Origin of the sequence: Brachybacterium sp. p3-SID957 (genome assembly GCF_025144775.1) — a bacterium.
GTDB lineage: Bacteria > Actinomycetota > Actinomycetes > Actinomycetales > Dermabacteraceae > Brachybacterium > Brachybacterium epidermidis.
This window is the reverse complement of sequence record NZ_JALXKT010000005.1, coordinates 1-55,150: the sequence shown is the minus strand read 5'-3', so window position 1 is coordinate 55,150 and position 55,150 is coordinate 1. Positions and strand designations below refer to the sequence as shown.

The 55,150-nt window shown below is 71.2% G+C and carries 57 protein-coding genes and 1 pseudogene (1 of these 58 cut by a window edge); 28 read left to right on the top strand and 30 right to left on the bottom strand.

Going from position 1 to position 55,150, the window contains the following annotated elements:
• The 4 genes from M3B01_RS01980 to M3B01_RS01965 form a co-directional block, all read left to right on the top strand.
• Positions 1-31, top strand: partial view of a Rieske (2Fe-2S) protein gene (locus M3B01_RS01980; RefSeq protein ID WP_193865465.1) — the final stretch only. The gene continues 395 nt to the left of window position 1, outside the view; 31 of the gene's 426 nt are visible here — the last part of the coding sequence; its start codon lies beyond the left edge, outside the window; the stop codon is at positions 29-31.
• 27 nt (positions 32-58) lie between these two features.
• On the top strand, positions 59-871 hold the full coding sequence (gene trmB, locus M3B01_RS01975) for a tRNA (guanosine(46)-N7)-methyltransferase TrmB (RefSeq protein WP_259789173.1): 813 nt from the start codon (positions 59-61) through the stop codon (positions 869-871).
• Positions 868-1,917: an LCP family protein gene (locus tag M3B01_RS01970; RefSeq protein ID WP_193865467.1), complete on the top strand. Its 1,050-nt coding sequence runs from the start codon at positions 868-870 to the stop codon at positions 1,915-1,917. Before trmB ends, M3B01_RS01970 begins: the two co-directional genes overlap by 4 nt.
• Positions 1,918-1,991: 74 nt before the next feature.
• A complete protein-coding gene (locus tag M3B01_RS01965; RefSeq protein ID WP_259789172.1) occupies positions 1,992-2,357 on the top strand; it encodes a DUF4235 domain-containing protein in 366 nt (121 codons plus the stop codon).
• Positions 2,358-2,428: 71 nt separating this feature from the next.
• On the opposite strand, the gene phoU is transcribed toward M3B01_RS01965, so the two are convergent.
• Positions 2,429-3,103, bottom strand: a complete 675-nt coding sequence (gene phoU, locus M3B01_RS01960) for a phosphate signaling complex protein PhoU (RefSeq protein WP_259789171.1) — start codon at positions 3,101-3,103, stop codon at positions 2,429-2,431.
• A 177-nt stretch (positions 3,104-3,280) separates the two neighbouring features.
• On the opposite strand from phoU, the gene M3B01_RS01955 reads away from it, so the two are divergent.
• Both M3B01_RS01955 and M3B01_RS01950 read left to right on the top strand, forming a co-directional pair.
• The gene (locus M3B01_RS01955; protein WP_193865470.1) at positions 3,281-4,480 is read left to right on the top strand and encodes a cell wall metabolism sensor histidine kinase WalK; all 1,200 of its coding nucleotides are present in this window, start codon (positions 3,281-3,283) and stop codon (positions 4,478-4,480) included.
• A 13-nt stretch (positions 4,481-4,493) separates the two neighbouring features.
• On the top strand, positions 4,494-5,186 hold the full coding sequence (locus M3B01_RS01950) for a response regulator transcription factor (RefSeq protein WP_259789170.1): 693 nt from the start codon (positions 4,494-4,496) through the stop codon (positions 5,184-5,186).
• A 94-nt stretch (positions 5,187-5,280) separates the two neighbouring features.
• On the opposite strand, the gene M3B01_RS01945 is transcribed toward M3B01_RS01950, so the two are convergent.
• Entirely contained in the window at positions 5,281-5,832 is a 552-nt protein-coding gene (locus M3B01_RS01945) for a hypothetical protein (protein WP_259789169.1), read from the bottom strand.
• Positions 5,833-6,002: 170 nt separating this feature from the next.
• On the opposite strand from M3B01_RS01945, the gene M3B01_RS01940 reads away from it, so the two are divergent.
• Both M3B01_RS01940 and M3B01_RS01935 read left to right on the top strand, forming a co-directional pair.
• On the top strand, positions 6,003-6,485 hold the full coding sequence (locus tag M3B01_RS01940; RefSeq protein WP_193865473.1) for a CarD family transcriptional regulator: 483 nt from the start codon (positions 6,003-6,005) through the stop codon (positions 6,483-6,485).
• Between the two features lie 68 nt (positions 6,486-6,553).
• On the top strand, positions 6,554-7,225 hold the full coding sequence (locus M3B01_RS01935) for a 2-C-methyl-D-erythritol 4-phosphate cytidylyltransferase (protein WP_259789168.1): 672 nt from the start codon (positions 6,554-6,556) through the stop codon (positions 7,223-7,225).
• 62 nt (positions 7,226-7,287) lie between these two features.
• Here the strand turns inward: M3B01_RS01935 and M3B01_RS01930 are convergent, their stop codons facing one another.
• Both M3B01_RS01930 and M3B01_RS01925 read right to left on the bottom strand, forming a co-directional pair.
• The gene (locus tag M3B01_RS01930; RefSeq protein WP_193865475.1) at positions 7,288-7,593 is read right to left on the bottom strand and encodes a hypothetical protein; all 306 of its coding nucleotides are present in this window, start codon (positions 7,591-7,593) and stop codon (positions 7,288-7,290) included.
• A gap of 10 nt (positions 7,594-7,603) precedes the next feature.
• Positions 7,604-8,356, bottom strand: a complete 753-nt coding sequence (locus M3B01_RS01925) for a 2-C-methyl-D-erythritol 4-phosphate cytidylyltransferase (RefSeq protein WP_193865476.1) — start codon at positions 8,354-8,356, stop codon at positions 7,604-7,606.
• 102 nt (positions 8,357-8,458) lie between these two features.
• Here M3B01_RS01925 and M3B01_RS01920 point away from each other — a divergent pair, with 102 nt between their 5' ends.
• The 3 genes from M3B01_RS01920 to ilvA are packed head-to-tail and all read left to right on the top strand — an operon-like array spanning position 8,459 to position 10,570.
• Complete coding sequence (locus M3B01_RS01920; RefSeq protein ID WP_259789167.1) at positions 8,459-8,791, top strand: PTS sugar transporter subunit IIB; 333 nt, start codon at positions 8,459-8,461, stop codon at positions 8,789-8,791.
• Positions 8,788-9,279, top strand: coding sequence for a 2-C-methyl-D-erythritol 2,4-cyclodiphosphate synthase (ispF, locus tag M3B01_RS01915; RefSeq protein WP_193865478.1), 492 nt, complete (start codon positions 8,788-8,790; stop codon positions 9,277-9,279). The genes M3B01_RS01920 and ispF overlap by 4 nt, the downstream gene beginning before the upstream one ends.
• A gap of 16 nt (positions 9,280-9,295) precedes the next feature.
• Positions 9,296-10,570 (top strand): threonine ammonia-lyase IlvA, encoded by a 1,275-nt coding sequence (gene ilvA, locus M3B01_RS01910; protein ID WP_259789166.1) that lies wholly within the window; start codon positions 9,296-9,298, stop codon positions 10,568-10,570.
• A gap of 25 nt (positions 10,571-10,595) precedes the next feature.
• On the opposite strand, the gene galE is transcribed toward ilvA, so the two are convergent.
• Entirely contained in the window at positions 10,596-11,561 is a 966-nt protein-coding gene (gene galE / locus M3B01_RS01905; protein ID WP_193865480.1) for a UDP-glucose 4-epimerase GalE, read from the bottom strand.
• A gap of 18 nt (positions 11,562-11,579) precedes the next feature.
• Positions 11,580-13,040, bottom strand: a complete 1,461-nt coding sequence (locus tag M3B01_RS01900) for a GuaB1 family IMP dehydrogenase-related protein (RefSeq protein WP_193865481.1) — start codon at positions 13,038-13,040, stop codon at positions 11,580-11,582.
• 110 nt (positions 13,041-13,150) lie between these two features.
• Between M3B01_RS01900 and M3B01_RS01895 the strand changes: the two genes are divergently transcribed.
• Positions 13,151-15,316: an LCP family protein gene (locus M3B01_RS01895; protein WP_259789165.1), complete on the top strand. Its 2,166-nt coding sequence runs from the start codon at positions 13,151-13,153 to the stop codon at positions 15,314-15,316.
• Positions 15,317-15,329: 13 nt separating this feature from the next.
• Here the strand turns inward: M3B01_RS01895 and M3B01_RS01890 are convergent, their stop codons facing one another.
• A complete protein-coding gene (locus M3B01_RS01890) occupies positions 15,330-16,772 on the bottom strand; it encodes a mycothione reductase (protein ID WP_259789164.1) in 1,443 nt (480 codons plus the stop codon).
• A 55-nt stretch (positions 16,773-16,827) separates the two neighbouring features.
• On the opposite strand from M3B01_RS01890, the gene M3B01_RS01885 reads away from it, so the two are divergent.
• The 4 genes and pseudogenes from M3B01_RS01885 to M3B01_RS01870 all read left to right on the top strand — a co-directional run bounded on the left by M3B01_RS01885 (position 16,828) and on the right by M3B01_RS01870 (position 19,104).
• Positions 16,828-17,016, top strand: coding sequence for a hypothetical protein (locus tag M3B01_RS01885; RefSeq protein WP_259789163.1), 189 nt, complete (start codon positions 16,828-16,830; stop codon positions 17,014-17,016).
• Positions 16,989-17,381, top strand: a pseudogene (locus tag M3B01_RS01880) (ATP-binding cassette domain-containing protein); the annotation flags it as partial. The gene M3B01_RS01885 and the pseudogene M3B01_RS01880, both read left to right, overlap by 28 nt.
• Positions 17,382-17,429: 48 nt before the next feature.
• The gene (locus tag M3B01_RS01875) at positions 17,430-18,194 is read left to right on the top strand and encodes an MBL fold metallo-hydrolase (RefSeq protein WP_259789162.1); all 765 of its coding nucleotides are present in this window, start codon (positions 17,430-17,432) and stop codon (positions 18,192-18,194) included.
• A 19-nt stretch (positions 18,195-18,213) separates the two neighbouring features.
• Positions 18,214-19,104: a putative RNA methyltransferase gene (locus M3B01_RS01870; RefSeq protein WP_259789161.1), complete on the top strand. Its 891-nt coding sequence runs from the start codon at positions 18,214-18,216 to the stop codon at positions 19,102-19,104.
• Here the strand turns inward: M3B01_RS01870 and M3B01_RS01865 are convergent.
• Complete coding sequence (locus tag M3B01_RS01865; RefSeq protein ID WP_259789160.1) at positions 19,061-19,369, bottom strand: hypothetical protein; 309 nt, start codon at positions 19,367-19,369, stop codon at positions 19,061-19,063. The two genes, M3B01_RS01870 and M3B01_RS01865, sit on opposite strands and share 44 nt — an antisense overlap.
• 193 nt (positions 19,370-19,562) lie before the next feature.
• Between M3B01_RS01865 and M3B01_RS01860 the strand changes: the two genes are divergently transcribed.
• Positions 19,563-20,621, top strand: a complete 1,059-nt coding sequence (locus M3B01_RS01860) for a 2,3-butanediol dehydrogenase (protein WP_259789159.1) — start codon at positions 19,563-19,565, stop codon at positions 20,619-20,621.
• Between the two features lie 55 nt (positions 20,622-20,676).
• Here M3B01_RS01860 and hutH read toward each other — a convergent pair whose 3' ends face one another.
• From hutH to M3B01_RS01840, 4 genes are all read right to left on the bottom strand, one after another.
• Positions 20,677-22,263 (bottom strand): histidine ammonia-lyase, encoded by a 1,587-nt coding sequence (gene hutH, locus M3B01_RS01855; protein ID WP_259789158.1) that lies wholly within the window; start codon positions 22,261-22,263, stop codon positions 20,677-20,679.
• Positions 22,264-22,331: 68 nt separating this feature from the next.
• The gene (gene hutI / locus M3B01_RS01850; protein WP_259789157.1) at positions 22,332-23,609 is read right to left on the bottom strand and encodes an imidazolonepropionase; all 1,278 of its coding nucleotides are present in this window, start codon (positions 23,607-23,609) and stop codon (positions 22,332-22,334) included.
• A gap of 83 nt (positions 23,610-23,692) precedes the next feature.
• Positions 23,693-23,860 (bottom strand): hypothetical protein, encoded by a 168-nt coding sequence (locus M3B01_RS01845; RefSeq protein WP_259789156.1) that lies wholly within the window; start codon positions 23,858-23,860, stop codon positions 23,693-23,695.
• Between the two features lie 64 nt (positions 23,861-23,924).
• The gene (locus M3B01_RS01840) at positions 23,925-25,607 is read right to left on the bottom strand and encodes a urocanate hydratase (RefSeq protein WP_259789155.1); all 1,683 of its coding nucleotides are present in this window, start codon (positions 25,605-25,607) and stop codon (positions 23,925-23,927) included.
• Between the two features lie 208 nt (positions 25,608-25,815).
• Here M3B01_RS01840 and hutG point away from each other — a divergent pair, with 208 nt between their 5' ends.
• Positions 25,816-26,832, top strand: a complete 1,017-nt coding sequence (gene hutG / locus M3B01_RS01835) for a formimidoylglutamase (RefSeq protein WP_259789154.1) — start codon at positions 25,816-25,818, stop codon at positions 26,830-26,832.
• A 9-nt stretch (positions 26,833-26,841) separates the two neighbouring features.
• Here hutG and M3B01_RS01830 read toward each other — a convergent pair whose 3' ends face one another.
• The 6 genes from M3B01_RS01830 to sucC form a co-directional block, all read right to left on the bottom strand.
• The gene (locus tag M3B01_RS01830; RefSeq protein WP_259789153.1) at positions 26,842-27,669 is read right to left on the bottom strand and encodes a hypothetical protein; all 828 of its coding nucleotides are present in this window, start codon (positions 27,667-27,669) and stop codon (positions 26,842-26,844) included.
• Between the two features lie 87 nt (positions 27,670-27,756).
• Complete coding sequence (locus M3B01_RS01825) at positions 27,757-28,710, bottom strand: C40 family peptidase (protein ID WP_259789152.1); 954 nt, start codon at positions 28,708-28,710, stop codon at positions 27,757-27,759.
• 189 nt (positions 28,711-28,899) lie between these two features.
• Positions 28,900-29,619, bottom strand: coding sequence for a metal-dependent transcriptional regulator (locus M3B01_RS01820; RefSeq protein ID WP_259789151.1), 720 nt, complete (start codon positions 29,617-29,619; stop codon positions 28,900-28,902).
• A gap of 111 nt (positions 29,620-29,730) precedes the next feature.
• The gene (locus M3B01_RS01815; protein WP_259789150.1) at positions 29,731-30,612 is read right to left on the bottom strand and encodes a CPBP family intramembrane glutamic endopeptidase; all 882 of its coding nucleotides are present in this window, start codon (positions 30,610-30,612) and stop codon (positions 29,731-29,733) included.
• Between the two features lie 160 nt (positions 30,613-30,772).
• Positions 30,773-31,660, bottom strand: coding sequence for a succinate--CoA ligase subunit alpha (gene sucD, locus M3B01_RS01810; protein ID WP_193865496.1), 888 nt, complete (start codon positions 31,658-31,660; stop codon positions 30,773-30,775).
• A gap of 11 nt (positions 31,661-31,671) precedes the next feature.
• Positions 31,672-32,841, bottom strand: coding sequence for an ADP-forming succinate--CoA ligase subunit beta (gene sucC, locus M3B01_RS01805; RefSeq protein WP_193865497.1), 1,170 nt, complete (start codon positions 32,839-32,841; stop codon positions 31,672-31,674).
• 209 nt (positions 32,842-33,050) lie between these two features.
• On the opposite strand from sucC, the gene M3B01_RS01800 reads away from it, so the two are divergent.
• The 5 genes from M3B01_RS01800 to M3B01_RS01780 all read left to right on the top strand — a co-directional run bounded on the left by M3B01_RS01800 (position 33,051) and on the right by M3B01_RS01780 (position 39,167).
• Positions 33,051-33,326, top strand: coding sequence for a hypothetical protein (locus M3B01_RS01800; protein ID WP_193865498.1), 276 nt, complete (start codon positions 33,051-33,053; stop codon positions 33,324-33,326).
• Positions 33,327-33,378: 52 nt separating this feature from the next.
• Positions 33,379-34,026, top strand: a complete 648-nt coding sequence (locus tag M3B01_RS01795; protein WP_193865499.1) for a hypothetical protein — start codon at positions 33,379-33,381, stop codon at positions 34,024-34,026.
• 189 nt (positions 34,027-34,215) lie between these two features.
• Complete coding sequence (locus M3B01_RS01790; RefSeq protein ID WP_259789149.1) at positions 34,216-37,275, top strand: multicopper oxidase domain-containing protein; 3,060 nt, start codon at positions 34,216-34,218, stop codon at positions 37,273-37,275.
• Between the two features lie 37 nt (positions 37,276-37,312).
• Positions 37,313-37,462 (top strand): hypothetical protein, encoded by a 150-nt coding sequence (locus M3B01_RS01785; protein WP_228019066.1) that lies wholly within the window; start codon positions 37,313-37,315, stop codon positions 37,460-37,462.
• An 85-nt stretch (positions 37,463-37,547) separates the two neighbouring features.
• On the top strand, positions 37,548-39,167 hold the full coding sequence (locus M3B01_RS01780; protein WP_259789148.1) for an HNH endonuclease: 1,620 nt from the start codon (positions 37,548-37,550) through the stop codon (positions 39,165-39,167).
• A gap of 77 nt (positions 39,168-39,244) precedes the next feature.
• On the opposite strand, the gene M3B01_RS01775 is transcribed toward M3B01_RS01780, so the two are convergent.
• Both M3B01_RS01775 and M3B01_RS01770 read right to left on the bottom strand, forming a co-directional pair.
• Positions 39,245-42,040, bottom strand: a complete 2,796-nt coding sequence (locus tag M3B01_RS01775) for a UvrD-helicase domain-containing protein (protein ID WP_259789147.1) — start codon at positions 42,038-42,040, stop codon at positions 39,245-39,247.
• A gap of 118 nt (positions 42,041-42,158) precedes the next feature.
• Positions 42,159-42,494: a hypothetical protein gene (locus M3B01_RS01770; RefSeq protein ID WP_259789146.1), complete on the bottom strand. Its 336-nt coding sequence runs from the start codon at positions 42,492-42,494 to the stop codon at positions 42,159-42,161.
• A 61-nt stretch (positions 42,495-42,555) separates the two neighbouring features.
• Between M3B01_RS01770 and M3B01_RS01765 the strand changes: the two genes are divergently transcribed.
• Positions 42,556-43,713: a lysylphosphatidylglycerol synthase domain-containing protein gene (locus tag M3B01_RS01765; RefSeq protein ID WP_259789145.1), complete on the top strand. Its 1,158-nt coding sequence runs from the start codon at positions 42,556-42,558 to the stop codon at positions 43,711-43,713.
• Here the strand turns inward: M3B01_RS01765 and M3B01_RS01760 are convergent.
• The 3 genes from M3B01_RS01760 to M3B01_RS01750 are packed head-to-tail and all read right to left on the bottom strand — an operon-like array spanning position 43,682 to position 45,398.
• Entirely contained in the window at positions 43,682-44,179 is a 498-nt protein-coding gene (locus M3B01_RS01760) for a hypothetical protein (protein WP_259789144.1), read from the bottom strand. The two genes, M3B01_RS01765 and M3B01_RS01760, sit on opposite strands and share 32 nt — an antisense overlap.
• A complete protein-coding gene (locus M3B01_RS01755) occupies positions 44,176-45,186 on the bottom strand; it encodes an alpha/beta hydrolase (protein WP_259789143.1) in 1,011 nt (336 codons plus the stop codon). The genes M3B01_RS01760 and M3B01_RS01755 overlap by 4 nt, the downstream gene beginning before the upstream one ends.
• On the bottom strand, positions 45,183-45,398 hold the full coding sequence (locus M3B01_RS01750) for a BldC family transcriptional regulator (RefSeq protein WP_193865507.1): 216 nt from the start codon (positions 45,396-45,398) through the stop codon (positions 45,183-45,185). Before M3B01_RS01750 ends, M3B01_RS01755 begins: the two co-directional genes overlap by 4 nt.
• Positions 45,399-45,808: 410 nt before the next feature.
• On the opposite strand from M3B01_RS01750, the gene M3B01_RS01745 reads away from it, so the two are divergent.
• Entirely contained in the window at positions 45,809-46,018 is a 210-nt protein-coding gene (locus M3B01_RS01745) for a DUF3073 domain-containing protein (RefSeq protein ID WP_193865508.1), read from the top strand.
• Positions 46,019-46,169: 151 nt separating this feature from the next.
• On the opposite strand, the gene purM is transcribed toward M3B01_RS01745, so the two are convergent.
• The 7 genes from purM to M3B01_RS01710 form a co-directional block, all read right to left on the bottom strand.
• A complete protein-coding gene (gene purM, locus M3B01_RS01740; RefSeq protein WP_259789142.1) occupies positions 46,170-47,318 on the bottom strand; it encodes a phosphoribosylformylglycinamidine cyclo-ligase in 1,149 nt (382 codons plus the stop codon).
• On the bottom strand, positions 47,315-48,805 hold the full coding sequence (gene purF / locus M3B01_RS01735; protein ID WP_259789141.1) for an amidophosphoribosyltransferase: 1,491 nt from the start codon (positions 48,803-48,805) through the stop codon (positions 47,315-47,317). The genes purM and purF overlap by 4 nt, the downstream gene beginning before the upstream one ends.
• Positions 48,806-48,848: 43 nt before the next feature.
• The gene (locus tag M3B01_RS01730) at positions 48,849-49,160 is read right to left on the bottom strand and encodes a hypothetical protein (RefSeq protein ID WP_259789140.1); all 312 of its coding nucleotides are present in this window, start codon (positions 49,158-49,160) and stop codon (positions 48,849-48,851) included.
• Positions 49,157-49,954, bottom strand: coding sequence for a copper homeostasis protein CutC (locus M3B01_RS01725; protein ID WP_259789139.1), 798 nt, complete (start codon positions 49,952-49,954; stop codon positions 49,157-49,159). Before M3B01_RS01725 ends, M3B01_RS01730 begins: the two co-directional genes overlap by 4 nt.
• Entirely contained in the window at positions 49,951-50,373 is a 423-nt protein-coding gene (locus M3B01_RS01720; RefSeq protein ID WP_193865512.1) for a sterol carrier family protein, read from the bottom strand. The genes M3B01_RS01725 and M3B01_RS01720 overlap by 4 nt, the downstream gene beginning before the upstream one ends.
• Position 50,374: 1 nt before the next feature.
• Complete coding sequence (locus M3B01_RS01715; RefSeq protein ID WP_259789138.1) at positions 50,375-51,685, bottom strand: adenylosuccinate synthase; 1,311 nt, start codon at positions 51,683-51,685, stop codon at positions 50,375-50,377.
• Positions 51,686-51,794: 109 nt separating this feature from the next.
• Positions 51,795-52,223: a DUF3151 domain-containing protein gene (locus tag M3B01_RS01710; protein ID WP_193865514.1), complete on the bottom strand. Its 429-nt coding sequence runs from the start codon at positions 52,221-52,223 to the stop codon at positions 51,795-51,797.
• A gap of 55 nt (positions 52,224-52,278) precedes the next feature.
• Here M3B01_RS01710 and M3B01_RS01705 point away from each other — a divergent pair, with 55 nt between their 5' ends.
• The 3 genes from M3B01_RS01705 (at position 52,279) to M3B01_RS01695 (ending at position 55,121) form a co-directional block, all read left to right on the top strand.
• A complete protein-coding gene (locus tag M3B01_RS01705; protein ID WP_259789137.1) occupies positions 52,279-53,802 on the top strand; it encodes a phosphotransferase in 1,524 nt (507 codons plus the stop codon).
• 77 nt (positions 53,803-53,879) lie between these two features.
• Entirely contained in the window at positions 53,880-54,305 is a 426-nt protein-coding gene (gene dtd, locus M3B01_RS01700) for a D-aminoacyl-tRNA deacylase (protein WP_259789136.1), read from the top strand.
• Between the two features lie 69 nt (positions 54,306-54,374).
• Entirely contained in the window at positions 54,375-55,121 is a 747-nt protein-coding gene (locus M3B01_RS01695; protein WP_259789135.1) for a phosphoglyceromutase, read from the top strand.
• The last annotated feature ends 29 nt before the right edge of the window (positions 55,122-55,150 follow it).

The window sequence follows — 55,150 nt, the reverse complement described above, 5'->3', positions numbered from 1 at the left end:
CGAGGACGGCCACGTGCGGCGCACCGCCTGAACCGCGCGCCCCACGGACACCGATCCCATGAGCCCCCGTTCCGGCCCGCACCGCCGACAGCGCGAAGTGGTCTCCTTCGTGCGCCGCGGCGCCCGCCTCACGCGCAGCCGCCAGGACGCCTGGGACCGCCTGTCCGACGCCTACGTCCTGGACCTCCCCCGCGGCGATCGCGACACGGTCCCGGCCGACGGCGCACGACTGGACCTCGCTGAGGCGTTCGGGCGCAGCGCCGAGCTGGTGGTCGAGGTGGGCAGCGGCCAGGGCGAGAACATCGCAGCGGCAGCCGCCGCCGCTCCGCAGCGCGACCACCTGGCGGTGGAGGTCTACGTACCGGGCCTGGCCCAGACCCTGGATCGGATCGAGCGGGCGGGGTCACCGCGCAACGTGCGCCTGCTGCCGCTGGACGCCCAGCGCAGCCTCCCCCAGCTGCTTCCCGAGCACTCCGTCTCCGAGCTGTGGGTGTTCTTCCCCGATCCCTGGCACAAGTCCAAGCACCACAAGCGACGCCTGATCAGCCCCCCGTTCCTCGACGCCATGGCTCCGCTGCTGACGGAAGGCGCCACGGTGCGCCTGGCCACGGACTGGGCGCACTACGCCGCCCATATGCACCACGTGATGGGAGCGGATCCCCGCTTCGCCTCCCTGCACCCCGATGGCCCCCGCCCCGAGGGCACCACCAGTGATGAGGTGCCCGGGGACCTGCCCGAGACCGGCTGGGCTCCCCGCTTCGAGGGCAGGGTGCTCACCAGCTTCGAGTCCAAGGCACAGGCGGCGGGGCGTCTAGTATGGGATCTCGCCTACACCCGGCTTCCCCGTCATCAGGAGGACGAGCACGGATGAACCCCTCCGACGAGGTCCGCCTCCCCTCCGACTGGGAGGACGGCGACCAGCCCGAGCCCGGCAGGCGCTCCTCGCGCCGCATGGCGCTGATCGGACTGGGAGTGATCACCGCCCTGGTACTGGCTGCCGGCGTGGTGGTGGGCGGCTACCTGCTCTCCGTCCGCAACCAGTACGAGAAGCGCAGCACCGTGTCCATCACCCGCGGCGCGTCCGACGGCGAGCGCCCCGAGCAGGCCGAGGGCACGGGCCGCAACTTCCTGCTGCTGGGCTCCGACAAGAGGTCCGAGGAGGAGGCCGCTGCCTCCGGCGTGACCGGCCAGCGCTCCGACGTGATGATGCTGGTGCACATCAGCGATGACAACCAGGAGGTCTACGTGACCTCCTTCCCCCGCGATCTCTACGTGGACATCCCCGGTCACGGCAAGGACCGCATCAACGCGGCGCTCGCCTTCGGAGGGGTGCCGCTGGCGGTCTCCACGGTGGAGAACTACACAGGCGTGCCGATCGAGCACGTCGCCCTGATCGACTTCGACGGCATCGAGGGTCTGGTGGACTCCCTGGGTGGGATCGAGGTGCAGGTCCCGCAGAGCTTCGAGGCTGACGGCCACCAGTTCACCGAGGGCACTCAGCACATGAACGGCGAGCAGGCCCTCACCTTCGTGCGCCAGCGCAAGCAGTTCGCCGACGGCGACTTCCAGCGCAACCGCAACCAGCAGGCGGTGCTGATGGGGATCGCCGACAAGCTGATCAGCGCGGACACCCTGAGCGATCCGCTGAAGCTGAAGGACACCGTGGGCACCATCTCCCCGTATCTCACCACCGACGAGGGGCTGACCGCCTCGGCGATGGTCGAGCTGGGGCTGTCGATGCGCTCGATCCGCAGCGATGACCTGTACTTCCTGTCCGTCCCCCACGGCGGCCCCTACACCACCAGCGGCGGCGCCAGCGTGGTGGCCACCGAGGAGGGGGAGATGGACAAGCTCCGACAGGCCCTGCGCGAGGACGACATGGGCACCTACTACGCTGAGAACGCCGGGAAGTACTGACCGGTCCCGCCGCCGGCGGCACCCCCGCCCCGCCGATCCCCCGTCCGCACCCGCCTCACCCACTGGAGGACACCGTGGCCAACCCGCTCGTGAAGCTCGCCGTGACCGGCTCCGGAATCGCCGCCGCCATGATCGGCCGCCGCTTGGCCTCAGCAGGCTGGGGTGCGGTCTTCGGTGAGGATCCGCCCAGCGAGCAGTACACCAAGGACTCCGCGAAGGAGACCAAGAAGCGCCGCAAGCAGGCCAAGAAGGACGGCCTGTCCAAGGCGGAGATCGCAGAGATCCGCGATCCGGCCGAGGACGTCCCGTGGTGGAAGGCGATCCTGTGGACGATCGTCTCCGGTGTCCTGCTGCAGGGGCTGCGCGCGGCCGCGCAGAACGGCACCAAGAAGGGCGCCGACCGCCTCACCCGGCGCCGTCCCCGCCCCAACCGCGGCTGAGGCAGCCGAGCCACGACGAATGCATGAAGCAGGGCCCCGGATCACCGGGGCCCTGCTTCATGCGTTCGCGCTCAGAACTCCGTGACGTCCGTGGCCTGGCCGAGGGTGTCCACGGCATCCCCGGTGACCAGGAAGCCCACGCGGCGCACCAGCGAGACGGCATGGTCGCCGAGGCGCTCGTAGAAGCGGATCAGCAGGGTGAGGTCGACGATCTGGGTGTTCGTGTAGCCCTCGCCCTTCCCGATCTCCCGTGCGATCTCCTGCTGCAGCTCGTCGAGCTCGTCGTCGTTCTTCTCCACCTGCGCGGCCAGCGCCAGGTCGCGATCGGAGATCACCTGGGCCGCGTCGCGCAGCGCGGCCAGCGCGAGGTCGGACATGCGGCGGATCTGCTCGCGGTGCTGCTCGGGCACGGCCAGCTCCGGGTGGCTGCGCCGCGCCACCAGGGCCACGTGGGCGCACAGGTCGCCCATCCGCTCCAGGGAGGAGCTCATGCGCAGGGATGCCACCAGCAGTCGCAGATCGGTGGCCACCGGGGACTGCCGCGCCAGCAGCTCGACGGACTTCGCATCGAGATCGAGCTGGCGCTCGTCGATGTGGGGGTCCGCGGCCACCACCCTCTCCGCCAGGGCGAGGTCGCCGTCCAGCAGGGCGTCGGTGGCGTCCGACAGGGCGCTCTCGACCATCGATGCCATGTCGACCAGGTCGTCGACGAGATGCCGAAGGTCGCTCTGATAGGCCTCGCGCATGGTCCGCACTCTTCTTTCGTCGCAGGGGTCGTCAGCTCTCGAGTGTGGCGACAGCGGGTTAACAGCTGTTGCGCCTCGGTGAACGGAGGGAAGAACCGAGGTGAACTCCTCGGCACCGTGCCGCCCTTCACCGGTCTGGTGTCCGATCCTACCCGGGGCACGTCCTAGTCTTGTCTGGTGCCCTCGACGATCATCCTGCTCCTGGCCGGTTCCATCGGCCTGGTGATCGGCTGTGCGGCGGCACTGGCACTGGCGCGTTCGGAGCGGCGCGGTCGCGGCCCGGTCGGCGCCCCGGAGCCGGTGGTGCCCGAGCCGGCCGCGGAGGTGCTCGCGATCCTCTCCTCCGCCTACGTGGTGCTGGACTCCAGCGGGGACGTGCTGCGTGCCTCCCCCCTGGCCTACTCGTACGGGATCGTGCGCGCCACGGGTGGGGACTACCCGCGGCTGGCGAACTCCGAGCTGATGGAGCTGGCGGCCGATGTGGGCCGCAACGGCGGCTACCGCGACGAACGGCTCACCCTGCGTCGTTCCAGCCAGGGCGACTCCGACGCCGTGATCGACGTGCGGATCGGGGCGCTGGGTGAGAACGGAGTGCTGCTGCTGGCGGACGATCTGACCCGCGCGGTGCGGGTGGAGGAGACCCGCCGCGACTTCGTGGCCAACGTGTCCCATGAGCTGAAGACCCCGGTCGGCGCGATCACCCTGCTGGCGGAGACCATGGAGGACGCCGCCGAGGATCCGGACGCGGTGCGCCGCTTCGCCGAGCGCATGCAGACCGAGTCCCGCCGCCTCTCCCACCTGGTGCAGGAGATCATCGAGCTGTCCCGCGTGCAGGGCACCTCCGCCCTCCCCGATGCGGAGCCGGTGGAGATCGACGAGATCATCGAGGAGGCCGTGGCGCTGAACCACAACTTCGCGCTGGGCTCCCGGATCACCGTGGCCGTCGGCGGCACCACCGGGCTGCGGGTGTTCGGCTCCGCCTCGATGCTCACCACCGCCGTGTCCAACCTGATCTCCAACGCGATCACCTACTCCGACGCGGACACCCGGATCGGGGTGTCCGTGCGTCGGGACGGCGGGATGGTGGAGCTGTCGGTGAAGGACCAGGGGATCGGGATCTCCAAGGAGAACCTGGAGCGGGTGTTCGAGAGGTTCTTCCGGGTGGATCGCGCACGGTCACGGGACACCGGGGGGTCCGGGCTGGGGCTCGCGATCGTCAAGCACATCGCCACCGATCACGGGGGTGAGGTCACCGCCTGGTCGATGGCGGGCCAGGGGTCCACGTTCACCCTGCGCATCCCCGAGATGGGGAGCACCGGCGCCGTCACCGTCGGCGGTGCCGCATCGCGTACCGTGGACGTGGACGAGGGTCCGTGAGTAGGAGGTTGAGATGACCAGAATCCTGATCGTCGAGGACGAGGAGTCCTTCTCGGACCCGTTGTCGTACTCGCTGCGCAAGGAGGGCTACGAGGTCGCCGTGGCCGACAACGGCACGGACGGGCTGCGCATCTTCTCCGCCCACGGTGCCGACCTGGTGCTGCTTGACCTGATGCTGCCGGGGATGAGCGGCACCGACGTGTGCCGGGAGATCCGCCGCACCTCGAGCGTCCCGGTCATCATGCTGACCGCCAAGGACGACGAGTTCGACAAGGTGCTGGGGCTAGAGCTGGGTGCCGATGACTACGTGACCAAGCCGTACTCCTCACGCGAGCTGCTGGCCCGGATCAAGGCGGTGCTGCGTCGGGGCCAGGACTCGGCCGATGCCCAGGACGACACCACCCTCCATGCCGGGCACATCATGATGGACGTCGAGCGCCACGTGGTCCAGGTGCGCGGCCAGGAGGTGGCGCTGCCACTGAAGGAGTTCGAGCTGCTGGAGATGCTGCTGCGCAACGTGGACCGGGTGCTCACCCGCGGACAGCTGATCGATCGGGTGTGGGGCGCCAACTACGTGGGCGACACCAAGACGCTCGACGTGCACGTCAAGCGCCTGCGCGCCAAGATCGAGGACGACCCCAAGAACCCGGTGCACCTGGTGACGGTGCGCGGGCTGGGGTACAAGTTCGAATCCGCCGCCCACTGACGGGGCAGGGCTCAGGGAGCGGACGGGTGCGGCACCGCGCCGCTCATACGACGGGCAACGGCGAGGGGGCGTCGACCGACGCACCGGGCGCGCATCAGGCGCCGGTGGTGCCCTCGTCCTGGCTGGAACCCCCGCCGTCGCTAGCACCCTCGCCGGAGCCGCCCTGGACGGCGTCCTCGTAGTACTCGAGCGTGGTGTCCGTCACCGGCAACGTGATCTCGGTGGACTGCCCGTTGGCGGTGATCGACAGATCCATGGCGGCCCCGGCGGGGACATCGATCTGACCGATCTGGATCTGCTGGGCGTCCTCACCCACACCGAGGTTCACGGTGGACTCGGCGGGCACGGCGACCCGACCGGCGAACACCACGGTGCCCTCGGAGAGCCCTTCGAGCTCGACCGTGACCTCCTCAGTGGTGTAGTTGGCGACAGCGCCGATCAGCACCGCGGAGCCGTCGTCCTGCACGACCACGATGGCGTTGCGCACGCCGACCATCAGCTGGCCGGCTTCCTCGAGGTTCGCGTTGGTGCCGTCCGCCGCCTGGTAGAAGTTGTGGGTCTGCACAGGGTTGATGTAGCTGCAGCCGGAGGCGGCGAAGGCCAGACCCACCGCGGCAGCGGTGAGTGCGAGACGGGGACGACGCACGTGGAGCTCCTGTTCGGTTCCTCGGGGAGGGCCCTGCCAGGGTACCGCACCTGACACCCGTCAGGACGCGCGTCCGGCGGCATCGTGCAACCCCGCAGCAGACGGGAGGGCGGCGCAGTGTAGCACGACCTCACCCTGATAGACTGTACTGCGGAAAGGGGACCAGCCACATGAACTTTGTCGTCGGCGAGACCGTCGTCTACCCGCACCACGGAGCGGCGCTCATCGAAGAGGTGAAGACCCGCACTATCAAGGGCGAGGACCGCACCTACCTGAAGCTGAAGGTCGCCCAGGGCGATCTGACCATCGAGGTCCCTGCGGACAACGTCGACCTGGTCGGCGTGCGCGACGTGGTGGACAAGGAGGGCCTCGCCGAGGTCTTCGAGGTGCTCCGCCAGCCCTACACGGAGGAGCCCACCAACTGGTCCCGCCGTTACAAGGCGAACGTCGAGAAGCTCGCCTCCGGTGACGTGAAGAAGGTCGCCGAGGTTGTCCGCGACCTGTGGCGTCGCGATCAGGACCGCGGGCTCTCCGCCGGTGAGAAGCGCATGCTCGCCAAGGCCCGCCAGATCCTGGTCTCCGAGCTCGCCCTTGCCGAGAAGACTGACGAGGACAACGCGGAGTCGATCCTGGACGAGGTCCTCGCGTCCTGAACGCGCCTGGGACGGACATCAGCCCGATCCCCTTCGCGGGGACTGCCGGCGCGTTCCCGCGCCCGCTCGTGCTCGCCCTGGCCCCGGCTGCCTCGGAAGGGCGCCCCGGTGATGTCCCGGCGCTGGCCGAGCTCGGGGGGACCTGCCTGGTCGGGCGGCTCCTCGCCACTCTCTCCGAGGTCGGGCTGCCCGCCCCGCTGGTGGTGACCACGGAGGCCGCTGTGCCTCGGATGCGCCGCGCGCTTGGCCGCGAGGCGGAGGTGCGCGCGAGCCAGGGCGGCCGGGCACAGGCGATCATCGCGGCCCTGGCGGAGCTCGACGGCACCTCCGTGCTGATCCTCGACGCCGAACGCGCCCTCACCCCCGCATCGGTCATCTCCGAGGTGCTCGCGGCTGCCGGCGACGACGTCGATGCGGTGGTGCCGGTGATCCCCATGACCGATTCGGTCAAGCTCGTCACCCACGACGGTCTGCGCAACGTGGACCGCTCCACGCTGGCCGGGCTGCAGAGTCCACGGCTGCTGCGTCGCACCGTGCTCGAGAACGCCGTGCGATCAGCCGTCGACGATGACCAGGACGAGATCCTCGCCGTCCTCGCCCGCGGGGCTCGCGTGCGCACCGTGCCCGGCTCCCACGCCGGCTTCGCGGTGGTGGACCGCTTGGGGCTGTGGCAGGCACAGATCGCCCTGGGCCTGGCGCGGGACACCTCCCACCGCCACGGACTGTCCCGTCGCGGCTGACGCGCGCATCGACAGCCAGGTCGCTCGGCAGGAGCTGTCCTTCGCAGCCGCGCTGGATCTGCTCAGCTGCGGCTGCGCCACACGGCGCGGAACTCCTGGAGCATCCTCACTGGCTTGGACAGGGTGCGCACGGGGAGGCTGGCGGCGAGCTCGCCCGGGTCGCTGCGCAGGCGGCGCGCCAGCCGACCGGGCTTGCTGGAGATCCGCTGGCGCAGATCCGGCAGGTAGTCCTCGCTGACGTCGAGACGGGTGACGGCACCGCAGCCGGCGCACTGGATCTCGGAGACGAAACGACCGGCGTAGACGACCTGGTGCTCCGACTCCTGCTCGCAGGCGGTGCAGCGCAGGTAGCTCTCCTGGACAGCCATCCTCTCCTCCTCACCCCGTCCTCAAACCTAGCGCGGCCACGACGTCCTGGGCCAGGAGCAGGTCCTGGGCGTAGGTGATCTTGAAGTTGGTCTCCTCGCCGCGCACCCAGCTCACGGGGATGTCCGTGTACTCCTCGGCGCACGAGGCGGTGTCGGTCCCCACGAAGCCGTCGCGCGCGGCCGCCTCGTAGGCGTCCAGGATGGTGGCGGCCCGGAATCCCTGGGGCGTCTGCACCCGCACCAGGCGGGAGGGGTCGAAGGCCCCCGTCGCCAGGTGGGCGGTGCCGCCCACGGGGGCGACATCGGCGGCCGGTATGCCGGGCACCGCTCCCCCGTGCTCCCGGGCTGCGTGGAGCACGGCCGCAGCGAGACCGTGCGAGACCAGGGGCCGGGCGGCGTCGTGGATCAGCACCGTGTCCACCGCACCGGAGTCGATGCGGTCGGCCAGGTGCCGCAGCGCCATCAGCTCCGACTCCTGCCGGGTGTCACCGCCAATGATGATCTCGAGGTGGTGGGCGGTCTCGCGCTCGGCGACGAAGCGGGCGTGCTCGCGATCCTCGGGTCGCACCACGAACACCAGCGTCCCCACGCCCTCCACGGAGGCCAGAGTGTTGATCCCCCAGCTGGCGATGCTGCGCCCGGACAGCGGCAGGAACGCCTTGTTGATCCCGGCACCCACCCGGGTGCCGGACCCCCCGGCCAGGACGATGCCAGCGGCCTTCCCGCGCAGGCGCGGTGAGCGGAGTCGGCGCGGATGGGTCACCCCCGCATCGTAGTCGCCGCACCCGAAGCATGTCAGAATCGTGGTTCCGCCTCGCCCGTCCCCGATGCCCGCTCTTCCCACTCTTCCCTTCAGGAGTCCGCCATGCTCACCATCGCCATCGTGTGCGGCGCGGGGATCGCCACCTCCGCCCTGCTCGCGAAACGCGTTCGCGAGCACGTGGCCCCGCGCGGTGCGCACCTCCGAGTCGTCCAGGCCACCGTGATGGACCTGCTCTCGCCCGACTTCACCGCTGATCTGGTGGTCTCCACCGTGGACCTGCCCGACGCGCTCGGCATTCCTCGCGTGTCCGGGATGCCGCTGCTGCTGGGTACCCGCCCGGAGCAGACGTACCAGGACATCGACACGCTGCTGGACCGGATCGATACCGCAGCGACGGACGGGACCGATCCGGGCCGTCCCGGAGATCCGGCATGACCGCCCTTCCCCGCGTCGGCACCGGGGTGGACGTGCATGCCGTCGCGCCGGAGGGCAGTGACCGCGAGCTGTGGATCGCGGGCCTGCGCTGGGAGGGCGAGCGCGGCCTGGAGGGCCACTCCGATGCCGACGTCGCCTGCCATGCGGCCTGCGACGCGCTCTTCGCGGCCGCGGGCATCGGTGATCTGGGAACGCACTTCGGCACCGGCCGTCCCGAGTGGGCCGGCGCCTCCGGTGCCGCGCTGCTGGCCGAGGCCGCGCGCCTGGTGCGCGAGGCAGGGTTCGAGATCGGGAACATCTCGGTGCAGGTGGTGGGCAACCGGCCAAGGCTCTCACGCCGCCGCGAGGAGGCCTGTGCGCGCATGAGCGAGGCCGCCGGTGCGCCCGTCTCGGTGGCTGGCACCACCACCGACGGCCTGGGCCTGACGGGTCGGGGCGAGGGCATCGCGGCGATCGCCACGGCGCTCGTGATTCCGCAGGACAGCTGACGTTGCAGGAGACCTGATGACGACCGTCGATCCCGTACTGCCCCTGAGCGCCGACGAGGTGGAGGAGGCAGCTGAGCGGCTGGAGTCGGTGCTGCGACGCACGCCCGTGCACTTGAGCCAGCGACTCAGCGACATCGCCGGGGTGCCGGTATGGCTCAAGCGCGAGGACCTGCAGTCCGTGCGCTCCTACAAGCTGCGCGGTGCCCACCTGTTCCTCGACTCGCTCACCCCCCAGGAGCGGGAGGCGGGTGTGGTCGCCGCGAGCGCCGGCAATCACGCCCAGGGCGTGGCGCAGGCCTGCGCGGTCCAGGAGATCCACGGGCGCATCTACGTGCCCGGCACCACACCGCGCCAGAAGCGCGACCGCATCGTCGCGCTGGGCGGGGAGTGGGTGGAGCTCGTGCTGGTGGGCGACACCTTCGACGACGCCGCGGAAGCAGCGGCCGATGACGCCGAGCGCACCGGCGCCACCCTGGTGCCGCCCTTCGATCATCCGGTGGTGATGGCCGGGCAGGGGACGGTCGCCCGTGAGGCGATCGAGCAGCTCCGCAGCGAGCACGGCCGGGAGGCCTCCACCGTGGTGCTGCCGGTGGGCGGCGGTGGGCTGCTGGCCGGCTGCGGGGCCTGGCTGCGCGAGCGCACCCCCTCGGTGCGGATCGTGGGCGTGGAGCCCGCCGGTGCCGTCTCGATGGCCGCTGCTGTGCGCGCGGGACGCCCGGTGACGCTGCACGAGATGGACCGCTTCGTGGACGGAGCCGCGGTGCGCCGCGTGGGCGCGGGCCCCCTGGCGATGGTGCAGGCGATCGATCCGGAGCTGCTGGCCGTGGAGGAGGGCGCGGTGTGCACCGAGATGCTCGCCCTGTACCAGGTGGACGGCATCATCACCGAGCCCGCGGGGGCGCTGGCGGCCACCGCCGTGGCCACGGGCGCGGTCCGTGCCGACGCCGATGTGCTGGTGGTGGTCTCCGGCGGCAACAACGACGTGTCACGCTACAACGAGATCCTGGAGCGCTCGATGGTCCACGAGGGCCTCAAGCACTACTTCCTGGTGACCTTCCGGCAGGAGCCCGGGGCGCTGCGACGCTTCCTGGACCAGGTGCTGGGCCCGGACGACGACATCGTCCTGTTCGACTACATCAAGCGCAACAATCGCGAGGAGGGCCCTGCACTCGTGGGCCTGGAGATCGGGCGGGCGGAGGATCTCGAGCCGCTGATGGCCAGGATGGCGGCCTCCAACATGGAGATCGAGCGGGTGGATCCCACCGATCCGATCTACCGCTATCTGACCTGATCGCGGGGCTGTGGGGACTGCGGGGTCAGCGCCCCTGACGGGCCTCCACGGCGGAGCGCACGATGTCGTCGAGGTCCTTGCTGGAGGACCAGCCCAGCGTCTGCTCGATCCGCTCGGTGGAGCAGATCAGGCGGGCAGGGTCGCCCGGGCGGCGCTCGCCCATCGTCGGGGTGAGCTCGGTGCCGAGGGCGCGGCCCACGGCTTCGATCACCTCGAGCACGCTGGAGCCGGTCCCGGTGCCCACGTTGAACACGCGGTGCGGGCGATCCTCGCCGCGCAGGTAGTCCAGGGCGGCGATGTGGGCGTCAGCCAGATCCAGCACGTGCACGTAGTCGCGGATGCAGGTGCCGTCCGGGGTGTCGTAGTCGTCGCCGAACACGATCGGGTCCCGCCCGGCCTCGACCGCGTCCAGGATGATGGGCACCAGGTTCATCACCAGCGTGTCGGCCAGGTCCGGCCAGCCGGCGCCGGCCACGTTGAAGTAGCGCAGCGCCACGGTGCGCATGCCGTGGGCCCGCTCGGCGTCCGCGAGCATCCATTCCCCCACGTACTTGGTGGCGCCGTACGGGTTGATGGGCTGGGGCTGCAGGTCCTCGGTCACCAGGTCCACGTCCGGCATCCCGTACACGGCGGCCGAGGAGGAGAACACCACGTCGCGCACCTCAGCGCTGGCGCAGGCGGCCAGCACGTTCGCGAGCCCCCCGATGTTGTCGTGCCAGTACATCTCCGGCTTCTGCACCGACTCGCCCACCTGCTTGTGCGCGGCGAAGTGGATGACCGAGTCGGCACCGCAGGCCCGCAGCTGGAAGGCCAGCTTGTCCACCGCGTCAGGACTGGTGACGTCCAGCTCCACCAGTTCGGCGCCCTCGGTGCGCTCGCGGAACCCGGTGGACAGGTCGTCCACCACGATCACGTGCTCCCCCCTCTTCAGAAGCAGTCGCACAACGTGCGATCCGATGTACCCGGCACCACCGATCACGAGAGTCGTCATGGCCACGAGCCTAGTCGCTCAGCTCCACGACGTGGCCACCGGACGGCCCTCCGCGTACCCGGCTGCGCTCTGCAGCCCGATCACGGCACGCTCGCGGAACTCCGCCAGGCTCAGCGCCCCCGCGTAGGTGCAGGAGGAGCGCACACCGGCGGTGATGGTGTCCAACAGGTCCTCGACCCCGCCGGCGCCGTCCTCGAGATACATGCGGGAGGTCGAGATGCCCTCTTCGAACAGGGACTTGCGGGCACGCGCGAAGGCGTCCTCCTTCGCGGTGCGGTTCGAGACGGCACGCTTGGAGGCCATCCCGAAGTTCTCCTTGTACCGGCGCCCACGCTCGTCGGCACGCATCTGCCCGGGCGACTCGTAGGTGCCGGCGAACCAGGAGCCGATCATCACGTTGGAGGCACCGGCGGCGAGCGCGAGCGCGACGTCGCGGGGATGGCGCACACCGCCGTCGGCCCAGATCCGAGCGCCCAGTTCCCGGGCCTGGGCGGCGCACTCGAGGACGGCGGAGAACTGAGGGCGGCCCACACCGGTCATCATGCGGGTGGTGCACATGGCACCGGGGCCCACGCCGACCTTGACGATGTCGGCCCCGGCCTCGATCAGCTCCCGGGTCCCCTCCGCGGTGACCACGTTGCCGGCCACCAGCCTCACGGGGGTGTCGGCCCGGTCGCCGAGCACGGAGCGGGCGGCGCGCAGGGCCTCGATCATGCGGTCCTGGTGACCGTGGGCGGTGTCCAGGACGATCACGTCCACGTCGGCGTCCAGCAGATCCTGCACGCGGGTGGGGACGTCGGCGTTGATCCCGACGGCGACCGCGGTGCGCAGGCGGTCCTGCGCGTCGGTGGCGGGGGTGTAGATCGTCGAGCGCAGCACACCGGTGGCGGTGAGGACACCGCGCAGCGTGCCATCGGCCTCGACCACCAGCGCGGCGTCGTGGTGCGTCGCGGCGATGCGGGAGTGCAGCTGGGCGGGCTCCATGGCGAGGTCCCCGGGGCCCAGGGTGAGCACGTCGGTGCTGACCACCCCACCGACGGCGCCGAAGGTGTCACGGCCCTGGGTCTCCTGGGCGGAGATGACGCCGAGGGGTCTGCGCTCGTCGTCGACCACCACCACGAGGCCGTGGGGCCGCTTGGGCAGCAGGGCATCGGCCTGCCCGAGGGTGCCGTCGGGCCCCAGGGTCAGCGGATGATCCACCAGCAGGTCCCGTGCCTTCACCGAGCGGACGATCGAGTCGATGCGATCCGGGGAGAGGTCCTGAGGCAGCACCGCCAGTCCGCCGCGCCGCGCCATCACCTCGGCCATGCGGCGCCCCGAGACCGCGGTCATGTTGGCGGCGATCAGCGGGATGGTGGTGCCGCTGCCGTCGTCGCTGGAGAGGTCGACGTCGAAGCGCGAGGTCACCGCCGAGCGGGACGGCAGGAAGAAGCAGTCGTCGTAGGTGAGGTCAGTGGAGGGGTCATGGAGCAGGCGCATGCGGCTCAGGATAGGCGGCGAGGCCCGGGACGGTGCGGATGCGGGACCTCCACCATGCCCTCACATGCCGGTGGCACGTGCATTGCGGCCATGAATCTAGGATGGGGCGCATGACGGACCCGTCCTCGAGCTCGTGGCGCAGGCGTCGTCGGGGCGGAAAGCACCAGGCTCCCGGACGGCGCTCCTCGCCCTCCCCGCTGTCCCCCGATGCGGCGCGGGCCAATCGCGAGGCAGCATTCGGCTCCACCCGCAAGGCCTGGGTGGGCACGCCGAGCACCGCGAACGCCTCACCGGACCCCGTTGCTGCGCCGGATCCCGCTGCCTCACCGGACCCCGCTGCCGCGCCGGATCCCGCTCCCCCGTCGGGCACCGCTGCGGAAGCGGCCCGGCCGGGGCCGACGACGCCCACCCCTGCTCCGACACCCGTGCCCGGATCGGAGGCGCCGCGCCATGGCCGTCGCGCCGCTCGCCCGCTCGCCGAGAGCCCGGCATCATCCGACCGGGCCGCACGGGAGACCGAGGACCACGACGCCTGGTCCTCCCCCGTTGCCGAGGCGTCCTTTGCTGGTGACGCGTCCCCCGCAGCCCACGCATCGACAGCGGCACGGCCGCCCCGGGACCGCGACGGCTCCCGCGCCTCACGCCCACCGAGCTCCCCGCAGTCCCCGTCGTCGTCGGGCCGACACGGTGCCCGCGCGGCCGAGCGCCCCGAGGGATCCCTGCCGACGGTGGCGTTCTGGACGGTGCTGACCTCCGTGGCCCCCGGCAGCGGCCTGCTCACCACCAGCCTGCGCCGCATCGGATGGGTGCTGCTGGGCATCATGGCCGTCGGCGCCCTCGCCGTCGGCGCCTGGCTGCTGCTGGGCGATCCCACGCGCTCCGGGCTGATGCTCCTGACGGACCGCACCGTCCTGGTGGGGCTGATGATCGCCGTCGCCCTGGTCGGCCTGGTCTGGGCGATCCAGATCGTGGTGGCGAACCTGGCGCACACCTCCCGGCAGCGCCTCCAGGGCGCCAAGCGGTACCTCGCCTTCGCGATCGCCGCCCTCATGGTGGTGGCCGTGGCCCTGCCCTTCGGCCGTGGCGTGCAGTCGCTGTGGGCGGCCCAGGGTCTGCTGGGCTCGGACACAGTGTTCGGCCAGGGCAACGGCTCCGGGCGCATCCAGAAGGGCAAGGACCCGTGGGCCGGCGTGGGCCGGATCAACATCCTGCTGCTGGGCCAGGACGCCGGCGATGACCGCACCGGCACCCGCCCCGACACGATCATGGTGGCCTCGGTGGACACCGAGTCCGGCCACACCGCCCTGTTCTCCATCCCCCGCAACCTCGAGCACGTGCGCTTCCCCGAGGACACCCCTGCCGCCGAGGTGTTCCCCGACGGCTTCCGCTACTTCGGTCGCAACCAGGACCTGATCAACGCCGTGTGGAGGTGGGCGGAGGACCGCCCGGACCTGTTCCCCGGGGATCCCGAGCCGGGCCTGACCGCCACCACCTGGGCCGTGGAGGAGACCCTGGGCCTGGAGATGGACTACTACGCGATGGTGAACCTGCAGGGTTTCGAGGACCTGGTGGACGCCATCGGCGGGGTGGACCTCGTGGTGGAGCGGCGCATCCCCATCGGCGGCGGCAGCGGCCCCATCGACGGCTACATCGAGCCCGGTGACCAGAAGCTCGACGGCTACCACGCCCTGTGGTACGCCCGGTCGCGTGAGGGCTCGGACGACTTCAACCGAATGTGCCGACAGCAGCGCATCGTGCGCGCGGTGGCGGAGGAGGCCGATCCGGCCACCGTCGCCATGTCGGTGCCGCGCCTGGTCACCGCCACCGAGAAGAACATCGCCACCGACATCCCGGTGCGGGACCTCGACGCGTTCGTGGAGCTCGCCCTGCGGATCAAGGAGGCCGGCTTCACCTCGTACCCGATCACCCAGGACGTCACCCCCAGCGGCGACCCCGACTGGGACTACCTGAAGGCCTGGGCCCAGGCATCGATCGAGGACTCGATGAAGCAGTCCCAGCCCGAGTCGGTCAAGGGCGAGACGGAGGCCGGCTCCACCGATCCGGCCCCCACCGGCGAGGCGCCCTCCGAGGAGGGCACCGACGGGACGGGCGAGGAGAGCCCGGAGGAGAGCCCCACCGAGGAGCCCACGGAGGACCCCACCTCGCAGGAGTCCACCGACGGTGCGGAGCCCACCGAGGAGCCCACCACGGAGAACCCCGAGATCGAACAGGACCCGCTGCAGTCCTGCCTGCCGGGCGCCGGCGAGGAGGGCTGAGAGCCGCTGGCTCTCAGTCGATGACCTGCAGCAGGGCGTTCTCGATCAGCTCCGGCATGGCTGGATGGATCCAGTACTGCGTGGCGGCGATGTCCCGGGCCGTCTGCCCGGTGCTCATCGCCTGGATCACCAGCTGGATGAGCGTGGTGGCCTCCGCTCCGATGATGTGCGCACCCAGGATCTCGGTGGTGGCCTCGTCCACGATGATCTTGGCGAAGCCGTCAGTGTCCTCCAGCGCCCAGCCGTAGGCGATGCCGGCGTAGCCCTGGTGGGCCACGCGGATGCTGCGCCCGCTCGCCTCGGCCCGCTCCCGGGCCGTTGACTCGTCCATCCCCACCCAGGCCACCTGCGGATCGGTGAACACCCCGCTGGGGATGGGCATCGTGTCCGAGCGGCGCAGGTCCTCCGGATGCAGCACGTTGTGCCGCACGATCTTCTGCTCGAAGTTGGCCACGTGCTTGAGCTGGTGCTCGCTGGAGACGTCGCCGAGCGCCCACACCCCCTCGAGCACCTCGCCGCCGGAGAGCACCCGCTGGTGGGCGTCCACCGCGATGCGGCCGTCGGGATGGGTGTCGATGCCGGCACGGTCCACCCTCAGCAGATCCGAATTGGGCATGCGACCGGTGGCGACCAGCAGCTCCTCGGCTCGCACCTCGTGCTCCTCGCCGTCGCGCAGTCCGCGCAGCACCACCCCGTCTGCCACGCGCTCGACAGAGGTGGTCGACATACCGGTGATCAGATGCAGCCGCTCCCCCAGCACCCGGGTGAGTCGCTCGGAGACCTCCGCATCGGTCTGCCGCAGTACACGGTCGGTGCGCGCGATCAGGGAGACCTCCACCCCGAGGGAGGCGAAGATGTGCGCCATCTCCACCGCCACCACACCGGATCCGAGGATCGCCAGGGAGGCCGGCAGCTGCTCGATCCGCATGATGGTGTCGGAGGTGTGGGGACGGGCGTCCTGGATCCCGTCGACCGGGGGGAAGGAGGGGCGCGAGCCGGCACCGATCACGATGGTGTCAGCAGTGATCTCCTGCTCGGTGCCGTCCTGGAGGGTGGCGGTCAGGGAGTGTGCGCCCGTGAAGGCGGCGGTCCCGCGCAGCAGGGTGAGGTTGTCGTTATCCGGGTGGGAGTCGCGGTACTGCTGGCCGCCGGAGCTGATCGCGTCCAGGCGGCCGAAGATGCGATCACGGACGGCGGGCCAGTCCACGTGCCGCAGGGCTGCGGTGACGCCGAAGCGCGCTGATTCCGCGGGGGCATGGGCGAGGTCCGCGGTGTGCACCAGCATCTTGGTGGGGATGCAGCCCAGGTTCAGGCAGGTACCGCCGAACACGTGCTGGGGGCCCACCCCGCGGTCGATCTGGACGATGCTGCGGCCTGCGAACTCCGGCCCCGGGAAGGAGTTCGCAGAGCCGGAGCCGATCAGGGCGATGTCGAAGTGCTGCGCGTCGGTGCTCACCCACCCAGGCTACGCGGGCAGGGCGTGCTGCGCGGGCGCGCCGTACAGTGAGCGCGTGACCCTCCCCGCAGAACAGCGCTGCCCCTCCGTCTGCTCGTCCCCCACAGGCCACCCCGCTGACTCCCATGACCTGATCCGCGTGCGCGGCGCGCGGGAGAACAATCTGCAGGACATCTGCGTGGACCTGCCGAAGCGTTGCCTGACGGTGTTCACCGGGGTCTCCGGCTCCGGCACGTGGGCCTGAGCTACCTGACCATCGGACAGCCCCTGACCACCCTCTCCGGAGGTGAGCGGCAGCGCCTGAAGCTCGCCACCCACATGGGCGACAAGGGCGGGGTGTACGTGCTCGACGAGCCCACCACCGGACTGCACCTGGCTGATGTGGAGGCGCTGCTGGGCCTGCTGGACCGCCTGGTGGACTCCGGCAAGACGGTCATCGTGATCGAGCACCACCAGGCCGTGATGGCCCACGCCGACTGGATCATCGACCTGGGCCCCGGCGCCGGGGCCGAGGGCGGCCGCATCGTGTTCGAGGGCACCCCCGCCCAGCTGGTGGCCGATGCCTCGACGCTGACCGGTAAGCACTTGCGCGAGTACGTCGGCGGCTGAGACTCGGCGAACGGTGAGCACCGAGGCGGCCCGTGCCATGGTGGGGGCATGCGCATCCACCACCTGAACTGCGGCACCCTCACCCCGCCGGGAGAGTCGATGGTGTGCCATGTGCTGCTGCTCGAGGTGGGGCGGCACCTGGTGCTGGTGGACACCGGGTTCGGCAGCGCGGACGTGCGGGCACCGGGCCGCCTGGGCCCGGTGCGGCACCTGCTGCGGCCGGCCCTGCGCCCGGAGGAGACCGCTGTTGCGCGGACCCGCGCCCTGGGACTGGACCCCGCTGCGGTCTCCGATGTGGTGCTCACCCACGGCGACCTCGACCATGCCGGTGGCCTCGTGGACCTACCGCATGCCCAGGTCCATCTGCTCGCGGCCGAGCATCGCGCCATCCGGCATCCGCGCGGGCTGCTGGAGGCCCAGCGGTACCGCCCCTCCCAGTGGGCGCACGGTCCGCGGATCACACCGCACCGGCCCGGAGCCGTGCGCTGGAAGGGCTTCGAGGGATGCGTGGACCTGTCGGCGGTGGCGCCCGGGATGCTGCTGGTGCCGATGCCCGGGCACACCGCCGGTCATGCCGGGGTGGCGATCCCCACCGGCAGCGGCTGGCTGCTGCATGCCGGGGACGCCTTCCACTCGGCCCTCTCCCTGCGGGAGGGCTCGAGCCGTCTCGATGTGCGCGTGCGGCAGGGGCTGCTGGCGCACGACGAGCCCGCCCTGCGCAGCACCCAGCGCAGGCTGGGTGCCCTGGCCCGCAGAGACCCCGCAGTGCAGATCATCAACAGCCACGACCGAAAGCTGTGGGAGCAGGCGTAGCCGGGCGTACGCTGGAGCGATGCCTGCTCCCCCCGGTGTCCGCGCCCTGCCCTCCGCCCTGACCGCGGTGCTGGACCTGCTGCGCTGCCCCCGCTGCGGGGAGCAGCTGGCCCCGGTCGACGGCTCCCTGCGCTGCCCGGCGCGGCACACCTTCGACGTGGCGCGGGCAGGCTATGCCTCCCTGCTCACCGGCACCGCAGCGACCAGCGGGGACGACGACGAGATGGCGCGGGCCCGGGACAGGTTCCTCGACAGCGGCGTCTACGCACCGATCCGCGACCTGATCACCGAGCTGGTGGTCGGCCATGCGGAGGCGCGCAGTGCCGAGGGTGGTTCTCCCACGGTGCTGGACGTGGGCTGCGGCACGGGCTACTACCTGGCCGGGGTGCTGGAGCGCCTGTCCTCGGCCCGAGGGCTGGGGCTGGACACCTCCACCCGAGCCCTGCGGTTCGCGGCCCGCGCCCATGAGCGTGCCGCCGCGGCCAGCTGGGACGTGTTCGCCCCGTTCCCGCTGCGGGACACCTGCGTGGAGGTGCTGCTGGACGTGTTCGCCCCTCGCAACCCGACCGAGTTCGCACGGGTGCTGATGCCCGGGGGCGTCTTGGTGGTGGTGCGGCCCGCACCGGACCACCTCGCCGAGCTGCGTGAGGTGGTCCCCGGGATGGTCTCCCTGGACCCGCACAAGGAGCAGCGCCTGCACCGGGTGCTGGATCCCCTGTTCAGCACGGAGCGCACCGAGGAGCTGCGCTACCCCGTGGACCTCTCGACAGCTTCCGCCCGTGATCTGGTGCGGATGACGCCCAGTGCCCGCCACGTCGACGCCGAGCAGCTCGAGGCCTCGGTGCCATCGGACATGACGGTGACCGTCAGCGTGGTGGCGAGCTCCCATCGGGTGCTGCCGGGGGGTTGAGCGCCCTGTAGGGGCTCAGCGTCAGGGCCGTGCGGTCCCGGGCCTCGAGCAGGGAAACGACGACTGCCTGCACAGCGTGCAGATCGCCGGTGTCCCAACGGTACGCAGCCCAGTCCCCGCCGCCGTGCAGAGCAAGGCCATAGTTGTGCACCGCCGAGGTCAGCATGCACAGCACGGACATGATCTGCAGGGCACGCAGCAGCCGACGGATCGGCAGGGAACGTTCCCTGCACACTATTGCGGCACCGATATCGCTCGAGGTCACCCGCCCTCCACCGTACGGTCCGGTGTCGGGCCGCGTCCCATGGCCGTGGTCACGGGATGTGCATGCCCGGTCGCGCGCCACGACGTGAGACGGCCCGGGACGAAAGCAATCGCCGCGATGATGCAGGCCACATAGGCTGGCGCTGCAGGACAACGACGACCTGCCTGTCTCTCTACGACCCTGAGGAGGCCCCGTGCGTGCAGTGCGTTATTACGGCAAGGAAGACGTTCGCTTGGAGGAGGTGCCCGCGCCCGAGCTGCTGCCCGGCACCGTGCGTATCACTCCGGCATTCACCGGGATCTGCGGATCCGATCTTCACCTGTACTTCGATGGCCCGATCCCGCCGGCACCGGCCGATTCTCCGCATCCGATCTCCGGTGAGCAGCTGCCGGTGGTCTTCGGGCATGAGTTTTCCGGCACGATCACCGAGGTGGGTGAGGGCGTTGAGGGGCTCGCCATCGGTGACAACGTCGTCGTGGAGCCGCTGATGGTGTGCGGCCAGTGCCCGCCGTGCAACGCGAACCGATACAACCTGTGCGAGAAAATGGGGTTCATCGGGATCTCCGGTCGCGGTGGCGGGCTCGCCGAGCAGATCGTCACCGAGCAGCGTTTCGTGCACCCGATCGGTGATCTGCCTCTGGACCAGGGTGCTCTCATCGAGCCGCTGGCGGTCGGCATGCATGCCGTCAAGCACGCCGGCGTGGTTGACGGCGGCACCGCGGTGATCGGTGGCGCTGGCCCGATCGGGCTGCTCACCGCCGCGATCCTCAAGGCCCGAGGGATGCGGGTCGTCATGAGCGAGGTCTCCGCGGCCCGCAAGGATATCGCCCGGTCCACCGGCGTCGCTGACCTGGTCGTCGATCCGAGTGAGCAGGACCTGCCCGCGGTGGTACGCGAGTTCACCGATGGCGTCGGCGCAGACGTCGCCTTCGACGCGGCCGGGATCAAGCCGGTGGTCGACGCCCTGCTGGCCTCACTGCGCCCCGGCGGGCGCCTCGAGGTCGTCGCGATCCATGTCAGCCCGGTGGAGCTGGACCTCACCGGCCAGCTGATCATGGGCGACAAGGTCATCGGCGGCTCCATCGGCTACGCCAACGACCACGTGGAGGCCATCGAGCTGGCCCGCAGCGGTGCTGTGGACCTCTCGAAGTTCATCACCCGGAAGATCTCAGTCGATGACATTGTCGAGGACGGCTACAAGCGCCTTCGCGACCACGGCGAGACCGAGGTGAAGATCCTCGTGCACATGTGATCTCTGTGCATCCCCGCTGATCAGGGCCCGGTCAGAGGACCGGGCCCTGATGTGCTCAGCGCAGCTGGCCCGTAACGCTCTGAACGGCCTCGAGCACGGAGCCGTCGGCCAGGCGCGACTCTGCCTCCGCGATGTCGGGCGCGAGGAACGTGTCAGGACCCGGCCCGTCGACCGTGCCGCGCAGCACCGCGATCGCGGCCGCACCTGCGGCCGACGGGGCAAGTGGTGCGCGCAGGTCGCAGGCGCGGGCAGCGGTGAGCAGCTCGATGGCGAGCACCCGGCGCAGATTCTCCACCGCGGTGCGCAGCTTGCGGGCCGCGTGCCAGCCCATGGACACGTGGTCCTCCTGCATCGCCGAGGAGGGGATCGAGTCCACGCTGGCCGGCATGGCCAGGCGCTTCATCTCCGAGACCAGGGCAGCCTGGGTGTACTGGGCGATCATGAAGCCGGAGTCCACGCCGGGGTCGTCGGCCAGGAACGGCGGCAGCCCGTGGGAGCGGGCCTTGTCGAGCATGCGGTCGGTGCGGCGCTCCGCGATGGAGGCGAGGTCCGCGGCCACCACGGCCAGGAAGTCCAGCACGTAGGCCACCGGTGCGCCGTGGAAGTTCCCGTTGGAGGTGACGGTGCCGTCCTCGAGCACCACGGGGTTGTCGATGGAGGCGGCCAGCTCGCGCTCGGCGACGGTGCGGGCATGGTCCAGGGTGTCCCGCACCCCGCCGGCCACCTGCGGGGCACAGCGCAGGGAGTAGGCGTCCTGGACCCGTGACCCCTCGGCGGCCACGTCGGCGATGATCGGTGACCCCTGCAGGAGGTCCAGGATGTTGGCGGCCGATGCCGCCTGTCCCGGGTGGGGGCGCAGCGGCGTGTGCAGCTCGGGCCGGAACACGCTGTCGCGGCCCCGCAGGCCCTGCACCGTCAGCGAGCAGGTGACGTCGGCGATCCGCACCAGTTCGTCGAGGTCGGCGATGGCCATCAGGAGCATCCCCAGCATCCCGTCGGTGCCGTTGACCAGCGCCAGCCCCTCCTTCTCCGCCAGCTCGATCGGTTCGATGCCGGCCTCGGCCAGCAGCTCGCGCACGGGGCGCTCCTCGCCGGCGCGATCCCGGGCGCGGCCCTCTCCCATGAGCACCAGTGCGCAGTGGGACAGCGGGGCCAGGTCCCCGGAACAGCCCAGGGAGCCGTACTCGTGGACGATGGGGGTGATGTGCGCGTTCAGCAGCGCCAGCATGGTCTCCAGCACGACGGGCCTCACGCCGGTGCGGCCGGAGGCGAGGGTGCGGGCACGCAGCAGCATCAGCGCACGCACCACCTCGGTCTCCACCTCTGGGCCGGCGCCGGCCGCATGGGAGCGGATCAGGGAGCGCTGCAGGGCGCCCCGCATGCCCGGGTCGATGGCGGTGTCGGCGAGCGCCCCGAAGCCCGTGGAGACCCCGTACACCGGGGCATGGCCGGGAGCCGCCAGGGCATCCACGTGGGCGCGCACCCGGGCCACTTCGTCCCGGGCCGCGGGGTCGAGGTCCACGCGGGCGCCGCGGCGGGCGACGGCGAGGACGTGACCTGCCGTGAGGCCGGCGGTGCCGAGGGTGACGACGGGGGGCTCGGAGGCGGCGGAGGGGTTCGGGGAGGCGTTCGTCGAGGTCATGGGAACTCCTGTGTCGGGTGGGGATGGGCGGGCCCGTCCAAGGGCCGTACCGGGGTGAGTGAGGGAGATCAGAGGACGCGTGTCCCGCGCCGCCACACCGCATGGGTGAGCGGCATGCCGGGGCGGTAGGCGAGGTGGATCGCGGCGGGGGCATCGAGCACGTGCAGGTCCGCCCGGGCACCGACGCCGAGGTGTCCCACGTCGTTGCGGCGCAGGGCGAGGGCGCCGCCGCGGGTGGCGGCGCGCACGGCCTCGGCGAGGGTGAGCCGCATCTGCAGCACCGCGGTGGCCACGCAGAACGCCAGGGAACTGGTGTAGCTGGTACCGGGGTTGCAGTTCGAGGCGATCGCGAGCTGGGCCCCGGCCTCGAGCAGTTCTCGGGCGGGGGCCAGGGGCGCGCGGGTGGAGAGGTCGCAGGCCGGCAGCACGGTCGCCACAGTGGGCCCGGTCCGGGCATCCAGCACACCGGGCTCCTCGCCCGGCGCGACGGGCAGAGCCGCGGTCGCGGCGAGGGCGTCGACGTCGGCGGGATCGAGGTGGTTGAGGTGATCGACGCTCGCCGCCCCCAGAGCGCACGCCAGCTGCACACCGCCGGTGCGGCCAAGCTGGTTGCCGTGCACCCGCAGGCCCAGGCCCGCGTCGGCGCCGGCGCGCAGCACCCGCGTGGACTGCTCGGGATCGAAGGCGCCGTCCTCGCAGAACACGTCGATCCAGCGCAGGGCGGGTCCCGCCGCGTCCTGCACGGCCTCGAGCATGGGGCCGGCCACCAGGTCCACGTACTCCTCGCCCCGGCCCTCGAACTCGCCGGGCACCAGGTGGGCACCGAGGTAGGTGATCTCGTCGATCTCGCCTGCGGCATGGAGCTGGGCCAGCAGGCGGGCTGCCCGGGCCTCCTCGTCCACTGTGAGGCCGTACCCGGTCTTGGTCTCCGAGCACGTGGTGCCGCCGCGCACGGCCTCGGTGATCCGGCTGCGCACCAGGGCCAGCAGCTCCTCGTCACGCGCGGCGCGAGTCGCCCCGGTGGTCACGGCGATGCCACCGGCGGCGTAGGACTCCCCTGCCATCCGCGCCTCGAACTCGGCGGAGCGGTCCCCGGCGAACACCAGGTGGGTGTGAGAGTCCACCCAGCCCGGCAGCACGGCCCGGCCCCCGAGGTCCACCTGGTCGTCGGCCGCGGGGGCCTCGGGGGCAGGTCCGATCCAGGCGATGTGGCCGGAGTCGATCACCACGGCTGCATCGCGGAGCAGCTGTCCGTCGGACATGCCTCGCGGTGGCGCGGACGGGTCCTCGAGGGCGGGGTCGAAGGTCCAGAGCTCGGAGATCCCGGTGATGAGGGTGGCGGCCATGCACCGAATCTACGGACTGCACGCTGGGGCCATGGCGGCCTCCTCGGAGAACTGTCCGAGGTACCGGACTACGGGCGAGACCCTCAGGGGCTCCCCACGCCGTCACCGATCCCATGGCGCTGCAGGAATCCCGGGTCCTCGGTGCGTCCGACGGTGGTCCGCCCGAAGGTCTCCCGGTACTCGTCGTAGGCCATGGTGACTGTCTTGGGAGCGTTGGGGCCGCCCGGCCCCCAGGGCTTGGTCACCGTCACGGTGCCGGCCTCCCGGTCCACGGCTGTGCCCCCGGTGAGAGGTCGGACCAGCAGGCCCGCGGGCTCAGTCCCTCGCCCGGGCCTGCATCGGCACCCGCACCCCGCGCTCCCGGGCCACGTCCGCGGCGCGGGAGTAGCCGGCATCCACGTGCCGGATCACGCCCATGGCCGGGTCGTTGGTGAGCAGGCGGTCCAGCTTCTGGGCGGCCAGATCGGTGCCGTCGGCCACGCCCACCTGCCCGGCGTGGATGGAGCGGCCGATGCCCACGCCGCCGCCGTGGTGGATCGACACCCAGGTGGCGCCGGAGGACGTCGCGGTCAGGGCGTTCAGCAGGGGCCAGTCGGCGATGGCGTCGGAGCCGTCGAGCATGCCCTCGGTCTCGCGGTACGGGGACGCGACCGAGCCGGAGTCGAGGTGGTCGCGGCCGATCACGATCGGGGCCTTCACCTTCCCCTCCCGCACCAGCTCGTTGAACCACAGCCCCGCGCGGTGCCGCTCGCCGTAGCCCAGCCAGCAGATCCGAGCCGGCAGTCCCTCGAACTCCACCAGCTCCCCGGCGGCGTCCAGCCAGCGGTGCAGGTGCTCGTTCTCGGGGAACAGCTCCTTCAGTGCCGCGTCGGTGACGGCGATGTCCTCCGGATCCCCCGAGAGCGCCACCCAGCGGAAGGGGCCCAGGCCCTCGCAGAACAAGGGGCGGATGTAGGCGGGCACGAAGCCGGGGAAGGAGAAGGCGCGGTCGTATCCGGCGTGGCGGGCCTCGTCGCGGATGGAGTTGCCGTAGTCGAACACCTCGGCACCCTGGTCCTGGAACTCCACCATGGCCTGCACCTGCCGGGCCATCGACTCGCGGGACTTCTTGGTGAAGCCCTCCGCATCGGCCTCGGCCTCCGCCTGCCAGTTCTCCACGTCCACTTCGACGGGGAGGTAGGACAGGGGATCGTGGGCGCTGGTCTGGTCGGTGACCACGTCGATGCGGATCTCGCCTTTGCACTGCCGCTCCAGCAGGGCGGGGAACACCTCGGCGGCATTGCCCACGATGCCGATGGAGAGGGCGCGCTTCTCGTCCCGGGCACTGGTGGCGCGGGCGATCGCGTCGTCAAGGTCGTCCGCGATCACATCGAGGTAGCGCTTGGAGCGGCGGCGCTCCAGGCGGGAGCGGTCCACGTCGGCGATCAGGCACACCCCGCCGTTCAGGGTGACGGCCAGGGGCTGTGCCCCGCCCATGCCTCCGCAGCCCCCGGTGAGGGTGATGGTGCCGGCCAGGGTGCCCTCGAAGCGCTTGCGGGCCACGGCCGCGAAGGTCTCATAGGTGCCCTGCAGGATGCCCTGGGTGGCGATGTAGATCCAGGACCCGGCGGTCATCTGGCCGTACATCATCAGGCCCTCGGCCTCGAGCCGACGGAACTCCGGCCAGGTGGCCCAGTCCCCCACCAGGTTGGAGTTGGCCAGCAGCACCCGCGGGGCCCAGGGGTTGGTGCGCAGCACTCCGACGGGCTTGCCGGACTGCACCAGCAGCGTCTCGTCGTCCTCGAGGTCCCTCAGGGTCGCAACGATCGCGTCGTACGCCTCCCAGGAGCGGGCGGCGCGGCCGGTGCCACCGTAGACCACCAGGTCATCGGGCCGCTCGGCCACCTCAGGGTCGAGGTTGTTCATCAGCATCCGCAGCGGGGCCTCTGTCTGCCAGCTCTTCGCGGTCAGATCGGTGCCGCGGGGGGCGCGAACGGGGCGGGCGCCGGGAAGGCTCATGGTGTGCTCCTGGGTCTGGGAGGTCGCTGCAGTGGGACCCCTTCAGCACAGCATGTCCCCGAGCACCGGGTGAGTGCTCCAGCCCGGAGCCGTCCGGGATCTCGGACAGTCGGGGGGGATGCGGCCCGGCCTCAGGGACCGCAGGTGCCACCATGGGAACAGCGGCACCCCGTCGCTTCGACCCCACGCACCCGGAGGACCGCCGCCGATGGACGACCACAGCGCCCCTGTTCCGCTCCGCGCCTGGACCGGCCGCGTCGACGGCGAGGGTCCTGATCACGCCCGGTGGCACCAGCGGGTGCGGCCCGCCCAGCGGACCCGGGGGAGCTCCGCACCGCACGTCGCGGTGGTCGGCTTCCGCACCGACGAGGGCGTGCGCCGCAACGGCGGTCGGACGGGCGCTGCCCACGGACCCGAGGCCCTGCGCTCCGCCCTGGCTCCGATGGTCCCGCACCCGAGCATCGCCCGCGGCGACGTACAGCTGGTGGACCACGGGGACGCGGTCACCGTGGGCGAGGACCTGGAGACCGGCCACCGCGACGCCGCGGCGATGATCGCCTCCGCGCTCGGCGCTCCTGGCTCCCTGCTCACGGTGGTGCTGGGCGGGGGGCACGAGACCGCCTGGGCCTGCTACCTGGGACTGGTCAGCTCCCACGGCGTCGGCACCGACGCCCCCGAAGCGCGACCCCGCTGGGGCGTGCTGAACCTCGATGCGCACTTCGACCTGCGACGGGAGGACCGTGCCACCTCCGGCACCCCGTTCCTGCAGATGGCCGAGGCCGAGAGGGCCGCTGGGCGGGACCTCATCTACGCGGTGCTCGGCATCTCGGAGGCGTCCAACACCGGCGCACTGTTCGACACCGCTCGCGAACTGAGCGTGCGCTGGCTGACCGACCTGGAATGCCTGGACGGCGGGACAGGCGCCGTGCAGAGCTTCGTGGAGGAGGTCGTCGAGGATCTGGACGTCCTCTACCTCACCATCGACCTGGACGTGCTGCCTGCAGCGGCTGCCCCCGGTGTGAGCGCCCCGGCGGGACTGGGCGTACCGCTGCCGCTGATCGTCACGGCGGTCCGTGCTGCCGCGGCGAGCGGGAAGCTCGCCCTGATCGACGTGGTGGAGTTGAATCCCGGCCTCGACGTCGACTCCCGCACCGCCCGCACAGCGGCCCGGCTGATCGACCTGGCAGTGCGGCAGCATCTGACAGCAGCACCGACCGACGTCTGAGGCCGGCCCTCACGCGCTGCGGCGCAGGCCGATCAGCACCAGGCCGACGGCCATCACCAGTGCGCCCACCCCGAGCATGATCACCCCCTGCGGCATCACCTCGGTGGTGAACTTCTCCTGGAACACCTGCACGATCGGGCCGACGAACACGGCTTGATCGACGCTGTCGGGCACCACGTCCTCGATGCGGGTGGCCAGCAGCCACACCGCCCCTCCGGCGAGGATGCCGCCCACCCCGGCAAGGGTGAGCATCGTGCGGCGGTGCGCTGCGACGGTGAGCGCGACCAGGAGCAGCAGCAGCGCGGCCGGCCCCAGCCGGTGCGCCCACGGGGAGAGCGAGGCGGCCTTCGCCAGCAGCGGGACATCGGGGATGGTGGCCAGGGTGACGGTGGCGTCCTCCGGCCGGGCGACGGTGATGCCCAGGGGGAGGTGATCCTCGATGCCGCTGAGAATGGCGTCGATGGCGGGCCCCAGGTCCACGTCCAGGTCCGATGCCCCGGGGCTGAACAGCGCACCGTGCAGCTCGCGCATGGTCACATCCCAGACACTGCCGTACACCTCGGTCCCGGTGATCCGCGCGGCCTGCTCCTCCGCCAAGGGCGTGACACGCTCGGTGATCCAGTCCGGCACGCGCTCATCCCCCAGGATCTGCGCGACGGCGCTGTCGGTGAGGGTGCGCTGGAACGCAGGGTCATCGGCCAGCGGCTCGGTGACCGCGAGGAAGCCCTCCTGCTCGATGACCGTCCGGTCCAGCCACGCAGCCGGGATCCACAGGGCGCCCAGCACGGTCGCGATCAGCAGCAGAGCGGCGGCGAGGAGGTCACGGGCGGAGGACACGTGCCCACGGTACCCGGCGCAGCCGCCCGGGAATGGGAGCGGCCCTGCATCCGGGAGGGGTGCAGGGCCGTGTGCGGGTGGGCTGGATCAGCCGCCGATGCGGATGAAGGTCCAGTTCCCGGAGTAGATGTTGCGCTCGGAGGTGTCCACGCGCGTGTTGCCCGCGTCGACGAACATGTTGCCGCCGGCGTAGATCCCGATGTGGCCGGGCTTGTAGACGAGGTCGCCGGGGCGGGCCTCGGAACGCGGGATCACGCGCCCGGCAGCGGCCTGATCGGCCGCACCGCGGGGGAGGCTGATGCCGTGCTGGGCGTACACCCACTGCACGAAACCGGAGCAGTCCCAGCCGGACGGGCTGGTGCCGCCGTAGACGTACGGGGTGCCGATGCCGCTGCGAGCGGTCGCCAGGATGGAGCTGCCCTTGCCCGGGGAGATGCCCGAGTCGGAGGACTGCTTCTGCTCCTGCTTCTCCTCACGCGGCGCCTCGGACCGGTCGTTGGAGCGGGAGGAGCGGCTCTCACCCTCGGAACGACGCTCCTCGCTTGACTCCTCGCCGTCCTCGTTGCGATCCTCGCGGTTCTCGCTGCGGTCCCCACGGCTCTCGCTGCTGTCCTCACGGCTCTCGCTGCTGTCCTCGCGGCTCTCGCTGCTGTCCTCGCGCTCGGAGCGGTCCACGGAGTGCTCCTGCTCGTCCTGGTCCTCCACCACCGGCTCCGGCTCGGGCTCCGGCTCCGGCTCGGGAAGGACGATCGAGATCGCACCGGCGGCGGGGGCCAGGGACGGGGCGGCCTCGGCCTCGTCGGCCACATCGGCGCTGGGGATGCCGACGGCCGGGGCGACCACGGGAGCCAGCACGGCCGCGGCGGCGGCGTCGGCCTGCGGGGCAGGCGCCTCGGCGTTCGGCTCAGCGGTCGCGGCAGTGGCACCGCCGAGCAGGATCCCGGCTGCCATCGCGGCGCCGGCGGCAGCGCGGCCTGCGCGCACGGCGGGGGTCACCGTACGCACGTCGCGACGGTGGGTGTTCTTCGCAGTGTTCGACACGTGTGGCTCCCAGCCCCGAGGCTCTCGCCTGTGCGCTCGATGATGCTCGCAGTCCGGATCCGGCGCGCAACGGGGCCTGCCGGTGGACATGCCGGGCGAGGTCGCCGCGGCACGGGTACGACGATAGGTGCGCATGAGCGGGACCGTCCGTGTCCCGGGCCGCTTCTGGGGCAGACCTTGACGGAGGCTTTACTCCGTTGCGATCGGGGTCACAAGGAGCTGACCAGCGATGACGTCGGAGAGGGTGACAGCGGCACCGGACTCGGCCCGGAGCACCACGTCTCGCCCCTGCCGCCATACCTCCGCCCTGGCGTCGGGATACAGCTCATGACGTGCAAGTTCTCCGAGCAGCTCGATGTCGCTCTGGGCGCGCTCACCGATGCGGCGCAGCTGGACCGGCGTGGGCCGGTCGTCCGTGGCGACCTCGGAGAGCACCATGGGCGCGTTGGCCTTGTCTTTACCCTCCGGGGTGACCGCGGTCTCCGAGATCCCCAGGTCGCTCAGGCCGGGGATGGGGTTGCCGTAGGGATCGACGTACGGCGGCTGCAGCTGCTGGGCGATGCGGCGCTCCACCTCGAGGCTCATCACGTGCTCCCAGCGGCAGGCCTCCTCGTGCACCAGGGCGAAGTCCAGGCCGATGACGTCGAGCAGGTGCCGTTCGGCCAGGCGGTGCTTGCGCATCACCACCGTGGCGAGCTCCCGCCCCTCGTCGGTGAGTCGGATCCGTCGCTCGTCGTCCAGGTGCAGCAGCCCGTCGCGCTCCATGCGCGCCACGGTCTGCGAGACCGTCGGCCCCGAGTGCCCCAGCCGCTCGGCGATCCGGGCCCGCATCGGCACCACCCCGGCCTCGCGCAGCTCGAACACCGTCTTGAGGTACATCTCGGTGGTGTCGATCAGATCGCCGCTCACAGCCCCTCCTTCGCGCCCGGTCCGCCGCGTGGCAGTGACGAGTCTATCCGCGCACTCGCCACGGAGCCTGTTCGGGCAGGCGCGCGGCACGACCCCGGGCCGCCGCGGGCTTCAGGCGAGCTGGCCCAGCAGGTGCAGGACCACCGCGAGGCCGTTGAGGAGCACGTGCGCCAGCACGCACACCCACAGGCGTCGCCAGCGCGACCAGAGCACGCCCAGCGCGATCCCCGTCGTCCCCTGCAGGGCGATCACCCGCACGGCGCTCTCCCCCAGGGGGCCAACCCGGTGCGAGAACAGATGCATCAGGCCGAACAGCAGGGAGGCCAGCAGGATCCCCGTCCATCGGCCGCACAGGGCCTCCAGCCGGGTCTGCAGGAAGCGTCGGAACAGCAGCTCCTCCCCCAGTCCGGCGGTGATCGCCGTGGCCGTCGCCCCGACCACGAGGGTCGCCAGCGGCGGCCAGACCGTCGGGGACCCGCTGGAGAAGGGGCCGACAGTCGAGAGGACGCCGAGCAGCAGTGCCGGCAGTACGACCACCGCCGGGTGGACGCTCGGCCGGTGGATCTCCACCCCGGCGCCATGGCGCCTGGCCGAGGACCAGAGCCACACGCACGGCACCACGATGAACATCAGGGCCTTGAGCAGGACGTAGTCCTCCGGCAGCGGCAGCACCGGCACCAGCAGCGAGAACCCAACGGCCAGAGCGAGCAGCCCGGCTGTCTGCGCCCGCACCCGGCCCGGCTGCGTCACCAGCACCGCCGAGGAGCCCTGGCCCGCCGGCAGCAGCAGCGCCGCAGCGATGCACAGCATGGCCGGCACCAGCAGCACCAGCACCGGCATCGGCCGGTACCCGGGGTCCATGGAGACAGTGACGCCGTCGGGGAACAGCAGGACCGAGGCGAGGACGGCACCCAGGACGACGGAGCCGAGCACGACGATGGCCCAGCCGCTGTCGGGCCGGGGATCGCTCGTGGGCGAGATGCAGTTGATCATGGGACCAGCCTCCGCGAGATCCGCGCGTCGCGCCTCCTGCGCGAGGAGGAGATCCCCGCACGCACGGCGCTCGGGGCCCGGATGCACCGCGCCCCGGGTCCCGCTCGGGGATCCGGGGCGCCGCGCGCTCACGGCTTTCAGGCCGCAGGAGCCGTCGGGATCAGAGACCCTTGATGATCTCCCGCATCAGCTCGGCGGTCTCGGTGGGGGTCTTGCCCACCTTGACGCCGGCGGCCTCGAGGGCCTCCTTCTTGGCCTGCGCGGTGCCGGCCGAGCCGGTGACGATCGCGCCGGCGTGGCCCATGGTCTTGCCCTCGGGGGCGGTGAAGCCCGCGACGTAGCCGACCACCGGCTTGGTCATGTTCTCCTGGATGTACGCCGCGGCACGCTCCTCGGCATCGCCGCCGATCTCGCCGATCATCACCACCCCGACGGTGTCGGGGTCCTGCTCGAACGCCTCCAGGGCGTCGATGTGGGTGGTGCCGATGATTGGGTCGCCACCGATGCCGATGCAGGTGGTGAAGCCGATGTCCGAGAGCTCATACATCATCTGGTAGGTCAGGGTGCCGGACTTGGAGACCAGGCCCAGCTTGCCCGCGCCGGTGATGTTCGCGGGAGTGATGCCGGCGTTGGACTTGCCGGGGCTGATCACGCCCGGGCAGTTCGGGCCGATGATCCGGGTGGTGCCCTTCTCCTGGGAGTAGTTGAAGAATTCGGCGCTGTCCTTGACCGGGATGCCCTCGGTGATGATCACCAGGAGCGGGATCTCGGCGTCGATCGCCTCGATCGCGGCGTCCTTGGCGAACTTCGGGGGCACGAACACGACGGAGACGTTCGCGCCGGTGGCCTCCATGGCCTCCTTGACGGTGCCGAAGACCGGCACCTCGTGGCCGCCGTCGAAGGAGACCGACTGGCCGGCCTTGCGGGGGTTCACGCCGCCGACGATGGCGGTGCCGGAGTCGAGCATGCGCTGGGAGTGCTTCATGCCCTCCGAGCCCGTCATGCCCTGGACGATGACCTTGCTGTTCTCATCGAGAAAGATAGACATGGGGGTGCTGCTCACTTTCCTTCGGCGGCGAGCTGGGCGACCTTCGCGGCGCCGCCGTCCATGGTGTCGGCCTGGGTGACGAGGGGATGGGCGAAGTCGGCGAGGATGCGGCGGCCCTCCTCGACGTTGTTGCCGTCGAGGCGCACCACCAGAGGCTTGGTGGCGGAGTCGCCGAGCTTCTTCAGCGCGCCCACGATGCCGTTGGCCACCGCATCGCACGCGGTGATGCCACCGAAGACGTTCACGAACACGGCGGAGACCTGCTCGTCGCCGAGGATCACGTCCAGGCCGTTGGCCATCACCTCGGCGGAGGCACCGCCGCCGATGTCCAGGAAGTTGGCGGGCTTGACGCCGTGCTGCTCACCGGCGTACGCGACCACGTCGAGGGTGGACATGACCAGGCCCGCGCCATTGCCGATGATGCCGACCTCGCCGTCGAGCTTGACGTAGTTGAGGTCCAGCGCCTTGGCCTTGGCCTCCAGGGGATCCTCGGTGAGGGTGTCCACCAGTTCGCCGTGCCCCTCCTGGCGGTAGGCGGCGTTGTCGTCCAGCGTGACCTTGCCGTCCAGGGCGATGATGTCACCTGCACCGGTCTTGACCAGCGGGTTGACCTCCACCAGGGTGGCGTCCTCCTCGCGGTACACGTCCCACAGCTTCTGCAGCACGGGGGCGACCTTCGCGCCGGTCTCGGCGTCGAACCTGGCGGTCTCGACGATCTCCTTCGCCTTGGCCTCGTCGATGCCGACGTTCGGGTCCACGGCCACGCGGGCCAGGGCCTCGGGGCGCTCGACGGCCAGCTGCTCGATCTCCATGCCGCCCTCGACCGAGCACATGGCGAGGTAGTTGCGGTTGGTGCGGTCCAGCAGCAGGGAGAAGTAGTACTCCTCGGCGATGTCCGCACCCTCGGCGATCATCACGCGGTGCACGGTGTGGCCCTTGATGTCCATGCCCAGGATCCGGGAGGCGTGCTGCTCGGCCTCCTCGGGGGACTTCGCGACCTTCACGCCGCCGGCCTTGCCGCGCCCTCCCACCTTGACCTGGGCCTTGACGACGGTGACCGGTGTGCCGAGCTGCTCCGCTGCAGCCTTGGCGCTGGCAGGATCCTCCGCGACCACTCCTCCGAGCACGGGCACGCCGTGCTTCTCGAAGAGGTCGCGGGCCTGGTACTCATACAGGTCCACGGGTTGGGGGTCCTCTCGTTATCGACAGAGGACGGCAGGCCGCGCTCCGGCCTCGGGGCCGTCCCAGGTGACGGAGCCAGACTACCGTCGCCAGAGCAATGAGCGAACCGGCTGCCCCGTCGCGGACGGGCCCGTCCGGAACGGGACGCAGCACCGCACGGCGTTCCTCGACGAACGCTTCGGTGAGGCACGGGCACTACAGTGGGCCCGTGCCTCGCCGTCGAACTCTCACCCAGCGCATCCGCGACACCCTCGGCTTCAGTGTGGTCGCGATCCTCGTGCTGTTCCTCATCCTGCGCGTGGCGGGTGTGCGCTCCACCTTCTCGAGCTTCTTCCTCTCGGTGGTGATCACGATCGCGCTGAACGTGGGGCTGTCGTACTGGAACGAGAGCTCAGCCCGTCGGCGCGCGCAGCAGGACCGCTCGTACGACGACCGCGGTCGACGGGACGCCGACATCCGCTGGCGGGAGGACGACCGCCGCTAGCTCCCTTGCATGACAGGGGCGCACCGTTCCACTACCGGGCCGAGGAGAGTCGATGGCCGACTGGAAGACCTACGCGAAGGCCGCGCGCAACACGGCGCGTCGTCAGGCGCAGAGCGCGTCGCGCCCCGCACGGGACCGACGGCACCCTGCCGACCGGGACCATCCCCGCCCCCCGTCGAACCGCTCGGGAAGCGAGTCGAACCGCTCGGGGCGCGACCGGGCCCGCGATGACGCTCCTCGCCGACGGCCCCTGAGCACCGGCGACTATGCGCGCGCGGCGCGTCGAGCCCTGGACGAGGGCACCCGTGAGAGCCGCGACTCCCTGCGTCGCAGCAGCGCGCGCGCCCGGAAGGATGCCGCCGCCTACGCCGTGGTGGCCGAGCGCCGCATGCGCAGGGCCCAGGTGGGGCGCCGCGTGACGGCCGCCTTCCGCGATGCAGTGCTGATGGGGCTGTCCCTGTTCATCATCTGGTTCGTGGTCACCCGCACCGGTGTGCAGATCCCCTTCACCGCCGTCCTCGCGGTGGTGGGGGTGATCGTCGTGGTCCGCTTCGGCTGGGCCCTGGTCGCGCAGTTCACCACCCAGCACGAGGCGGGCCCGGAGAACGTCGACGACGAGCCCCGGGAATACGAGCCGACACGCGACCCACGGGATGCGTCCGCAGCACCACGCACCGAGCGGCAGCACCGCAGCAGCTGACGCTCCGGCAGGACGATATGACATCGTGACGCGACCTGACGTGATCTTCGTCGGATCCGGGCCCGCTGCCTCGTCCCCGGAGCCCTCGCGCCTCTAGCCTGGCGGGGCCAGCAAGCCCATTGTGCGCCGGGTCGGCCCGGCGCCGTGGTCACCAGCTCGCCTGGTGCCGCATCCTGCCTCGAGGTGGCCATGCCCGACGCGACGAAGCACCCGACCCCGACCCTGTCGGGCTCCCCTGCCCCGCTCCCCGGCGGCCATGGCGGCCTTGGCGGCTCCGGCGATCCCGGTGACTCCGGTGGCTCCGGTGGCTCCGGTTCCGGTGGCGCCCGGGAGCCGGGCCGCCCCGATCCGCGCAGCAGCGGCCGCCGCTCCTGGCACCGCCGGGCCTCGCGCCCCGTCAGCTGGTGGATGATCGCGCTGGTCGTCGTGGTGCTGACCCACCAGTGGCTGCCGCAGGCCCGCTGGCTGATGGTCCACATGGTCACCCTCGGCCTGATCTCCACCTCGATCATGGTGTGGGGCCAGCACTTCACCGAGGCCCTGCTGAAGACTCGCCTGGGCGAGGAGAGCCGTCCCCGCCAGGTGGCCCGCAGCTATCTGCTCACGGCGGGCGTGGCGGTGACGATCGCCGGCATGCTGCCCTCGTGGCCGTGGGTAGTGGTGGTCGGTGCCCTCCTGGTCTCCGCCGCGCTGGTCTGGTACGCGATCTCCCTCGGCTCACAGGTGCGTGCTGCTCTGGCGCCGCGCTTCGCGTTCACGGTGCGGGCCTACATCGGCGCGGCCTGCCTGCTGCCCGCCGGTGCCGTGCTGGGCGCAGTGATGGCCTTCAGCCCGGGCGAGCCGTGGCAGGGCAGGCTGCTGCTGGCCCATCAGATCCTCAACATCCTGGGTTTTGTGGGGATCACCGTCACCGGCACCCTGCTGACCCTGTGGCCGACCGTGCTGCGCACCAAGGCGGATCCGGTCGCCACCGCGCGCTCCGCTCGGGGCCTGGTGGGCATGGGCGTCGGCGTGGTGGGGGCGTCGATCGCCGCGATCATCGCCTCGGTGAGCCTGGGGGTGGCGTTCGTCCTGGTGTACGCGGGATCCTTCGCCTGGGTGGCCATCACCCTGGTCCGGGCGGGCATCCGCTCCGCCCGCCAGGAGCACCGCATCGAACTGCCCTGGTTCCCGATCCTCTCGATCGGGGCGGGCATGGTGTGGTTCATGCTCGGCCTGCTGCGCCTGACCGCGCTCTGGTGGCGCTCGGCCGACGAGCAGCTCGCCAGCTCCCTGGTCGCCGCGGACGTCCAGACCCTCACCGTCCCCTTCGTCGCCGGCTTCCTGCTGCAGGTGCTGCTGGGGGCGATGAGCTACCTGCTGCCGGTCACCATGGGTGGCGGGCCGCGCGCGGTGCGCGCCTCCCTGGCGATGATGAGCCGGTTCGCCGTGGTACGCGTCGTGATCGTCAACCTGGTGATCGCTCTGTTCGTGCTGGCCGACAAGGGCACGGCGGCCAGCGGCGCCCTGTTCGCGGGTCTGACCGTGGGCACCACCGACGCCGCGGGCTTCGGTTCGTGGGCGCGCGTGCTCGCCTCGCTGCTGGCCTTCGCCGCGCTGCTGAGCTTTCTGGTGCTGATGGTCCTGGCTATCCGGGTCAGCGTGAGGGAGCGGAAGGCGCTGATGGCCTCCGGTGGGCCCGGTGGGCCGGACGCGTCGGCGCCCCTGCCGTCCCCTGCCCTGCGCGGTGCCACGGACCCGTCGGCTTCCACGGCGACGACGGGCGCCGCGAGCCCATCGGCCCCCGGCTCAGGCACGGACCCGTCGGCTCCTGCCGGTCTGGACCGTCGCGCCCTCACCGGGGCCCTGCTGGGGGCGGGCTCCGTCCTGGGTGTCACCGCCGTCGGATCCTCGCTTGACCGGGCCTACGGCTCCTACGGCGACACCGGTGCCGCCTCCGGCTCCGGTGGTACGGCCGCACCTGCCGCGGGTGGCGCGGTGAGTCCCACCGGGCAGACCACCACCGTCGCGGTGAGCATGGCCGAGATGCGCTTCCATCCTGATGTGATCGAGGTGCCCGCTGGCAACGACCTGGTGATCGAGCTGGCCAATGACGATCCGCACGACGTGCACGACCTGGTGCTCGCCGATGGCACCGCCTCCGGGAGGCTCCAGCCCGGCGACTCCACCACCGTCGAGGCCGGTGTGATCAGTCACGACCTGGCGGGGTGGTGCTCGATCGTCGGCCATCGTGCGATGGGCATGACCCTGCGGGTGACCGCCGTCGGCGCGGCGACCACGGGCCACGCGCACGGCGGCAGCGCCGGTGCTTCCACCGGCGGTGACGAACTGGCCCGGGTGCCGATGGATCTGGCTGCTGAGCCCGGCGAGGGCTATGCGGTGCGCGACGCCGCCATGCCGCCGAGCGCGGGCCAGGATCAGCGGCTCACGCTCGAGATCACCGAGGCCGCACTGGAGGTGGCCCCCGGCGTGAGCATGGACGCGATGACGTTCAACGGCACCGTGGTGGGCCCGGTGATCCGCTCCGAGCTGGGAGCCCGACTGACCGTGGACCTGGTCAACAACGGCTCCATGGGGCACTCGCTTGACCTGCATGCGGGCCGCGTCGCCCCCGATGAGGTGATGCGCACGATCCCACCGGGTAAGTCCCTCGAGTACACGATCACCACGGACTACGCCGGGGCGTGGCTGTACCACTGCTCGACGATGCCGATGACGGTGCACCTGGCCGCCGGGTTGCTGGGCGTGCTGATCGTGCCGCCGCAGGACCTCGCGACCGCCGACCGGGAGTACGTGCTGGTGCAGTCCGATCACTACCTGGTGCCCGAGGGCGCCGCCGGCCACGCGGAGGCGATGCACGAGGGCGCGCACCCGGTCAGTCCCGCCAAGATCGCCGCCGAGCGCCCGGACATGACGGTGTTCAACGGGCACGCCAATCAGTACGTGCACGCTCCTCTCGAGGCCCGTGTGGGCGAACGGGTGCGGATCTGGGTGCTGGCCGCCGGTCCCTCCCGCGGGATCTCCTTCCACGTGGTGGGCGGGGTCTTCGACACGGTGTTCTTCGAGGGCGAGTACCTGCTGCGGCCCGACAACGAGACCGGGGGCGGCTCCCAGGCCCTGCACCTGGGCGCTGCGCAGGGCGGGTTCGTGGAGCTGGTGTTCGACGAACCCGGCACCTACACCGCGGTCAACCACTCCTTCGTGGACATGGAGCGCGGCGCCAGGGCCCTGATCCGGGTCACCACGTAGGGCCGCCGACGGGCCCTGCGCTCCATATACTCCGAACATGACCGAGCCCGCCCGCACAGGGCTGCACCACCTCGAGCTCTGGACCGCTGATCTCGCACTGGCCGAGCCCTCGTGGGACTGGCTGCTGAGCGCGCTGGGCTGGTCGGCCGAGCCGGGTCCTTCCACATTCCTGCCCTGCCGGTTCTAGCACCCCGTCCGTGCGTCATACCCTTCCCCTATATTCGAACGCACATTCGATATAAATGTTCCCGCGCGTCGGGAGGAGGTGCTCCGTGGACGCTCTGCCCACCCATCCATATGCGGTGCTCGACGCGATCAGCCGGACCGCGAGTGCCGTGCAGGACGCCGTCGCAATGCTTGTTCCATACAGTGCCCGATCCCCCGTGGGGACCACCGCCGTCACCGAGGACGCCGCCACCGAGGACGCAGCGGTCATCGACGCGATCGGGCGGATCGAATCGCTCAAGAACTCCTTGGACGCCGTGCAGTCCTCCCTCGAGGTCTCCCTGCGGCAGGCTCGTGTCCGATCCGAGCGTGCGGCCGGAGTGCCGCTGGCACGCCGGGGCACAGGCGTGGGCCACGAGATCGGCCTTGCCCGCCGCATATCGCCAGCTCGCGCGGGCAACCAGCTCGCTCTGCGTCGAGTGGTGGTCGAGTCCCTTCCTGAGATCTGGCGTCGCATGGCCCAGGGGGACATCTCCGCCTGGGCGGCAGAGGAGGTCGCGCGGGCAGTGCTGGTCCTGGACGACGAGGATCGCGCCCGCATCGACTCCGAGCTCGCCCCGAGCATCCATGAGCTGTCCCCTCGCGCCGCTGGCCGCCGGGCTCGCGCACAGGCCGACGACCTCGATCGGGAGGCGGCCCTGGCACGGATGAGGCTCAACCACTCGCAGCGGCGCGTCACGCAGCGGCCGGCAGCCGAGGGGATGATGACGCTCTCGGCTCTACTGCCGCTGACCGAAGGCGTCTCGGCGTTCGCGTCACTGCGCGCAGCCGCGGACGCCGCACGTGCCCGGGGCGACGATCGCTCCCGAGGGCAGATCATGGCTGACACCCTGGCCGCGCGCATCACCGGCCATGAGGCCGCCGCGGCTCCCGTCGAGATCCAGCTGCTGATGACCGACAGGAGCCTGCTGGCCGGCGGCGCAGACCCCGCCCTGCTGGAGGGCCACCCTCTGCCCGGCCCGGTCGCGCGTCACCTCGCATTGCACGATGCACCCGCGGTGCCAGCACGCCCCGCCAACCATCCGCACCCCGGCGACGGTCTCAGCTCGGCGGGCGATCCACGCCCCGCTGACGAGCCCCACCCGGCCGGCCTCCGCTCGGCTCCGACCCCAACCGGCCCGACGGGTTCAGCGGCACGGGCCCGTCGGTGGGTGCGTCGCCTGTACACGGATCCGGTCTCCGGCTCCCTGGTCCACATGGACAGCCGCCGGCGGCTGTTCACCGGGGATGTGCGTCGCTTCATCCTGGCGCGAGATCAGCAGTGCCGCACCCCGTGGTGCGAAGCACCGATCCGCCACATCGATCATGTTCACCGCCATGCTGATGGCGGCACCACCACCCCCGACAACGGTGTGGGGGTCTGCGAGCGCTTCAACCACGTCCTGGAGTTGCCCGGGTGGGTGAGCAGCCTGATCACCGAGGGGGCCCACACGGGCACCCTGGAGATCACCGCGCCGACGGGCCACAGGTATCGCTCACCCGTTCCCGACCTGGATCGGATGCTCGGCCTCACACCCGGCGCCGCTCCTGACACTGCTGCACCCGCATCGCCAGACCCACCCCGCACGCTCGCGCCACCCGGAGCACTGGACCCGCCGGTCCGCAGTCAGCTGGACAAGCTGGCAAATCATGTGTCCGGCACCGGAACAGTGCGAATGCGCGGATGACCCCGCCGGGGATCGCCGGCACCAAGGAGAGCGCAGGCCGGGTGGTCGGGGCCCTTGCAGCTTGGTGATCGGAGCCCTTACAGCTTGGTGATCGGGGCGTAGCGCAGCAGCAGGCGCTTCTTCCCGTGGGGCGCCCTGAACTGCACCTCGACCTGGGTCTTCTCACCCTGGCCGGCAACCTCCGTGACGGTGCCCATGCCGAAGGAGTCGTGCGTGACGCGGTCCCCCACCGCCAGCTGCGGCATCTTGGATACGTCCGTGGGCTTGCGGCCGGAGCCGAAGCTGGGCCGGGTCACGTCCTTGCGGCCGCCGCCGGGGCCACCGCTGTATGCAGGACCCCGACCGCCGCCGGAGCCGTAGCTGCCACCAGCGAAGCCGTAGCCGCCCCCGCCGCGGGAACCGTATCCACCGGAGCCGTACCCTCCGCCGTACCCGGCTCCCCCGGCCAGCGTGGAGCCCGCTCGTGCCACGTCGAGCACCTGCTCCGGCACCTCGTCGAGGAATCGGCTGGCCGGCATGAACTGGGGCGCTCCCCAGGTGGCACGCATCTGGGCACGGGTGAGGTACAGCTTCTGCCGGGCACGGGTGATGCCCACGTAGGCCAGGCGACGCTCCTCCTCCAGCTGCTCAGGATCGGACAGGGTGCGCTGATGCGGGAAGGTGCCGTCCTCCAGACCCGTCAGGAACACCACCGGGAACTCCAGTCCCTTCGCGGTGTGCAGGGTCATCAGCGTGACGAACTGGTCCTCGGCCCCGGGGATCTGGTCAGCGTCCGCCACCAGGGAGACCTTCTCCAGGAACCGGTCGATGAGGGACCCCTCCGGAGCATCCGGAGGCGCAGGTGCCTCAGCCTCGCCCACCAGCACCGATTCGGCAGAGACGGCCTCACCCTGGGGGATGTCGGGCGCGGTGGCGTCGTCGCCTTCCTCGTCCTCGAACTCGCTGGCGGCGGCGTCGGCGGCCTCCATCTGCGCCTCGAACTCGGAGGCCACGCTGATCAGCTCGGCGAGGTTCTCCAGACGGGACTCGTCCTGCGGGTCATCGCTGCCCTGGAGCTCGGCGTAGTACCCGGACTTCTGCAGGATCGCCTCGAGCACCTCCGCCGGACCCGTCCCGGTGCGGGCAAGCTCCTGCAGCTCCTCGAGCATGACCACGAAGGAGCGCACCGCGTTCAGCGAACGGGTGGTGATCCCGGGGGCCTCCTCGGCCCGCCGCAGCGCCTCTCCGAAGCTGATCCGCTCCCGCTCCGCGAGCATCGCGATCGCCGCCTCCGCACGGTCCCCGATGCCGCGCTTGGGGACGTTCAGGATGCGGCGCAGGTTGATCTCATCGGCCGGATTGGCCAGGACCTGCAGGTACGCGATCGCGTCCTTGATCTCGCGGCGCTCATAGAACCGCGTACCGCCCACCACGCGATACGGCAGTCCGATGCGGATCAGCTGGTCCTCCAGCGCACGCGACTGCGCATTGGCGCGATAGAAGATCGCGATGTCCCCCGCGGTGCGGCCGTCGTCCACCAGGGCGTCGATCTGGCGGCCGATGTAGCGGGCCTCGGCGGCCTCGTCATCGGCGACGTACAGGGTGATCTTCTCGCCGGCGCCCTGGTCGGTCCACAGGTTCTTCTTGCGGCGGCCCTGGTTCTCCTCGATCACGGCGTTCGCGGCGGTGAGGATGGACTGGGTGGAGCGGTAGTTCTGCTCCAGCACGATGGTGCGGGCGGAGGGGAAGTCCTGCTCGAACTCCACGATGTTGCGGATGGTCGCGCCGCGGAAGGCGTAGATGGACTGGTCCGAGTCGCCCACCACGGTCAGATCGGCCGAGGGGTCCTCGCCCACCAGCTCGCGCACCAGCGCGTACTGGGCGGGGTTGGTGTCCTGGTACTCATCGACCATCACGTGGCGGAACCGCCGGCGGTACCCCTCACGGATCGCGGGGTTCTCCCGCAGCATGGTGACGGTCAGTCCGATCAGGTCATCGAAGTCCACGGCGTTGGCCTGGCGCAGCCGCTCGGTGTAGTTGGTGTAGATCCGGGCCAGGGTCTTCTCGAAGGGGTTCTTGGCGGTCTCGGCCTGATCGGCGAAGTCGATCGGGTCCACCAGCTCGTTCTTGAGCGAGGAGATGCGCGAGGCCAGCGCCCTGGGCGCATTCTTCTTGGTGTCCAGCTCCAGATCCTTGGCGATCGTGGTGATCAGGCGCAGGGAGTCAGCGCTGTCGTAGATCGTGAAGGAGCTCTTCAGGCCGGCCGCTGCGGCGTCGCGGCGCAGGATGCGCACGCAGGCGCTGTGGAAGGTGGAGACCCACATGCTGCGCGCCACCGGGCCCACCAGCTCGGCCACGCGCTCCTTCATCTCAGCGGCGGCCTTGTTGGTGAAGGTGATCGCAAGGATCTCCCCGGGCATCGCCTCTCCGGAGGCCAGCAGGTGGGCGATGCGGCGGGTGAGCACCCGCGTCTTGCCGGAGCCGGCGCCTGCCACGATCAGGAGCGGACTGCCGCGGTGCTCGACGGCCTCGCGCTGCGGCGGGTTCAGTCCCTCGACCAGAGCCGCCAGAGCCGACGGATCAGCCGCCCACGACCGCGCCGGCGGCGCAGCGGAGTGGGTACGAGCGTGGTCCCTGATCCCCGCCGGCGGCTCGCTCTCCCCCTCGGGTGGAGCGGTGTCCTCATCGAACGGCGGCTCCTCACCGAACGGGGGTGCCTCATCGAACGGTGGTGCCTCATCGAACGGCGGCTCCTGGTCGAACGGCTGCTCCTCGGGAGCCGGCGTACCCTCGGGGGGCTCCTGCAGCCGCCGCGAAGGGTCGGCGTCGACCCGCACGCCCTCCAGACGGCGGAAGGAATCGGGCAGGGAGAGATCGTCGAAGAGTGAGCTCATGAGGGTTCCAGGATAGGTGTCGGGCCCGACAGCGCAGACGCTGCCGGGCCCGATGTGGACGAACGGACGACGGGAAGGAGGGACCCGGCCCTGCTGGGCCGGCCCCCTGCGAGCTCTGTCAGATCAGGACGGCCACGAAGACATTGATGATGATCGCCACCGGGATGCCGAACCACACGGCCGACGGGGTCTGTGGTCCCTTCTTGTGCGCGATGTAGGCCAGCACGGTGACGATGATCGCCATCAGTGCTTTGATGCCGAGCTTCATATGGTTCGGATCACCGGTGACCGAGACGATCACAGCGATGATCAGGCCGAACACGAGGGCGCCGGCAGCGGAGTGGGCCATGCCGGGGCTGGGCTGACGGGTGCGGGCAGCAGCCACCCAGGTGCCCAGGGCGACAGCCCAGCAGAGCAGGTGCGCGATGACGAGGAGCGAATATACGAACGACATGTCGGCATCCTACGTTCCACCCCCTGGGAACAGTCTCCTTCCCGCGTGCGAGAATCGCCGCATGCCCGACCCTGGCGATCGCGACGCCGACCACCGCCCGTCCCCGGAGCCGGCTTCCTCGGCGCACCCCGTCGCCGAGCCGTCATCTGCACCGCCATGGCAGGCCGTCGCCCCGGGCCTCACCGTTGACCGTCCCCCGGAGCTCAGCGGGAAGCGGATCACGCTGGCAGTGCTGTCCCTGCTGCTGGTCGCCGCCCTGCTGTGGTGGGGCCTGCCGTGGGCGGCCGGCGCCTCTTGGCCCCAGATCCTCGACTCCCTGGCGGGCCTGCCGGTATGGGCCGTCCCGGCGATGCTGCTGCTTGGCCTCGGCGCTCTCGCGCTCGAAGCATGGACGGTGCGCACCGCCGTGCCCGGCTCCTCGTACCGGACCGTCCTGCAGGGGCACGCCGCCGCCAGCGCGATGGCCCTGGCCATTCCAGGCGGAGGAATGCTCGGCACGGGGCTGCTGGGTTGGATCCTGCGCCGGACGGGACTGGCACTGTCGGTGGTGATCACCGGGATCGTCGCCGCATCCCTGGTGGAGATGCTGGTGACCACGGTGCTGGTACCGCTTCTGGGCGGGATCGCCTACGTCGCAGCAGGCATGGTCACCGATGCTCGGATCGATCTGCCCGGTGCCGCGCTGTGGGCGGCGCTGGCCGCGGTGGTCGGTGCCGTGTTCGCCCTGGTCCTCGCCGCCGCGCTGCTGCGCCGCCCCGTTCTCGCAGGCCTGCTGGAGACGGCCGCGACCGTCACCGGGGCCGGGTCCGAAGATGCGGATCGCTTCACAGCGTTCGTGCTGGGGCAGCGCGACGCCCTGGTCACGCTGCTGCGGGAGCGGCCCGTCGCACTGGTGGGGCCGACGGCCCTGGCGCGCGTGCTGCAGTGGCTCGCCCTGGTGCTGGCGATCGAGGCGGTGGGCGGATCCGTGCACCTGCTGCTGACGGTCGCGATCTTCGCGCTCGGCCGGGTGCTGTCCCTGGTGCCCCTCACCCCCGGTGGCGCAGGGATCACCGAGACCGTGGGGGCCGCAGCCCTGGTGGGCCTGGGACTGGGAGCGGCGGGGTCGGCCTCGGCGATGCTGCTGCTGGCCATCACCACGCTAGCGGTGCCACTGGTCGCCGGCGGGATCGCCGCGACGACGGCGGTCAGTCGGACTGGTCCTCGTAGTCCGGCGTGACCGCCCCGACCGCGTGCGAGGGATGGGGAAGGAACCCCTCCTCGGCCTGCGGGGACAGTGGGAAGCCGCCGATGCTCGCGCCGTGCTGGGTGCCCGCGAAGTGCTGGGCTCCCACGAAGCGCGCCACCTCGTCCACGTGATGGCGGGCATCATCCCCCCGGCCCAGGAACCCGGCTCCCGCGTACCCGCCCATACGACGCCCGCTGGAGCGCTCCAGGACCGTGGCCTGCTCGTCGAGCCGACGTGCGCTGGCCCGCAGGCCGGTGGCGATCCGTCCCAGCTCCGCGTACTGCTCGCTGCTCCACTGCTCGCGGAGGTCCTCGCCGATACGTCGGGTGCGGGGGTCCGATGAGCGTGTGACCTCGAGGACCGCGTTGGAGACGCGCAAGCGCAGCAGGGTGAAGCGGTCAGCTGCCCGCCGCAGGGCGTCCGCATGGTCGCGCAGCGCACGGGGGCCCGAGGTCATCCTGCTCCTTCCGAAGAGCTGCTGACGGGAGGGATGCGCTCGGTCTTGGACCCGCGCCCGCTCATGGTATGCCGACCGGTCAGGACCACGTCCAACCAGTCGTCGAGCACCTCGATGGCGCGGTGGCGGGCGTCGGCGTCGGAGAGGAACACGTCGTGACGCGCACCCTCGATGGCCTCGATCCGCACGTCGGGCCCCAGCTGCGCTGCGGCCTCCGCCATCGCCTTCACATCGAGCACCGAATCGGCCCGGCGCATGGCCTCGGTGAACTCCATGCCGAAGACGGACCGCGCCGAGTGCATCACGAGCACGGGGATGGCGAGAGGGCCCGCCGATTCGAGCCGGCTCTGTCCGTCGATCACGGCCGCGAAGGTGTCGGCGGGGAAGGGATGACCGCCCGGGGGCTTCAGTGCGAGGTCGTAGTCGTACAGACCGCCGTAGTCGCGGTGCACCGACCGTGCGTAGTGCTCGACCCCCTGGGGCAGCAGGGGGCGGGTGTTGAGGCGGCCGGCCAGGCGGCTCACCGGCCTGCTCAGCAGACGCCGCACGGCCGCCCCCAGGTGCATCTCCAGCCACGGGGAGTTCAGCGCGAGGGCGCGGATCGTACCGGGGTGCCGCACCGCCCACAGCGCTGCGGTGAGCCCGCCGGTGGAGTGGGCGAGCATGATCGGGGGGCGGTCCCTGCCGATGATGCGCAGCGCCGCGTCTATCTCCTCGTCGTACCGGTTGAGGTGGTCGATCTCGGTCGGGGTCTGCCCCGGCAGGAGGCTGCGGCCGTGCTTGCGCAGATCCAGCGCCCACACGTCCAGACCACGGGCTGCCAGGTGCTCCAGCAGCTCACGGTCCAGCACGTAGTCGGACCAGCCGTGCCCCACCAGGATCGGGACGGAGTCCGGTCGTTCGGGAGGACGATGCACCAGGGTGGCGACGAGGGGACCCTCGGCGTCGGCACCGAGGTCGATCCGCTGCATCGCGTACCCGTCCCCGAAGACCGGATCAGTGGTCATTCGGTGTCGGCGCTCTCCTGCAGCAGCCGCATGACCTCGTCCCGGGGGTAGCGGCGATGCCCGCCGAGGGTGCGCCGGTAGGTGAGCTTCCCTGCCTGGGCCCACCGCGTTACCGTCTTGGGGTCGACGTGGAAGAGCTTGGCCACCTCGGCGGGAGTCAGGAGCTCCGTACCTCCGTGTCCGGGTGTCTGAGGCTCCTCGGTGCTGAACATCGAGCTTGCGACCTTTCGCTTGTATCCGGGGGAAGGCTGGCCGGCCCACGGGCCGTTCCACAGGGGGAGAGCCTATCGCGCATAAGTTTACGCTTGAGCGCACATTGCGACCCCCGCACCGCCCGCCGACCGGCGTTCTTGTCCGTAGTGAGATAACCCGACGCCCTGACCAGCGCGAACACAGACGCATGAAGGACGGGTGGCGGTGAACTCCTCGTCTCTTACCGCTTGGACCGAACTTCGCGTCGCCATCCCCACCCGGCCTGTCGCGACCCTGTCGCGCCAGAACGTCAGCAACGTCTCCTCCGCCGCGTTGGCCGCAGGCGGAGCGTTGCATGTACGCTTGGGTTCCGAATCAATGCCATCTTCCGGGCCGACATGCCCACTCCGACGCACAGGGGGTCAGATCCATGGGTCGTGGCCGACAGAAAGCCAAGCAGACCAAGGTGGCACGGGACCTCAAGTACTACAGTCCGCCCACGGACCTCTCGGCGCTTCAGCGGGAGCTGCAGGCACAGAGGAACGCTTCGTCCGAGGACTCCGGCTCCGCACGCGATCCGTGGTCGGACGAGAGCGACGACTGGGCCAACGAGGATGCTCCGTCGGCGCGCCGCCGCTGACGCACCGCTGCGGCACTCGCCGGCACCGTGACCACGCACGAGGGATGACCAGCCCGGTCATCCCTCGTCGCATGTCCGGGCAGGGTCGCCTGCGGTTCCGGGTGCCGCCCGCGGGCTCCGGCCGTTGCCTGCGGGAACGGCAGAGCCCGGCTCACGCCTTCGTGCCGGTCCCCCACCCGGGGTGCTGACCGGTCAGCAGCACGCCGCCGCCCTCCACGCCCTTGGCGCCGGAGACCAGCCGCTCCAGCGGACCCGTCGGCTCCGGCAGTGATCCTTCGTCCATGACCTCGCCGATCACCTGGGCGGGCAGGCCTCGCTCGACCAGCACGTCGATGGCGGCATGCGCGCTCTCCTGGGCCACCACCGCGATCATCCCGATGCCCATGTTGAGCGTGCCCTCGAGGTCGAGCTGGGGCACCCCGCCCCAGGCGGCGATGCGCCCGAACACGGGCGCAGGCTCCCAGGCGGAGCGATCCACATGGGCAACCGTGCCCGCGGGGAGCACGCGCGCCAGGTTCGCCGCCAGTCCCCCGCCGGTGATGTGGCTAAGGGCGTGCACACCGGAGTTGGTGCGCGGGTCATGGACCATCGCCAGCACGTCGGCGGCATAGATCCGGGTGGGCTCCAGCAGCTCCTCCCCCAGGGTGCGACCGAAGTCGTCGACGTCCTGCCCCAGGTCCAGATCCTGCGCCGCCAGGACGGCCCGCACCAGGGAGTAGCCGTTGGAGTGCAGACCGGAGGACTCCATGCCGATCAGCACGTCGCCGGCGCGCACCCGCTCCGGACCGAGCATGTCCTCCGACTCGACGACGCCGACCGCCGCTCCGGCGACGTCGTAGTCCTCGGGGGCCATCAGGCCCGGGTGCTCGGCGGTCTCCCCGCCCACCAGGGCGCACTCGGCCTGGCGGCAGCCCTCCGCGATGCCGCGCACGATGTCGGCGATCCGCTCGGGCACCACCTTGCCGCACGCGATGTAGTCGGTCATCGCCAGCGGCGTGGCCCCGACCACGACGATGTCGTCCACGACCATGCCCACCAGGTCCCGTCCGATGGTGTCGTGCACGTCCATCTGACGGGCGATCGCGATCTTGGTGCCCACACCGTCGGTGGAGGAGGCCAGCAGCGGGCGCTCGTAGTCCTTGACGGCACTGATGTCCAGCAGACCGGCGAAGGCGCCGATCCCGCCCAGCACCTCGGGGCCGTGCGTGGCGGCCACCGCCTCCTTCATCAGGGCGACGGCGCGGTCGCCCGCAGCGGTGTCCACGCCGGCGGAGGCGTAGGTGATCGGCTGGTCGTTCATGCGTCCTCCCGTGCTGCGACGGTCTGCTGGGTGTGCAGGTCCAGGGTGCCCTGGCCGAGCTCCTCGACGTCGGTGACCCTCACCGGGTACTGCCCGGTGAAGCAGGCGCTGCACAGGGTGGAGCTGTCCTGCTCGGTGGCCTCGATCATCGCTTCCTGCGAGATGTAGCCGAGGGAATCGGCCCCGATGGGGCGGGCGATGTCCCCCACCCCCAGGCCGTTGGCGATCAGCTCCGCACGGGTGGCGAAGTCGATGCCGTAGAAGCAGGGCCACCGCACCGGTGGGGAGGAGATCCTCACGTGCACCTCAGCCGCCCCGGCCTCGCGCAGCATGCGCACGACGGCGCGCTGGGTGTTGCCGCGCACGATCGAGTCGTCCACGACCACCAGACGCTTGCCCTGGATGGCCTCGCGCAGGGGGTTGAGCTTGAGGCGGATGCCGAGCTGGCGGATGGTCTGGCTGGGCTGGATGAAGGTGCGGCCCACGTAGGCGTTCTTCACCATCCCCTGGCCGTAGGGGATGCCGGACTCCTGGGCGTAGCCGATCGCCGCGGGGGTGCCGGACTCGGGGGTGGGGATCACCAGGTCCGCCTCGACGGGGTGCTCCTGGGCGAGGCGGCGCCCCATCTCGATGCGGGACTCGTTGACGCTGCGGCCGGCGATCCTGGTGTCGGGGCGCGCCAGGTACACGTACTCGAACACGCAGCCCTTGGGGCGCGGCTCGAGCACCTGCTCGCTGCGCAGCCCCTGCTCGTCGATGACGATCATCTCGCCGGGCGCCACCTCGCGCACGAAGCTGGCGCCGCAGATGTCCAGGGCGGCCGTCTCGGAGGCCACCACCCAGCCCCGTTCGAGCCTTCCCAGCACGAGCGGGCGGATGCCCTGCGGGTCCCGCGCCGCGTACAGGGTGTCCTCGCTCATCAGGGTGAAGCAGTAGGCGCCGCGCAGCAGCGGCAGCAGATCCCGCAGGGCGCTCTCCAGGCTGCCCTCGGTGTTCAGCAGCGCGGTGACCAGGGCGGTGTCGGTGGTGTTCCCGCGCGCGATCTCTCCGGAGCGCGCGTGCTCGCGCTCCTCGAGCAGGCGCAGCAGCTCACCGGTGTTGACCAGGTTTCCGTTGTGCGCGAGCGCCACGGTGCCCTCCGGGCGCGGCCCCAGGGTGGGCTGGGCGTTGGACCACACCGAGCCGCCGGTGGTCGAGTAGCGGGTGTGGCCGATCGCGATGTGCCCCTGCAGGGTCTCCAGGCACGCCTCGTCGAACACCTGCGAGACCAGGCCCATGTCCTTGAACACCATGATCTGGGAGCCGTCGCTGGCGGCGATCCCGGCGGACTCCTGCCCGCGGTGCTGCAGGGCGTACAGCCCGAAGTAGGTCAGCTTGGCGACCTCTTCGCCGGGGGCGAAGACCCCGAAGACGCCGCATGCGTCCTGAGGGCCCTTCTCCCCGGGGAGCAGGTCGTGGGAGAGGGTTCCGTCGCCGCGTGGTGCCACCGCATCATGATGCCACAGCGGGGTGGTGCCGGTACCAGGGCGATCAGCGCCTGCGACGGCGCTCCAGGATCAGGTCCACCAGCGCGGCCAGGGCCGCCAGCGGCACGCCGATGCTGAGCACCGCGATGAAGGCGAAGGCGAGGATCCCACCGGCGCCGCCCACCCCCAGCAGGGGGGCCGCGATCAGGGCCACCACGGCGGGCACCACCAGGGCGAGCACCACCCAGAAGGCGAGGGTGGGCGTTCGGCGTCCTCGCACGTACACCGTCGTCCGAGCGGGGCCCTGCTCGGTGGCGTCGTGCGGGGCGGGGTCCTGCTCGGTGGCGTCGTGCGGGGCGGGGTCGTGCTGGGTCACAGTGCTCCTGCGGCGTCCACCGCTGCTGCGGCGATCGCGGGGTCGGTGGTGGTGTCGGGGGCGTCGGGCTCGACGAGACTGCCGGGTCGGCGCCGGGCGGAGAGGTGCACGTCGGTGACGGCGCTGCGACGCACCAGGTCCCCGATGTCGGCGGGGCGGACCCCGCCACCGGCGCACACGTCCAGCAGCGCCTCGGATGCCTCGACCATCCGGGCCAGGTCCGCGGCGCCGTCCAGGGCGCGGGCGGCACCGCCGGAGCTGAGCACTCGGTGGAACCCGGCTCCCAGCAGTGTGGTCACGGCCTCGGTGCGATGCTCGACGCTCGGCATGGCGTCCAGTGCGCGGTGAGCGGTCAGGGTGACCGATCGCATGGCCGACTGGGCCGCCTCGAGGGCCGCATCGCGCACCTGCTCGATGGCGGGCAGGTCGAGACGCCCCTCGGGTGTGAGCGCGGCGAACACCACCCCGGCAGCTCCGGCGGCGACGACCTCGCTCGCCTGCCGTGCCATCAGCGCGATCTCCTCGTCGCTGTAGACGAACTCCTCGGGCCTGCCCAGGAAGTCGTCCTGGCCTGCACGGGAGCGGATCAGCACGTGCACGTCGAAATGGGGACGGGCCTCCTGCGCAGCGACCAGGGCTGATGCGCGGCGCGCGCACCGCTCCACCAGATCGACGGGCGGCGTGAGGCCGCCGCGGTCGAGGTCGACGCACAGCTCGATGCGGTGGGCCCCGGCGCGGGCTGCGACCTCGAGACCGGCCTCGTCCTGGACGGCGATCTCGACGCGCACGGTCATGTGCTCTCCGTCTGGTGGAGCCTCCGGGCCTCACGGACGGCGCGGCGGGCCCCGGGCAGCGGCAGATGATCGCTGAGGTCGCTGCGCTCACCGCTGGCCCGCACGCGGCCGGTCCCAGTCGCCTCGGCCCATGTGAGGTCCCCGGCCACCAGGGCGAGCCAGGTGGCGTCGTCGGTCTCCACCACGGCCGGTGGGGTGCCGCGGGTGTGGCGCGCACCGGGGAGGGCCTGCACGGCGGCGAACGGCGGGACTCGCAGTTCGACGGCACCGCCGGGGAACTCCTCGGCGAACAGGGCGAGCGTATGTCGCACGGCGGTGGCCCGGACGGACCGCGGGGCGGGCCCGTCGGTCTCGGGACGGGTGGCCCACTGCGCGAGGGCTCGTCCCCCGGCCTCGGGGTCGGTGCGGCGGGTGGCCATCTCAGGCGCTCGTGGAGTGCTGGGGGCCGGGGAGCAGGTCGTGCACGGCGATGGTGGCCTCGCGGTCCGGGCCCACGCCGATGGCGCTGATCCGGCAGCCGGCCAGCTCCTCGAGGCGCTTCACGTAGTTGCGTGCGGCCTCGGGCAGCTCCTCCACGGTGCGGCATCCGGAGATGTCCTCGGTCCAGCCGGGCATGGTCTCGTAGACCGGCTCGGCGTGGTGGAACTCGGTCTGCGTCATCGGCATCTCGTGGTGGAGGGTGCCGTCGACGTCGTAGGCCACGCAGATCGGCACCTCCTCGATGCCCGTGAGCACGTCGAGCTTCGTGAGCACCAGATCGGTGAAGCCGTTGACACGGACGGCGTAGCGGATCATCAGCGCGTCGTACCAGCCGCAGCGGCGGGGACGACCGGTGTTGACGCCCACCTCGCCGCCGACCCGTTGCAGGAACTCGCCCCACTCGTCCTCGAGCTCGGTGGGGAACGGGCCGGCGCCCACCCGCGTGGTGTACGCCTTGACGATGCCGATCACGCCGTCGACCCGGGTGGGGCCGATGCCGGAGCCGGTGCATGAGCCGCCGGCGGTGGGGTTCGAGCTGGTGACGAAGGGGTAGGTGCCGTAGTCCACGTCCAGGAAGGTGGCCTGGCCGCCCTCCATCAGCACCACCTCTCCGCGGTCCAGGGCGTCGTTGAGCAGGGCGGTGGTGTCCACCACCATGGGGCGCAGCATGTCGGCGTAGGAGAGCAGCTGCTCGGTGGTCTCGTCGATGTCCACCTCACGCCGGTTGTACAGCTTGACCAGCAGCGCGTTCTTCTGGCGCAGGGCGCCCTCGACCTTCTGCCGCAGGATGGAGGCGTCGAACAGGTCCTGTATGCGGATGCCGAGGCGGCCCACCTTGTCCATGTACGCCGGGCCGATGCCGCGCCCGGTGGTGCCGATGGCGCGCTTGCCCAGGAAGCGCTCGGTGACCTTGTCGAGCGTGCGGTGGTACGGGGCCACCACGTGCGCGTTGGCGCTGATCCGCAGGGAGGAGGTGTCCACCCCGCGCGCGGTCAGCATCTCGATCTCCTCGGTGAGCGCCTCGAGGTCGACCACCACGCCGTTGCCGATCACCGGGGTGACGCCCGGGGTGAGGATGCCGGCGGGAAGGAGCTTCAGCTCGAACTTCTCGCCCTGGATGACGACGGTGTGGCCGGCGTTGTTGCCGCCGTTGGGCTTGACCACGTAGTCCACGCTCTCACCGAGCAGGTCCGTGGCCTTGCCCTTGCCCTCATCACCCCATTGGGCTCCGACGATCACGACGGCGGGCATGGCGACTCCTGGTGTGGTCGGGAGGAACGCGAGGATCCTACCAATCGGGTCCGGGACGGGGCAGTGGTGCTCTCGGCTCGGGACCGCAGTGCCGGGGCTGACCGGCAGGTCAGGCGAGCAGGGACGGATCCGCGTCCTGCAGGAACTCGTGGACGCGGACTGCCTCGGCGTCGTCCCCGATGCGGCGGGAGGTCTCGCCGAGCAGGGCGAGCGCCTTGAGGAAGCCGCGGTTGGGGGCGTGCGAGGCGGGGATGGATCCCTGGCCGCGCCATCCGGCGCGACGCAGTGCATCGAGCCCGCGGTGGTAGCCGGTGCGGGCGTAGGCGTAGGCGGCGATGTCGTCGCCGTCGCTCAGCGCGTCCTGGGCGAGTTCGGCCCACACCAGCGGTGACTCAGGGTGCTCGCGCGCGATGTCGCGCGGCTCCTGGTGATCGGCGAGCGCCGCGGCCACCTCGACGTCGACGAAGTCACCCGGCAAACGGGTCTCCGGGATACCCAGCAGGTTCCGGGAGCGATACGGATCGGCAGCGTCGGACATGACGAACATGGTAGGCGCTGTCACCGGCAGGGGCCCAACCTGGTAGAAACAACCCATGACACGTACGCAGGACGGCGCGGAGCTGCTCACCGGCCCCGGAGCGGGCGGCCTGCTCCGCTCGGCCGTCGGCAACTCCGGTGGCGTGCTGCACGGCTGGCAGCTCGACCACGTGGATCACCGCCCCGGTCGCAGCACCAAAGCACTGTTCCGCACCATGGTGTCGTGGCCTGAGCTGGACGGTCCCGGCGCTCCCGCACGCGAGGAGCTGTTCGGCGCCAGCACCCACATCGGCGAGAAGGAGAAGAACCTCTACGTAGCCGAGCAGACCCTGGTGATGACCGACGGGGACATCAACGTGCGGGTCTGGCGCTACCCGCACGACCCGTGGCTGCCCATGCTGCCGTCGGTCTGCTACCCGGATGTGGTGGTGCGCACTCTGCGCGACCTCGGCGTGTCGCTCGGCGATCCGGGCACGCCCGTGGTCATCGATGTCGTCTCCTACCGTCCCGGGCGCCGGGCCGTGCTGCGCGTCTCCCAGGGTGGCCACGCGGTGTTCCTCAAGGTGATGCAGCCGCACCGCAGCGATGAGATCGTGGATCGCCATCAGCGCCTGCTGGCAGCAGGCGTCCCGGTGCCGGAGGTGATCGCGCACCACAACGGGCTGGTGGTGCTGAGGGAGCTCCCAGGCCGTCCACTGTCCCGCGCCGTCGTGGACGAGGGCGCCGACGCCTGCCGGGGCGAGGACCTGGTGGCGCTGGTGGACCGGTTGCCCGCCTCGATGTACCCCCTGCCCCTGCGCCCCCCGTGGACCGATTCGGTGGACTTCTATGCCGGGATCGTCGCCGCCTCGATGCCGGCGCTCGGACCCCGGCTGGACGCGCTGGTCCGCTCCATCCGGGAAGGGCTGGCCGCCCTCGAGCAGCGTCTGGACATGCGCCCGCACGACATCGTCCACGGGGACTTCTACGAGGCCCAGGTGTTCGTCGAGGACGGGCGCGTGGTGGGCCTGCTCGATATCGACACCGTGGGTCCGGGCCGACGCGCGGATGATCTGGCGTGCCTGCTGGCACACCTGAGCGTGCTGGCCGACTACGGCAACACGGGCCGCATCGACCGGGACATGCAAGCCCGCGTGGAGGGCGCCATCACCGACTGGCATCGAGTGTTCGAGGGCAGGGTCGATCCCACCGAGCTCGCCCTGCGATCGGCCGGGGTGGTGCTCTCTCTCGCCACCGGCCCGCACCGCCAGCAGGAGAACGCCTGGGAGGCCGCCACCGAGGCCATCGTCCGGGTGGCCGAGCAGTGGGTGGAGCGCGCACGCGCCGCCGAGCGGGCACGCATCGATCAGCAGGCCCCCGCACATCGGGGGCCCGCGACCGGGGTCCGTGCTCCCGGGGGGACTGCTCCCCCGTCGGCGGCCACGGGGCAGCGGCCGGAACCCATCCGTGCATATTCCATCCCTCCCGCACAGGGACCTGATGCGATCCCGGGGGCGGGTCGGCCCTTAGCTGCCCACGACGCGCTCGGCGACGACTCCCCCACCCAGGAGCGCTCGATCGACTCCATCGTGCGCGGCTGAGGCCCCTGCGCGCCGCTGGCCTCCACGCCCCGCTGCTGACCTCCATGCCCCGCCGCCGGGGTGGCTAGGCTCGATGCATGCGAGCTGTGCTGCAACGAGTGGATGGAGCCCGGGTGGAGGTCGACGGCGAGGTCGTCGGCGCTGTCGAGGGCGAGGGACTGCTGGCGCTGATCGGCGTCACCCATGACGACGGCCCCGAGCAGGTGGCCATGATCGCCCGGAAGATCTGCGAGCTGCGGATCCTCGATGGCGAGCGCTCCGTCCTCGATGCGGGGGCCTCCGTGCTGGTGGTCTCCCAGTTCACCCTCTACGCCGACGTGCGCAAGGGACGCCGCCCCTCATGGAACGGCGCCGCGCCTGGGCCGGTGGCCGAACCGCTCGTGCAGCAGGTGGTCGAGGCGATCCGGGAGCGCGGCGTGGACGCCCAGGAGGGGCGCTTCGGGGCGCACATGCGGGTCGGCCTGGTCAACGACGGCCCCGTGACGATCCTGCTGGAGGCCTGAGGGCACGGGGCACGAGAGCCCTGCCTGCGGTCCTGTGCGTCTCCTGCGCGGCGCACGTACGCTGTACCCATGACCTACACACTCGTACTGCTCCGCCACGGCGAGAGCGACTGGAACGCCAAGAACCTGTTCACCGGCTGGGTCGATGTGCCGCTGACCGAGAAGGGCCGCGAGGAGGCTGTCGCCGGCGGCGTGCTGATGAAGGAGGCCGGCATCCACCCCGATGTCGTGCACACCTCCCTGCAGCGCCGCGCGATCATGACCGCGAACCTGGCGCTGGACGCCGCGGATCGCCACTGGATCCCCGTCAAGCGCGACTGGCGCCTGAACGAGCGCCACTACGGCGCGCTGCAGGGCATGAACAAGTCCGAGATCCGCGAGAAGTACGGTGAGGAGCAGTTCATGGCGTGGCGCCGCTCCTACGACACCCCGCCGCCGGAGATCGAGTTCGGCTCCGAGTTCAGCCAGGACCAGGACCCCCAGTACGCTGATCTCGGCGATCAGCTGCCGAAGTCCGAGTGCCTCAAGGACGTCGTCGCCCGCTTCCTCCCCTACTGGGAGGAGGGCATCAAGCCGGACCTGGCCGCCGGTCGGACCGTGCTGATCGCCGCGCACGGGAACTCCCTGCGGGCGCTCGTGAAGTACCTCGATGGCATCTCCGACGACGAGATCTCGAGTCTGAACATCCCCACCGGCCAGCCGCTCGTCTACGAGCTCGACGAGGATTTCCAGCCCGTCCAGAAGGGCGGCCGCTACCTCGACCCCGTCGCCGCGAAGGCCGCCGCGGAGGCCGTCGCGAACCAGGGCAAGAAGTGACCGCCGTGCGTGCCTGATGCCGTAACGGC

Coding starts and splice junctions, on each gene's coding strand:
- trmB (WP_259789173.1), top strand. CDS start 59: ATGAGCCCCCGTTCCGGCCCGCACCGCCGACAGCGCGAAGTGGTCTCC.
- M3B01_RS01970 (WP_193865467.1), top strand. CDS start 868: ATGAACCCCTCCGACGAGGTCCGCCTCCCCTCCGACTGGGAGGACGGC.
- phoU (WP_259789171.1), bottom strand. CDS start 3,103: ATGCGCGAGGCCTATCAGAGCGACCTTCGGCATCTCGTCGACGACCTG.
- M3B01_RS01950 (WP_259789170.1), top strand. CDS start 4,494: ATGACCAGAATCCTGATCGTCGAGGACGAGGAGTCCTTCTCGGACCCG.
- M3B01_RS01940 (WP_193865473.1), top strand. CDS start 6,003: ATGAACTTTGTCGTCGGCGAGACCGTCGTCTACCCGCACCACGGAGCG.
- M3B01_RS01930 (WP_193865475.1), bottom strand. CDS start 7,593: ATGGCTGTCCAGGAGAGCTACCTGCGCTGCACCGCCTGCGAGCAGGAG.
- M3B01_RS01920 (WP_259789167.1), top strand. CDS start 8,459: ATGCTCACCATCGCCATCGTGTGCGGCGCGGGGATCGCCACCTCCGCC.
- ispF (WP_193865478.1), top strand. CDS start 8,788: ATGACCGCCCTTCCCCGCGTCGGCACCGGGGTGGACGTGCATGCCGTC.
- ilvA (WP_259789166.1), top strand. CDS start 9,296: ATGACGACCGTCGATCCCGTACTGCCCCTGAGCGCCGACGAGGTGGAG.
- galE (WP_193865480.1), bottom strand. CDS start 11,561: ATGACGACTCTCGTGATCGGTGGTGCCGGGTACATCGGATCGCACGTT.
- M3B01_RS01900 (WP_193865481.1), bottom strand. CDS start 13,040: ATGCGCCTGCTCCATGACCCCTCCACTGACCTCACCTACGACGACTGC.
- M3B01_RS01895 (WP_259789165.1), top strand. CDS start 13,151: ATGACGGACCCGTCCTCGAGCTCGTGGCGCAGGCGTCGTCGGGGCGGA.
- M3B01_RS01875 (WP_259789162.1), top strand. CDS start 17,430: ATGCGCATCCACCACCTGAACTGCGGCACCCTCACCCCGCCGGGAGAG.
- M3B01_RS01870 (WP_259789161.1), top strand. CDS start 18,214: ATGCCTGCTCCCCCCGGTGTCCGCGCCCTGCCCTCCGCCCTGACCGCG.
- hutH (WP_259789158.1), bottom strand. CDS start 22,263: ATGACCTCGACGAACGCCTCCCCGAACCCCTCCGCCGCCTCCGAGCCC.
- hutI (WP_259789157.1), bottom strand. CDS start 23,609: ATGGCCGCCACCCTCATCACCGGGATCTCCGAGCTCTGGACCTTCGAC.
- M3B01_RS01840 (WP_259789155.1), bottom strand. CDS start 25,607: ATGAGCCTTCCCGGCGCCCGCCCCGTTCGCGCCCCCCGCGGCACCGAT.
- hutG (WP_259789154.1), top strand. CDS start 25,816: ATGGACGACCACAGCGCCCCTGTTCCGCTCCGCGCCTGGACCGGCCGC.
- M3B01_RS01815 (WP_259789150.1), bottom strand. CDS start 30,612: ATGATCAACTGCATCTCGCCCACGAGCGATCCCCGGCCCGACAGCGGC.
- sucD (WP_193865496.1), bottom strand. CDS start 31,660: ATGTCTATCTTTCTCGATGAGAACAGCAAGGTCATCGTCCAGGGCATG.
- M3B01_RS01795 (WP_193865499.1), top strand. CDS start 33,379: ATGGCCGACTGGAAGACCTACGCGAAGGCCGCGCGCAACACGGCGCGT.
- M3B01_RS01790 (WP_259789149.1), top strand. CDS start 34,216: ATGCCCGACGCGACGAAGCACCCGACCCCGACCCTGTCGGGCTCCCCT.
- M3B01_RS01785 (WP_228019066.1), top strand. CDS start 37,313: ATGACCGAGCCCGCCCGCACAGGGCTGCACCACCTCGAGCTCTGGACC.
- M3B01_RS01775 (WP_259789147.1), bottom strand. CDS start 42,040: ATGAGCTCACTCTTCGACGATCTCTCCCTGCCCGATTCCTTCCGCCGT.
- M3B01_RS01770 (WP_259789146.1), bottom strand. CDS start 42,494: ATGTCGTTCGTATATTCGCTCCTCGTCATCGCGCACCTGCTCTGCTGG.
- M3B01_RS01765 (WP_259789145.1), top strand. CDS start 42,556: ATGCCCGACCCTGGCGATCGCGACGCCGACCACCGCCCGTCCCCGGAG.
- M3B01_RS01760 (WP_259789144.1), bottom strand. CDS start 44,179: ATGACCTCGGGCCCCCGTGCGCTGCGCGACCATGCGGACGCCCTGCGG.
- M3B01_RS01755 (WP_259789143.1), bottom strand. CDS start 45,186: ATGACCACTGATCCGGTCTTCGGGGACGGGTACGCGATGCAGCGGATC.
- M3B01_RS01750 (WP_193865507.1), bottom strand. CDS start 45,398: ATGTTCAGCACCGAGGAGCCTCAGACACCCGGACACGGAGGTACGGAG.
- M3B01_RS01745 (WP_193865508.1), top strand. CDS start 45,809: ATGGGTCGTGGCCGACAGAAAGCCAAGCAGACCAAGGTGGCACGGGAC.
- purM (WP_259789142.1), bottom strand. CDS start 47,318: ATGAACGACCAGCCGATCACCTACGCCTCCGCCGGCGTGGACACCGCT.
- M3B01_RS01725 (WP_259789139.1), bottom strand. CDS start 49,954: ATGACCGTGCGCGTCGAGATCGCCGTCCAGGACGAGGCCGGTCTCGAG.
- M3B01_RS01720 (WP_193865512.1), bottom strand. CDS start 50,373: ATGGCCACCCGCCGCACCGACCCCGAGGCCGGGGGACGAGCCCTCGCG.
- M3B01_RS01715 (WP_259789138.1), bottom strand. CDS start 51,685: ATGCCCGCCGTCGTGATCGTCGGAGCCCAATGGGGTGATGAGGGCAAG.
- M3B01_RS01710 (WP_193865514.1), bottom strand. CDS start 52,223: ATGTCCGACGCTGCCGATCCGTATCGCTCCCGGAACCTGCTGGGTATC.
- M3B01_RS01705 (WP_259789137.1), top strand. CDS start 52,279: ATGACACGTACGCAGGACGGCGCGGAGCTGCTCACCGGCCCCGGAGCG.
- dtd (WP_259789136.1), top strand. CDS start 53,880: ATGCGAGCTGTGCTGCAACGAGTGGATGGAGCCCGGGTGGAGGTCGAC.
- M3B01_RS01695 (WP_259789135.1), top strand. CDS start 54,375: ATGACCTACACACTCGTACTGCTCCGCCACGGCGAGAGCGACTGGAAC.